Origin of the sequence: Allolucifera butyrica, assembly GCF_900476375.1 — a bacterium.
Taxonomy (GTDB): domain Bacteria; phylum Bacillota; class Negativicutes; order Sporomusales; family UPPP01; genus Lucifera; species Lucifera butyrica.
Window position 1 is genome coordinate 1 of the sequence record NZ_UPPP01000076.1, and the last position, 57,078, is coordinate 57,078.

The window sequence follows — 57,078 nt, forward strand, 5'->3', positions numbered from 1 at the left end:
GAACGTCGTGAGACAGTTCGGTCCCTATCCATCGCGGGCGTAAGAGACTTGAAGGGAACTGCTCCTAGTACGAGAGGACCGGAGTGGACGGACCAATGGTGTACCAGTTATCCCGCCAGGGGTACAGCTGGGTAGCTACGTCCGGAACGGATAAACGCTGAAAGCATCTAAGCGTGAAACCAGCCTTAAGATGAGGTCTCTCATAGTGTAGACTAGTAAGACCCCTTAGAGATGATAAGGTAGATAGGCCAGGTGTGGAAGTCCTGTAAGGGATGAAGCTGACTGGTACTAATCGGTCGAGGGCTTGACTTCATGATTTGCTTATCTTTCTTCTGGGTAGTTTTGAGGGAACAAATTCTCTCTTGTATATACGAAGACTGTTCAGAATGTCACAGCTGCTAGGCGGAGTGAGGACGTGACCGGAATCGTACTGGTAAGTACGTTGGAGGGAACGCCCGGAACGACAACAACGCAGATGGGGCGTTATCAACAGTCGGATATAAATCCGGTGGCGATCGCTGTGGGGATCCACCTGTTCCCATACCGAACACAGTAGTTAAGCCCACAAACGCCGAAAGTACTTGGCTGGAAACGGCCTGGAAGGATAGGAAGTTGCCGGTTTATTCCTCGATAGCTCAGTTGGTAGAGCAATCGGCTGTTAACCGATCGGTCGTAGGTTCGAGTCCTACTCGAGGAGCCATTTTTTATGCCAAGCGGTTTCGTTTGGCATTTTAATTCCTTTAAGGTTAGTTGGGGCGTAGCCAAGCCGGTAAGGCACGGGACTTTGACTCCCGCACGCGTTGGTTCGAGTCCAGCCGCCCCAGCCATTTGATCCACTAGCTCAGTCGGTAGAGCACCTGACTTTTAATCAGGGTGTCCCGCGTTCGAGTCGCGGGTGGATCACCAGACCGGGCGATTAGCTCAGCTGGGAGAGCGCCTGCCTTACAAGCAGGATGTCGGCAGTTCGATCCTGTCATCGCCCACCATTTTCTGTTTAAAGAATTACCGGAATAGTTAATTCGGCCCGGTGGTGTAGTGGTTAACATGCCGCCCTGTCACGGCGGAGATCGAGGGTTCAAGTCCCTTCCGGGTCGCCATTCAAATTGAAACCTACGACAGTCTATAAATGTTCAGATACATTATTAATTTGCCGCGGTAGCTCAGTCGGTAGAGCAGAGGACTGAAAATCCTCGTGTCGGCAGTTCGATTCTGCCCTGCGGCACCATAAAATATGGAGGGGTTCCCGAGTGGCTAAAGGGAGCAGACTGTAAATCTGCCGGCTTTCGCCTTCGCTGGTTCGAATCCAGCCCCCTCCACCAATTCCTTAATAAAACATCGCGGGGTGGAGCAGCTGGTAGCTCGTCGGGCTCATAACCCGAAGGTCACAGGTTCAAGTCCTGTCCCCGCAACCAAGCTTTTAATCTAAAATTGATATATATTTATGCGGTCGTGGCGGAACGGCAGACGCGCTAGCCTCAGGAGCTAGTGGGGGCAACCTCGTGGTGGTTCAAATCCACTCGACCGCACCAGTAATTTGAGACCTGTACAGATATTGTGCAGGTCTTTTTTGTTAGCCGGAAATCCTGATAATTCCACTTATAAATCGAAATGGAAGGTGCACAATAAGTTTACAAGTAAAGCGGTTGCAGTGGGCTGTTCATTACCATAAAAGGGTGGTCTGTTATGCAAGTTCATGTCGGTATACCCCAGGCAATGCTATATCATGAATTCGGCAGTCTATGGACTGCTTTTTTTAAGAATATGGGGTTGTCTGTTTCTGTTTCGGCAGAGACTAACAAGCAGATACTGGACCGGGGGACTTTATTGGCCATTGATGAATCGTGTCTGCCGTTGAAGGTTTATCTTGGTCATGTAGATTTCCTGCTTTCGCGCTGTAGTCATATTTTTGTACCCCGTATTGCCCAATACCATCAAAATTATTATTTTTGTGCCAAATTTGCCGGTTTGCCTGATATCGTCAGAAACACCTTTCACTTACCGGCGGAGCAGGTGATTTCCCCTAATATTGAAAATAAGTCGGCTTTTAGTCAACTGCAGGCTGTTCATACTACGTGCCGGGCCCTTGGGTTACCGCTTGCCCGTGGCTGTTTGGCTTACCGGCGGGCGCTCAAGTCATGGCGAGCCGATGCCCGTGAGGATAACCCGTCTTTGAACCGCCAGATCGCGGTGATCGGGCATAGCTATTTATTAAAGGATGCTTTTTTGAGTGGTGACATACTGAAGATGTTAGCCTCACGCGGCATTGACGTCGTAACGCCGGAACAAGTGCCGGACCGGGTATTATATAGGGAAGCAAAAGTATTCGAACCGGAAATTTACTGGCAGCTATCGTCCAAACTTGCCGGAGCGGCGCAGTTTTTTTGCCGCCAGACCAATATTGTAGGGGTTGTTGTCGTATCAAGCTTTGCCTGTGGACCGGATTCTCTTGTTAACGAATATTTAGAACATCATGTATTTAAGAAGAGCAACAAACCGTATATGATTGTTACGATCGATGAACATACCGGACAGGCCGGTCTCATTACCCGGATGGAGGCTTTTTTAGATTTGTTGGAATGGGGGGCGCCAGCTTGAAAATAAGTTACCCACATATGGGATATTTAACAATTCCAATTTTAAATATGCTGCAGAGTTTAAATATCGAAGTGGTTGAAGCGCCGCCAATTTCTAAGAAAACGATTGAGTTGGGGTCTCTTTATTCACCGGAGGGTGTGTGTCTGCCTTATAAAGTTACCATGGGGAATTTTTTGGAAAGCATTGACCAAGGGGCGGATACGTTAGTTACTATTTGTGGTGCGGGCAAATGCCGCATGGGGTTTTATAATACGGTTCAAAAAATCAGTTTGGCAACGAAGAAACAATTACAATTTTATACGCTGAATACAAACCATCTTTTTGGGTCTTTGTACCGCTTTTTATCTACGACGGCCAATCATGCCGGCTGTTTTGCGGTAATCAAAAATATCGCTGTTGCGGTACAGATACTAAAAGCGCTGGACACGATTAACGAGGCCAAAAGCTATTATGGCGCGCGGGCCGGCGATCCGGAGCAAGTAATCAATTTGTGCGAAAGCAGTTCCCGGCTGTTTGCCGGCTGCCGAAGTTTTGGCGAAATAAAACGGATTCGCGACACGGTCATTGACTTAATTAAAACGGTTAGCCAGCCGGCGACAGTTCAGCCCGCCAAGGTTGCTCTTCTCGGTGAATTTTATGTCTTAATGGAGCCCTATGTGAATCATAGGATTGAAAATATGCTGATTAAACAAGGGATTGAGGTCAAAAAATTTGTCTATACCGGTGAATGGACCTATTCCAAGACACTGCTGGAAACGTTGGGATTATATAAGGAAGAAAGGGATTCTTGCCGACAGGCGCGGCCCTATCTGAATTACCATGTTGGCGGCGACGGTTTAAAATCGGTGGGCAGCGCATTACGCTGCGCCCGTGAAGGGTATGACGGGATTATTCATATTTATCCCTTTAGTTGCATGCCCGAGGTTGTCGCTCAATATGCCCTGAAAAATATTGCCGGCGACTACAATTTGCCTTTACTATCGCTAAGTATTGATGAACATGCCAGTGACGTCGGTCTTGTCACGCGGGTAGAAGCATTTGTCGATTGTATTCAACGTAAAAGAGACTTGCATTAGGAACAAGGCATCTGTCCAAAGGACAGATGCCTTGTTCCTAATGATGGTGGTTACTCCATTTGCCGCAGCGGTCACCCCAGCGGGCCGCTACCTCATTGTTTAACTGAATTTCAATGACTTCGCATAAATTGGCGCAGCCAGTACATTCAAAACTACGCGGTATATAACTGTAATGGATTAGGTCAAAACCGCGGAAGGCAGTCGACGGTTTTCCCCTGACCTGTTCCTGCGCCAGCAGGGCGGCACCAATCGCTCCCATAACCGAATGATGGGGTGGAACGACGACGGGACAGCTCAAAGCCTCTTCAAAAGCCCGTTTCATCCCCAGATTGGCCGCGACTCCGCCCTGAAAAAGGACCGGACCTTTTATGTCCTTGCCTTTACCGACGTTGTTCAAATAATTACGCACCAAGGCCTGGCAAAGGCCATGAATTATGTCGGCAATCTGGTGTCCGGTCTGCTGTTTATGAATCATATCCGATTCAGCGAACACAGCGCAACGGCCGGCAACCCGCACGGGGGTGGTGGACTGTAAGGCATGACCGCCAAATTCCTCAATGGGTATGCTAAGACGCGACGCCTGCTGATCCAGAAAAGATCCTGTACCGGCGGCGCATACCGTATTCATGGCAAAATCGGTAACCACCCTGTTGCGGATAATGATGATTTTGGAATCCTGTCCCCCAATTTCAATGATTGTTTGCACATCCGGGACGATGTGCATAGCGGCGACGGCATGGGCGGTAATTTCATTTTTAACGGAATCGGCGCCCACGACAACGGCGGCTAAATGACGGCCGCTGCCGGTTGTTCCGACGCCGCGAACATTCAGATCAGGGTTGCGCTCCTTAATTTGTTTAAGGCCGTTTTGCACGGTGTTAATCGGCCGGCCTTGGGTTCGTATGTATAATGTGTCAATTACTTCGCTTTGATTATTTAAGACGGCCACATTGGTACTTACTGAACCAACATCAATGCCCAGGAATGCTTCCATGAAAAAATCCTCCTCTTTGAATTGCAGTAAACTTTATTATCATGTCCTTTCGGGCCAAAAAGATGCAGCTTCTTTTCTTCCCTCCGCGCCCTGAGCCCTGCCAAGTCCGGGTTGACAGTAAGTGGATATCCGTGTTACTATATCTTTCAATTTAGATTTACTTGCTTACTATTATTGGGGGGAAAGATCTTGCAATCCATAGCGGCAGTGGAACCGGAGGTACTGTCAAGAATTGAACAGGCGGCAAATCAGATTTCTTACGGAACCATTACGGTTATTGTTCAGGATTCCCGGGTTATTCAAGTGGAATTCAATGAAAAAATAAGGGTCGCCGATATAAAAAAAATAAAAAAATTAACCGGGCAGCAGCGCGGAATACGGGAAAAGGCCATGGAACTGGTGCAGGATTTGCAGTATGGCCAGATTGTTATTATTATTCAGGAATACAGAATTGTACGCGTTGAACGGACCGAAAAGTTTAAAATTGGTGACCTGGAAGGGCTTTACGGTGATGGCATATGATTGGTTATTATTGACACCCCCTTCTGATTATGATATGATTACATCTAACAAATTAATATTGAACTCTTATCCAGAGTGGTCGAGGGACTGGCCCGATGACGCCCGGCAACCGGCAGCAATGCAGTGGTGCTAATTCCAGCAGGATTTATTCCTGGGAGATGAGAGGACGGGTATAGTATTTTAGCCCCCTCTCTTTGAGAGGGGGTTTTGTTATTCAATATAGGCAATTTTTTGCGCTCTGAGCCGGGAAACTTTTTTGGGAGGTGTGGTACATATTGAATGGTAAAGAAAACAGTGCGGGACCGGTTATTACTTTTTTTCCGGGTTTCAAGTGGCGGCCCGCGTTAAAAATAATGCAAGTGGCGTCTCCTGACGAGCCGTTGCATCTTGTGTCCGGGGATACCCTTACGGAAGCCATGGTCGCCTACGAAACCTATGGGCGGCTTGCCGCCGACTGCAGCAATGTTATCGTAGTTGAGCACGCACTTACGGGCGACAGTCATCCGGCCTCGCATCAGGACAACGGCGAACCGGGCTGGTGGGAGCCGCTTCTGGGCCCGGGACGTCTTTTGGATACGAACCGGTATTTTATTGTGTGCGCCAACGTGCTTGGCGGCTGTCAGGGTTCTACCGGTCCTGCTTCCCTTAATCCGGCTACCGGCAAAGCTTACGGGATGACGTTTCCCCAAGTGACAATCCGGGATATGGTTGCAGTGCAGAAGCGTCTCTTGACGAAGCTGGGCATTTCACATGTGATGATGATTGCCGGTGGTTCCATGGGCGGTATGCAGGCCTTACAGTGGGGCGTTGATGATCCTGATTTTATGGATAGCATTGTGGCTATTGCGGCACCGGGCTATTCGTCTGCGCAGTCAATTGCCTATAATAAAGCCGGGCGGGAAGCCATTATGCTTGACCCGGAATGGCGGGAGGGAAACTATTACGGTTCCCATGGACCGGCAAAGGGACTGACCATAGCCCGGACTATAGGCATGGTCACGTACCAAAGCGAGGTTTCCATGGATCACAAATTTGGGCGGCGTACGCGTGACGGCTATTTTGAAATAGAAAATTACTTGAATCATCAAGGCGAAAGTTTAGCAAAACGGTTTGACGCCAATACATATCTGTACTTGTTGAAAGCACTCGATTTATATGATTTGGCGGCGGGATACCCGTCTTATGAAGAGGCGCTGCGACGGATTAAGGCAAACGTACTGGTTGTTGGTATTCGTTCCGATATCCTGTATCCCGCCTATCAGCAGCAGGAATTGGTGGCCGCGCTTACCTACGCGGGGGTCAGGGCCCGGTATGCGGAAATAGATACGCCCAATGGCCATGATGGTTTTTTGCTTGATTTTCATTTGTTGCGGCCCATTTTGCTGGAATTCATGGAAAAACTATGGTTGAAAAAGAAGGAATATTGGCCGTTATTCCGGCCTACTCAATTAGCGTATGCCGGCGCGCGACTCGTTAGCCAAAAAAGCCGGGAAGCAATAAAATACAGCCGGAGCGGTTGATTACTTTTCAAAATAAAAGGAGGATTATGATTATGTCATTACCGGAAAATTTACGTTTTGATTCTTTAGCTGTTCATGGCGGTCAGGAAGCGGATCCTGTCACAGGGTCCAGGGCGGTGCCCATCTATCAGACTACATCCTATGTTTTTCGCGACAGTGAGCATGCAGCGAACCTATTCGGCTTGAAAGAGCCGGGGAATATTTATACCCGGATTATGAATCCGACAACGGATGTACTGGAAAAACGTATCGCCGCTCTTGAGGGAGGTGTAGCCGCTTTGGCGTTTGCCTCCGGGCATGCTGCCATTAGCGCCGCCATTTGGAATATTGCTGCCGCCGGCGACGAAATTGTCAGTTCATCCACATTGTATGGCGGAACTTATAATATGTTTGCCTATACCCTGCCACGGATGGGAATCAGCGTAAAATTTGTTGATCCCGGCGACCCCGAGAATTTCCGCCGGGCTATCACCGCCAAAACGAAAGCCATTTATGCCGAGACGATCGGCAATCCTCAAATTAATGTTCTGGACATTGAAAGAGTGGCCGCCATTGCGCACGAAAATGGGATCCCGCTGATTGTAGACAGCACGTTTGCCACACCGTATCTTTGCCGCCCCATTGATTTCGGCGCCGATATTGTGGTGCATTCGGCAACGAAGTTTATTGGCGGCCATGGAACATCCATGGGCGGATTAGTAGTTGACGGCGGCAAATTTAACTGGAACAGCGGCAAGTTTCCCTCATTAAGCGAACCGGATCCCAGTTATCACGGTTTGCGTTATGCGCAAGACCTTGGCCCTTTAGCCTATATTATTCGTTTGCGTATTCAAGTCCTGCGGGATTTGGGCGCTACCTTAAGCCCGTTTAATGCTTTTCTCTTTCTGCAGGGCCTGGAGACTTTGCATTTGCGGATGAAACGGCACAGTGAGAATGCGTTGACCGTAGCCAGGTATCTGGCGGGACACGAGCGGGTGTCTTGGGTAAGCTATCCCGGAATAGCCGGCCATCCCGGCCAGACTTTGGCGGCAAAATATCTGCCCAAAGGAGCGGGTGCTATTCTCACCTTTGGCATTAAAGGAGGGTTGGAAGCAGGTAAGAAATTTATCAATTCCTTGCAGCTCTTTTCCCTGCTGGCCAATGTGGGCGATGCGAAATCATTAGTGATTCACCCGGCCAGCACTACCCATTCTCAGCTTACACCGGAACAAAGGAACAGTGCCGGTGCGCCGGACGATATGATTCGTCTGTCCCTGGGACTGGAAGACGCCCAGGACTTGATTGACGATCTTGAGCAGGCATTGCAGGCTACGAAGTAAGGTAGCGGGGGGCCGTCCCGTAAAGCAAACGGGATTCGGGTCGTCTTGCGCGAGGGTCATAGCCGATAACGGCATGACCCTTGTGTTTTTCATTGATTTTTTCGCGCGTGTCATTTATAATAATATATACTCCCCCCGGACGGGTGGGGTTTAAATAAAGGAGGTTGCAATCTATGGCTACGTACGCACCGCAGGGCGTATGTTCAAAAGAAATACGGTTTGAAGTGAATGACGGCAAAGTAAAGAACGTTAAATTTATTGGAGGCTGTCCGGGTAATTTGGCTGCCATTGCCACCTTAATTGAAGGCATGACCGTAGAAGAGGTTATAAAAAAATTAAAGGGCAACTTATGCCGTAATCAGACTTCTTGTGCCGACCAGTTGGCGATTGCACTGGAAAAATATCAAAATAACTGGAAATAGCCTAGCTTTTTCCCAATTACCAATTCCCAATTACCAATTACTGAAAAACCGCGCTAGCGGTTTTTCTTATTAATAACGGGCACAATAGGAGTATTATTTTATTAATATTCCTGAAACTGGTATAATGGAGGTAAAGAAATCTGCGGAGGGAATCAGTTTGGCTATTATACGTGGCGCAGAGCCTTTTATTTTACCGGGAGGCAGCCGTGGGGCATTATTAATTCACGGGTTTACCGGGGCGCCGTCTGAAATGCGCTTGCTGGGTGAATTTTTACATAATAAAGGGTTTACTGTCCTGGCGCCCCGCTTATGCGGGCATGGCACCAGTCCCGAGGAAATGGCCAGGACCCAATGGCCGCATTGGTATAGCGCTGTTGAAGACGGTTTTCATATTCTGACCGGCTTATGCAGTGAGATTGTGGTCGTCGGTCTTTCCATGGGCGGATTGTTGGGGCTGAAGCTGACTGCCGAATATCCGTCTATAACGAAAGTAGTTTCGCTGAGTACCCCCATTCGCATTGCGGATAAGCGACTGCCGCTTTTGCCCCTGTATCGCGTGTTTCGGGATTACGCGCCGAAAAAAAGGCGAAGATTAAAGGTTGACCCTTTTTATTCTGTTTGTTATGAGACAACGCCGCTGAAAAGTTTAAGCAGCCTGTTGGAGCTGATCCGGCATGTGGACAAACTATTGCCGTTGATTGACAGACCGGCGCTTATTATGCAGTCCCGGGTGGAGCATACGGTGCGGCCGGAAAGTGCCCAGCATATCTATCAGCGTCTTGGGAGCAAGGAGAAAAAACTGATTTGGCTGGAGAAATCCGGCCATATTGTCACGCTGGATGTGGAGAAAGAACAAGTATTTGAAACAATTGCCGAATTTTTGGGATAAGAGGAGGGATTACTATGAGTGAAGAGAGGAATGAATGGTGTTTTGCCTGTGGGCGGCATAATCCGATTGGGCTAAAATTGAATTTCCGGGAAATGGAAGACCGGTATGTGTCGACTTTTACGGCCGGACCGGAACATCAGGGATATGACGGGATTGTCCATGGCGGTATTGTCAGCACCCTGCTGGATGAAATTACGGCCCGCTATATTTATGCCAAGGGATACAATGCCGTAACGGCCCGTCTGGAAGTGCGTTTTCGTCAGCCAACGCCGGTTGGACAAGAATTAACGGTTGCCGGCCGGGTTGTGGGACAAAGGGGAAAATTGTATGAAATGCAAGCTGACATCCGCTTACCGGATGGAACCGTGACGGCGGAAGGAAAGGCTACCGTTATGATACTGGAGGATTGAGCAATGAATTTAAAGCAAAAAATCCTGGCATTTATGCGCGAAGAGGCATACAAGCCGCTTGCCTTTGAAGATCTGGCGGAGGAGATGCAGCTTGGCGTCAAAGAACTGAGCGCTTTGTGGCAGGCGTTGAAAGAATTGGAAGCCAATGCCGATGTGATTAAAACCCGGTTTGACAAATATGGCCTGCCGGAACGAATGAATCTGGTCGTAGGCCGCCTGGCCATTCATAACAAAGGATATGGCTTTGTCATCCCGGAGAATCCTTCTGAAGAAGGGGATGTATTCGTTGCAGCGGACGTTATGATGAACGCAATGAATAACGACCGGGTGGTTGCCCGGATTCACCGCCGTCAGCAGGGGGCGGGAAAACGGCGTGAGGGAGAAGTTATCCGCATTGTGGAAAGGGCCAACGCCCGCATTGTCGGTACGTTTGACCACGGACGCAATTTTGGTTTTGTCATTCCGGACGACAGCCGCATTGGACAGGATATTTTTATTCCCCGGGAAGAATTTTCCGGCGCCAAAAGTGGTTCCAAAGTAGTGGCCGAAATTACCAAGTGGCCGGAAAAGCGGAAAAGTGCGGAAGGGAAAATCGTGGAGATTCTTGGCATGCCGGGTGAGCCGGGAATCGAGATTTTATCAATTATCAAAAAACACAATTTACCGGTGGAGTTTCCGCCGGAAGTGGAGCAGGAAGCGGTCCGTATTCCCCAGAGCATTGAGCCGGAGGAAATAGCGGGACGACGGGATCTCCGCCAACTTTCTATTGTAACTGTTGATAGCGAAGACGCCAGAGATCTGGATGATGCCGTCCATGTGCAAAGGCTGAAAAACGGGCGCTACCTTCTCGGGGTTCATATTGCCGACGTCAGCTATTATGTGCGGGAAAATACTGCCCTGGACGAAGAGGCCCGCAGCCGGGGGACAAGCGTTTACCTTGTGGACCGGGTGCTGCCGATGCTGCCGCCGCGCCTGTCCAACGGGATTTGCAGTCTGAATGCGGGCGAGGATCGTTTGACAATTTCCGCTCATATGGAAATTGATCACCGGGGGCAAGTCCTTCGTTATGAAGTGTTTCCCAGTGTGATTCACGTTAGCAAACGGCTGTCCTATAACATCGTCCGGCGGATTTTAGCTGAGCATGACGAAAATCTCCGGGCCGAATATCAGGAACTGGTGGGTTCACTGGAGGATATGGAGCGGTTGTGCCATATCCTGCGCAGCCGCCGGATGCGGCGGGGTGCCATTGACTTTGAATTTCCCGAGGTAAAGGTCAAACTGGATGAGCAGGGGCATCCGCTGGAAATTGTAAAACGGGTGCGCAGCATTGCGGAGTCCATTATTGAAGAATTTATGCTGGTGGCCAATGAAACGGTGGCCGAACATATGTATAACCGGGGAATGCCGTTCGTTTTCCGGGTCCATGAAGAACCGGAACCGGAGAAGATGGTAAAATTGAACAACTTGCTGCATAATTTCGGCCAGCATCTGGCCGCTATGGACGAAGTGCAGCCAATGGCCCTGCAAAAAGTTCTTAACCGGATTGCGGGCAGGCCGGAAGAACGCATTATCAGCACAGTTATGCTGCGTTCCTTAAAGCAAGCCCGTTATGAAGCGGAGAATCTGGGGCATTTCGGATTGGCAGCCACTTACTATACTCATTTCACTTCCCCTATCCGGCGTTATCCCGATTTAATCGTACACCGCCTGATTCGTGAATCCTTCACCGAAGGGGACGTTTCCGCCAAACGGCGCCAGCGGCTGGCCGCCTTGCTGCCGGAGATCGCGCTGCACTCCTCCCAGCGGGAACGGGCGGCGGCAGAAGCCGAACGGGAAACGGTAGATTTTAAGAAAGCCGAATATATGGGCCGGTTTATTGGGGACGAATTTGAGGGGATTATTAGCGGTGTGACGGCCTTCGGCTTTTTTGTTGAATTGGATAATGGCGTAGAAGGACTGGTGCATGTTTCCGCCTTGGATGATGATTATTATCAATATGTGGAGGAACAATACGCCCTGATTGGGGAGCGGACCCGAAAAGTGTTTCGCCTGGGTGAGGCAGTTAAGGTAATCTTGACGAAGGTCAATTTAGAGGAACGCAATATTGACTTTACCCTCCCTGAGGGATTCAGACCAGCCAGTACCAGTGTTAAAAAAACAAAACCGGCTGTGATGAAGGAGACCGCCAAAGCCGGCAAACGCAAGCCAACAGAGGCAAGACGCAAACGGGGCAGCAAAACCAAACCGGTAAAAACCCGCAATAAATAAACTATGCTACACCGGCGTTAGCCGGTGTGTTTTTTTGTTTCTCGTCCAAAATGATTTTCAGATGGTTTCTCCGCGCTCTGAGCCCTGCGCCAAGAGCCGAAAGACCGCGTCAGCGGTTTTTATTAATTGACAATTGCCTTATTATCTCCTATAATGAGCACAAACAAGCAAAAATGCGAGCAGATTATGGAGGAAATTCGGTGTTTGCAGAAGAAAGAAAAAACCAAATTCAACAGATGGTAAAGTCCGGTACACCTGTAAAAGTAAATGAACTAAGTTTGCTTTTTCAAGTCTCCGAGTCAACCATCCGCCGGGATCTGCAGGAACTGGAAGATACGGGGCTGCTGCAAAGAACACACGGCGGCGCAATTTCGCTCAAACCCTCTTTTGAACTCAGTTTTCAGGAAAAGGAAGTGCGCCAACTGGAAGAGAAGCGAAAGATCGCTCAGGCTGCCGCCCGGTTGGTGGAAGAGGGAGAAAGCATTTTACTTGACGCCGGTACAACGACGCTTGAGATTGCCCGCCTGCTGCAAGGCAAGGATATTACTGTCGCCACCAACAGTATGGATGTGGCGCAAATTTTTTTGGATGATAACCGGGTGGAGGTATTATTACTGGGCGGGACATGGCGCAAAACAACCCGGTCGTTAGTAGGCTATGTAACCAATGAAACACTGCAAAGAGTCCATTTTCATAAAGTTTTTTTGGCGGCTAACGCCGTGGACTTGTCTTTCGGGGTTACAACTCCCAATTTAAATGAGGCGGAAACCAAACGCCATATGATTAAGGCAGCCGACCAGGTAATCCTGGTCGTTGATCATACCAAGTTCGGGCAGAAGGATTTATCCCGGATTTGCCGTCTGGATGAAGTGGACCTTATATTGACGGATGATGGTCTGGATGAAAACCGGTTTCGCCAATGGAGCAACCAGGTTAAAATAATGGTTGCTAAATAATTTAAGGTTTGATAATTGAAAAAAGAAGGAGGGGTTATTTTTTTAACCTCTCCTTCTGTCTCTTAACGTCTGATTATAACAAGGCGCTCCTTGTCAGCGGTCTTTCAGTTTTGTAATAATCGCTTCTGTCATAGCGGTTGTTGTCGCATTGCCGCCCAGGTCGGGAGTAAGAGCCGTTTTTTCCGTCAATACGGCGGTGACCGCATTCCGGATCGTCTGAGCGGTGGCCATTTCGCCGATATATTCCAGCAGCATCAGCGCCGATAGAAGCATAGCCACTGGATTGGCCATATTTTTGCCGGCAATATCCGGGGCGGTTCCATGGACGGCTTCAAAAATGGCGCAGTCAGTGCCGATATTGGCGCCGGGAACGACACCCAGACCGCCGACGAGGCCGGCGCACAAATCGGAGATAATGTCGCCATATAAATTGGGAGCCAGCAAAATATCAAATTGTTCGGGCCGCTGGACCAGCTGCATGCATAAATTGTCCACGATCACTTCGTTATAAGCGACGGCGGGATACTGGGCGGCCACTTCCCTGGCACATTGCAGAAATAAACCATCCGAAAGTTTCATAATATTGGCTTTATGAACGGCGGTTACTTTCTTATGGCCATGCTTCTGCGCGTATTGAAAGGCGGCCGCCGCAATACGGAGCGATGCCTCCCGAGTAATCAGCTTGATCGATTCGGCGGCGTATTTGCCTGCTTTATGTTCAATACCGGCATAGAGATCTTCCGTATTCTCCCGGAAAATAACCAGATCAACATTGGTAAACCGGCCGGCCAGTCCGGGCAGGTTTTGTACGGGACGCAAATTACAGTATAAATCAAAGGTTTGGCGCAGCGTCACATTGATACTGCGGTAGCCCTCGCCAATTTGCGTAGTTAACGGGCCTTTGAGAGCTAATTTGTTTGTTTTGATGCTGGCCAGAGTTTCTTCCGGCAAGGGAGTTCCTGTTGCCGCCAGTCCCGCCTGTCCGGCCAGGCAAACCTCCCATTCTATAGGAGCACCGGCGGCAGTTAAGATTTCCCGGACTGACTGGCTGATCTCCGGACCGATGCCATCGCCGGGGATTAACGTTACTTTAGTGGGCATACCCATACGATTCCTCCTCTAATGCATAACATTTGTATTTTGACTTTCATTATATAAAAACAAAAGTTCCTGGTCAAACAGAGACCGCTTCAACTCCACGGACAGTGTCCGGACCCGGGCAAGCAGACGGGATGCGGCCGCTTCCTCCAAATGGATGTTTAGTGCGGAAAACTTATTGATGAGCGCTGCCGTGCCGGAATGTTTGCCGATAATGATCTGTCTTTCCAGACCGACTTCCCCGGGAGGGAAGGTTTCATACGTTAAGGGGTTTTTTAGCGCTCCGTCGGCATGAATGCCTGATTCATGAGCGAACATATTGCTGCCGACGATGCTTTTCCAGGCGGGAACAGCTCCCCGGCCGGAAGCATGGGATACATATTCGCAGATTGCCTTTAGCCTGGTTGTATCATAACTTATGGACCGTCCGTGGACATGTTTTAAGGCCATAATCAACTCTTCCAGTGCCGCATTGCCGGCCCGCTCCCCCAAGCCGTTTACCGTACCGCTTACATAGGTAGCGCCGGCTGTAAGCCCGGCCAGGGCATTAGCGGTCGCCATGCCGAAATCATTATGGGTATGCATTTCGATGTCCAGATTAACAGCCTGTACGAGGCGGCGGATCCGCTCAAAAATAACGAGAGGATCCAGGGTACCTACCGTATCGCAGTAGCGAAGCCGGTCGGCGCCGGCCGCCTTGGCTGTTTTGGCATACTCAATTAGAAAGGATTCATCACTGCGGGAGGCGTCTTCCGCTCCTACCGAAACATAAAGGCCCTGTAATTTGGCAAATTCAACGGCCTTTACCATTTTTTCCAAAACCCGTTCCCGCGTAGATTGCAGCTTGTACTGAATGTGAATGTCGGAAGTGGGGAGGGAAATAGCCACCGCGTCGACACCGCAATCCAGTGATGCCTGCAAGTCACTGATTGCAGCCCGGTTCCAGGCCATGATACTTGCTTTTAGGCCGAGTTTTACAATGGCTTTTACGGCTTTCCTCTCATCACCGCCCATGACCGGAATGCCGGCTTCAATCTGATCTACTCCGATCTCATCCAGCAATGTAGCTATGTATATTTTTTCGTGATTGGCAAAGACAACCCCTGCCGTTTGCTCACCATCACGCAGCGTTGTGTCAACGATAAATATGCTTTTTTTTGCCATTTCCATCCCTCCTCTCACAGCTCTGTAAATAGATTGATTTGCCCGAAAAAGGCAAAAAGACGCCAATTCATGAAATTGACGTCTTTGTCAGTCCAGCAAGAACTCTTTATTGTGCATAATAATACGCAAGAATCCGGAAAATGTCAATAGAAGAATAAAAAGAAAAAGGCCACGGGACGGCCAAGGCGCATCAATTGACGGTACCGGGAAATTAGTATAAGATTAAGGATATATAGATAGGTGAGGTTGGACAGGATGGCGCAAAAAGAAGGAATTAAAACCGTAGCTGAAAACCGTAAAGCTCGGCATGATTACCATATTCATGAGACCTATGAAGCAGGAATCGTGCTTACGGGAACGGAAGTAAAATCCCTGCGGGCGGGAAAAGCCAACTTGAAGGACAGTTACGCCCGCATTGACAATGCGGAGTTAATGCTGCACAACATGCACATTAGTCCTTATGAGCAGGGAAACCGGTTTAATCACGAACCGCTGCGGACGCGGAAATTGCTGATGCACCGGTTGGAAATCAATAAACTGATCGGCAAAACCAAGGAAAAAGGATTTACCCTGGTACCGCTGAAACTCTATTTTACCCGGGGAAAAGCCAAGGTGGAACTGGGACTGGCTACGGGCAAGAAAAACTATGACAAGCGGCAGGATCTTGCCGAGAAAGATGCCAAGCGGGAGATGGACCGGGCTTTCCGGGACCGGCAGAAAGAATAGAAGATTTGGGCTGTTACTAACATTGGGCAAATGGACGGCCCGGAGTTAAGTTGCGTAACGGATTGAAAACAAGGCAATGGAGCTGAATTCCATGGCCTTGTTTATTTTTGGCAGTAACAAAAAGTATAAGTTTTAAGGACTATTAGGATTCTCTGATCCTCAAACATCGGATAAAGAAAAATGCCGGCATTATCTGCGAGATAAGCCGGTTCGGGAGTTATTGGCCCATAACTGCAGCAGCAGTATGCTAACCAGGATCAGGAGACCGCCTCCCGCCTGGGCCGGAGTAATGGAGTCTCCCAAAAGAACAACGGATAAAATAACCGTAATGACCGGTTCGAGCGTACTGATGATGGAGGCATTGGTGGCACCAATCCGGCTTACACCGGCGAAGAAAAACAAAACGCCAATGAGAGTGGCAAAAATAGCAGTGCCCAAAATAGAAAGCCAGCCTAGGGGCGAGAGTACTAAGGTCAGACTATTTGTTGACAGGCCGGCTGTCCAGAAAACCAAGGCTGCGGAAAGACACACGTAAGTTGTGACAACCATAGAATTTACATCTTTTAATAGGCGGTTACTGATCACAATATAGACTGAATAAATGACGGCAGCTCCCAGGCTTAAAGCAACGCCAATTCCATTAATACCGGCGACGGATACACCGAGGACCAGAAATAAGCCGCAAAAACAACCGGTTAGGGAAAGACCTTTTTGCCAACTGCAGGTTTCGTCGCCGACCGCGAAAGATAATAAAGTAACAAGGGCAGGATAGGTATACAGAAGCAGAGCTGTAAGTGAGGCCGGCAGATATTGCAGTGCGGCGCCGAACAGGACCGACATGGAACCGTAGCCAAGAGCCCCCATTAAAAAGAGGGAAAGGGCCATTGGGCGGGTTACCTGCAGGGAAATACCCCGTAATTTCAAGACGCCGTACAGAAAAATACCGGCCAGAAGAAACCGGAAACTCAGGATAGTAATCAGATTGGCGCCGGCTTCATAGGCAAATTTAATAAAAATAGCCAGCGTAGCAAAGCCCGCCGCTGAAGCTGCGGCCAGCAGGGACCCGGCGTGTTGTTGTTTCAAAGCGGACAACCCCTCCCATAGTATAGCGCAAGCAAATAAATATGATATTTATTATAAGATAAATATAAGGGAAAATATAGTACCCGCATTTCGCACCCTGAACTAAAGTAGGATAATAGAAAAAAACGTGGGAATTACGCTGCAACCATAAAATACAAGGGGCGGGCAGGTTGGCAAAGTAAGTATTTTGTGATACAATATTTTGAGGGTTAATATATCCTAATTTAAATTTACGGGGGCGTACTGGTTTCGACAGGGGTAGTTGTGGCATGGGTAGCGAGCCGGGGTTCCATCAGCCCGTCAATACGGTGGAAAACAAGTAAACGCAAACGAAGATTACGCTTTAGCAGCTTAGCTAACGTCCTGCCTGCGCATTCCTGCGGCCTAGGATAGGGCGTCACTTAGCAGGATACCTGAGACCTTATTCTCGGCGGGCCGACTGGGAAACTTTATCGAGATAGCAAATGAGCAGCCTGTCTGTGGGCGGCGAGTGAGCGAAATTTAAAACGCAGAATGCGCTCGGAGAAGCCTGTGTAATGATACCTTTGGACAGGAGTTCGATTCTCCTCGCCTCCACCACAACTTGAATGTCGCCTCCACCCGATGTTATGACTTTAAGCATAAGTTTGCCGAAACGGCAAGCTTATGCTTAATTTTTTGTGCGGCAAACTTATGCTTAAAATTTATCGTGAATAAAAAATAATTTAACTGTTTTTGGATATTTTATTCAGGATTTGTGAATATTGCGCGAGATTTGCTGGATGAGCTTGCTATCTCCCGGTACATAATTCCCATACGATCTTCATAGACGGAAAAATCTCCATGCGTGAACGGATCGCCCAGGAACGGCATAACAATCTTTAAAATGCGGGATATGTGGGGGATTAACTCCCCCTGCATATTCCCATAGGGTGGCTCAGTTTGTCCCACGCGAGTGGCTCACTTACCGCCGCACGATTAGCTTACTCGGAGCGAAATATGCAGGATTTGTGACTTTAAGCATAAGTTCTCCAGGTTGGCAGGCAAGTTTATGCTTATAAAATGACGTGGCGAATTTATGCTTAATAGATTTTGCTAGAAATTGTTAAATTTTTGGTTGAAGTGGTAGCATCCGTGTAATGTACTGAAAAGTAAATGGTATTTGCTGGATGACATCGATGGGAATTTTGACTAGCCCATACGTGCCAACTATTGGAGGAAAGTCGCTTGACAATATATAACAAGTGTAATAATATATAACTTGTATATTATTACACTTGTTATATATGGAGGGAGCTTTGTTATGTCATTGCCGTTTGCAGTACTAGGGATTCTTACTTACTCTCCGATGACTGGGTACAATCTTGGGAAGATCTTTAATAAGTCAGTAAACTATTCATGGACGGCCAGCTTGAGCCAAATTTATCGCGAGTTGAGCACTCTTGAAAAAAAAGGTTATGTATCATCAAATATTCAACAACAGGACGACAGACCGGATAAAAAAATTTACTGTATAACTGAAGATGGGAAAAGGGCGTTTGATGCTTGGTTAACAAACTTCCCGGAAATTTTTTTGTCACCCAAAAGAGATGAATTTGCGTTGAGATTGTTTTTTGGGTCTAAGATAGGCGAAGCTGAACTGATAAAACAATTTAAACGGTTTATTGAAGAAAGAGAAAAATTTCAACATACGATGCAAGAAGGAAAAAAAGCCCTAACTGAAATGCTCGAAACAGTCAAAATAAATGAAACTGGATTATCAATAAAAAAAGATGAGCTCTTTTGGCACTTTATTGCCAAAAGAGCTATAATGACAAACCAGATATTTATACAGTGGGCGGAAGAGTGCATTAAGGAGTTGGAGGAATTAATGCTGCAAAGAAGGGAAAGCCGTGAATAGAAGCATTAAAATCGTCGGGGTTATTAGTAGCTCACATCATAATGGCAATAGTGCGACCCTTGCCAGAGAAGCACTAAAAGGTGCGGCGGAAGAAGGTGCACAGGTAACGGAAATTTATCTTCCCAAGCAAAGAGTCGAATTTTGCACAGGATGTTTAAAATGCCTTGAAGGAAAATGCCCTTTTTCTGATGACTTTGAAACACTTAGAAAACTAGTTTATGAAGCAGATGGAATAATTTTTAGTTCGCCTACTTTTGCCACGGCACCGAATGCAATTATGAAGAATTTTATTGATCGACTGGGAATGTATGAACGATTCACATCCTCGCTAGGAGGCAAATACATAGTCGGAATAGCTACCGCCGGACATACGGGGGCCAAAAAAGTAGCCATGGGGCTTACTTGTCTTGCAAGGGACGGCATATTCAAGAGGGGCTACGTTTCGGGTATTCTAGGAATCAATATCGGCAGCGACAGAGTTGTGAATGATGCCGGTAAGTTGATGTTGGCCCGCAATTTAGGAAAAAAAATTACGAGAGACATTAAAACCTATAATAAATATCCTTTTCAGAATTTAATTGGGAGATGGATTAACTGCTTATTTGTTAGACCCCACTTCTATAAAGTGATTCTGAAAAACAAAGACGGGAGTATGAAGGCTGTATATAACAATCTTAGTCAAAGAGGGTTGATACAACTGGATGTTTTATGGAGGTCATAATACATGAGAGTAGCTGATAACGTTTTCGCTTTAGATGCGTCAAAAGGAAGCTATGTATACGTTATAACAGGAAAAGAAGTTGTTTTAATCGATACAGGCCTTCCGCATCGACGTCAAGGAATTCTAAAAGAATTGCAATCCATGAATATTAGAATGGAAGACATCAAGCATATATTATTAACTCACCATGATATTGACCATGTTGGTAATGCCGGTTTTTTGCAAAAGAAAACCGGCTGTAATGTATGGGCGTCAAAGCAGGACTTGCCATATATTTGTGGTGAAAGGACACGATATGGGGTTAAGAGAGTCATAGAGTTTCTTGTGAGAATTGCCAGGCCAATAAATATTGATGTTTATATGGAAAATGCTACAGTAGGGGATGTGAGGGTTATACCAACACCCGGTCATACGCCCGGTCACGTATGTTTACTCTACAAAGATATTCTTTTTGCCGGGGACCTTGTTCACCTTAAGAAAGGACGGCTAGAACCCTATCCCTCCTTTTGGAATTGGGATACATCCGCACTAATGGACTCTATTAGCAAAATAGCACCTCTTTCTTTTAAATGGATTTGCCCGGCCCATGGCACTCCATTGGAGAAGAAAGCTTTTTTAAAATTATTAGTATAAAGGCGTGGAAAGAATGAGTAGCAATAAGAGTGTTATGATCACCGGGGCTTCTACAGGTATTGGTTATGAATTAGCCAAATTATTTGCCCAGGATAAATATAACCTTGTTATCGTTGGACGTAACAAGCAGAGATTAACTGAGGTAGCAGAAGAATTTACTGTTAAGTATAGTTGTTCAGTAACAGTAATACAAAAGGATTTATCAAATCAAAATGCAGCTATAGACCTTTTTCATGAAGTATCGGCGTCGGGTTTTGAATTCGATATACTAGTGAATAATGCAGGCATCGGCAGCTGTGGTCAATTTCACGAAACTGATTTATGCAAAAATATTGAGATGATTGAATTAAACATAACATCTTTAACGATTTTGACCAAACTAGTATCAGCGAAAATGGTTACGAAGGGCGGCGGGAAGATACTAAATGTGGCATCCACCGGCGCGTATATGCCCGGCCCTTATTTTGCCGTATACTATGCGAGCAAAGCCTATGTATTATCATTTTCTGAGGCTATAGCCAATGAATTGAGGGACTTTGGTGTTGTTATTTCTGTCTTATGCCCAGGCGCTACAATATCAGAATTTGCAAATAGAGCCGGCAAAACTGAAGTAAAGAATGCTATGAGCGCAAAGACTGTGGCTAATGTTGCCTATAAAGGACTGATGAATAACGAGAGAATTATTATACCGGGATTGGCGAATAAATGTGGGGTACTCTTAGCAAAGCTTATGCCCAGACAAGTTACTGCTAATATAATAGGAAAAGTGCAAAAGAAACTTTTTGAGGACTTTAGAAAAGATATAAAGAATAACAGGAATATGAGTTGAGGGACGGTTCTCTGACTCATTTGAATTGTATGAATTTGGTAGGAGTTTTATTTTTTATGGGAAATAAAAATTTGTTGTAGGCGTTTTGAAATGAACGGGAATGGTCATAGTTCTTTAGGAAATAGGAAGTACGATTAATAGGGACGGGAAATGTGCTCTTTAACGCAGGGGAAATGTCGAGAACTCCGTTTTCTTGATAAATCAGTGGGATAATCCTGTCCCTATGTCCCTGAAGGACAAACTGAGTCGAGGAACCGTCCCTTGACTCACTTGACTCAGTTGACTCATGAAATGCGCTGGGACAGAGCCAGTCAACTTTAGATATAGGATTCTGGGAAATTGGTGTAGTTCACTTGATCAAAACGTAAGTAATGTTATAAATACAGTCGAAAACAAATTAGGAATTGGTCAATAGACTGTATTTCCAAAATTGAACGGATATGTAAATATGCAAAAGCCGTCTGCCTTTGGGTGATTAAATTCACCTTTGGGCGGACGGCTTTTTTAATTATCAAATTTGATTTCACCATGTTTCTTTTCGTAATTTGATACAAAGATTTTTAGTAATCGTTCAATTTCTTTATTTGCTGAGCGACCATTTCCAGCCGCAATATATCGAACTTTTTGAATTAATTTAGGGTCAGTGCGAATTGTAAAACGTGGCTGTTCTGATGGCATGTTAATGACTCCTTGCTATAGAATTTACAAATACTATTTTTATTATTGTAGTATAAAATATTTCACGATATCGACTATTGTCGTCAAAGTGACGACATGGTATGATGAATATTATCATCAAGGTGACGACATAGTATGCAAGCAAAGGGGAGATTAATCATGTATGACAGGGAAAACGAAGATACTATGATTGATGCACAATCATTTCTTGCGTGGCTACAGTCTAGGCTGGATGGTCTAGGACGGTACAATACTGGTAACTATAACATGTACTTGGCTGGAGCGGCGAAATCATATGAGGTAATGATAAAACTTGTACAGTCTGGTGCTATCACGAAAAAGGGGACTTGTCCGTAATTGGATAAGTCCCTAGATAATTAAGAGAAGCCGTCTACCTTTAGGTGATTAAAATACCTTTGGGTGGGAGGTTTTTGCAATTTGTCCGAGTCGAATTTAGATCATGGTTTATAAGATTAAGCGAAACAACAAAAATTGGGGTATAATATAACTGAGAAAGGTTTGGGAGGTGCAATTAATGACTTTAGCTGAAAAACTATTGCAAGATTTTCAGGAACTGCCGGAAGAAAAAAAACAGCAGGTCGTTGATTTTGTTGAGTTCCTTAAGAGTAAGCAGCAAAAAGAATTGGAAGCCATGATGGATGATATAATAGATACCAATAAAGACGCTTTATTGGAATTGGCTAAGTAATGCGCGGATTGTCAGTTGAGGATATTATTTGTTGCATAAAAAAATTATTGACAAGACTGGTGGAAGTCATGGTATACGAGATATTGGTTTGGTTGAGAGTGCTGTTAGTCGGGCATATGCTACTTTTGGCGGCAATGACTTGTATGGAACGGTTGAAGCTAAGATTGCGGCTACTACCTATAGTCTTGTAAGTAATCATGGCTTTATTGACGGTAACAAGAGAATTGGTATTGCCGCTATGTTATTGTTGCTGCGATTGAACGGATACGAATTACGATATAGCCAGCAAGAACTGATTGATTTAGGACTCGGATTAGCTGCTGGAAATCTTGGCGAAAATGATATACAGCAATGGATTAAAGTGCACCAGTAATTATAATAAGTTAACGAAATGAATGTAAAAAATGTTTGCTTTTTATTGTAACTAGCGGACATTTCTACAGCCGCTTCTAGTAAAGGCGTGGCAACGAACTTGGTAACAAAAATCTTCTAAACTCCTTGTAAGACTCCAGAATCAGGAGTCTGTTTTTTTGTACAGTTTTAGCTTGACTGATATTTCTGAGTAAAATTGATAGTCATTATTCGTTACTGGTTTTTTATTTTATGTTTCTATATGGTCTGAAGAATGTTCGAATGTTGCCGGCTAGAAATTCGGGTTCTCCCATGGCAGTAAAATGTCCACCGCGAGGCATTGAAGTCCAGTGAGTGAGATGCAAATTGTGTACAGCCCATTTTTGGGTGGTAATAATATATCAGCGGAAAAGTGCAATACCTGTCAGCAATTCTATAGCTCCATTGATGGTAATGAATGCATATTCTCGTAATACATACTTGTTGATGACCTTCTCTTACGTAGGCATCGGATATGCTGTAGTTACAATTGCTGTAACTTGAAGCATAAAACTAAACATGATATAATTAAAAAGTAAAATGAGAAAGCGGTGATGAATTGGATAAAATTTCGTTAGATAAAGAGACAATCCTCAATGCAACAGAAGAAGTTATTCGCCGCTTCGGACCGGACAAAGCGAATATCACTGACGTGGCAAAATCCTTAAAAGTAAGCCACGCTGCCATTTATCGATATTATAATGGAAAAACTGCCCTATGGAATGCTGTTACCGAACGCTGGCTTACCCATTTACATGCTCCATCAAATGACATTCTAAAAGAGGATAGTCCTGCGGATATTAAACTTTGTAACTTACTTAAAAATTTTGCGGAAGCTAAACGTCTCAGCGCCATTAATGATCCGGAAATGTTTGCAAATTACATAAAACTAGCCTGTAACTCAATGGAAGTAATAGAAAAGGTCAAAAAAGATGGAATGAATCGAATTGAGAAGATTATAGTACAAGGAATTACCGAAGGTATATTTTTTGCAGAATCGTCTCATCAAGCGGCAAAGTCCGTATATCTTGCAACCAGTGTTTTTATCCACCCAAACTCGTTCGAAGATCCCGACAGAAAACAAAACATAGAATCCGTTGTAAATCTTTTGCTAAGAGGGCTTAAAAATCCCAACAAATGAATCCTGCATGCAAGAAAGGGCTGCCTTATTGGCGGCCCTATTAACTGGTTAAGTTTCCCGCAATCATTATTGCCAAGTGACTTGTAATGGATTTCTGTCCACCAAACGTCGATAGGTATACTTCGGATAACCAACCATCAGCCCACCTGTAACATGCATATTTTCCGGCAGGTTCAACATGTCAAGCAGTGGCTGATAGCCGGAAGCGGCGCAAGCGTTAAAGAATCCTGTAATACAGGTTCCGAGACCGATGGTAGGGGCGAAAAGTTCCGCATAAGCCAGCGAAAAGAGAGTATTGTCCCGACCAGTGGGCAAGGAATTTTTATCAGCTATGGGTATCACTAGACAAGGAGCATCACGCAATACAATATCCTGACCATTCTGGCGGTAATTGGCCACGTGCGCGGCAAAAGGCGCCGCATATCGTGAGCCGGCGTAAGGCGGAGATTGCAATGCCTTTTCCAGCCAGTCAATGGTAACGGCGGTAATTCTACGCAGAGTGTCCCGGTCATCAATGACATAATAGGAAACTCCTTGCGAATTGCCACTTGTCGGCGCAAATTTGGCAATGTCTAGAAGTTGCCTAATTTTTTCCCTAGGAACGGGCGTCGTTTGGAATTCCCTAACGGAACGTCTGCTACGGAGAAATAGAGTCGCAGTATCTTCGTCCAGAACGGGTGCCTTTTTCAGTGGTATTTGATTAGCTAAAGGGGTTTTCACATTGTCGAGTGCATCCGAGGGACAAATAGCCACGCAGTGACCGCAGGTAATACAAAATTGTCCTAGGGCCTTCGGCCCATGTTCATCCATACCTATAGAACCTATCGGGCAGACTTTGGCGCAAATGCCGCACCGAGTGCATTTTGTCCGGTCAACCTGTATCAAATCCATATTATATTTCCTCCTTTTACGTTAAGTATATAAAGCACATTATAAGTTACATATTTTTAAATATGTAACTTATGACATTGATTTTATCACAATGTATTACAAATTACAAGTAATTAAATATGTTACTTGTATAAATAAGAGAGCCTTCGGCTTTAGCCTTGGCTAAAACTGAGGCTTGATCAACAGCCTGAGGACCGGCCTGCTTTAGGCCGGTCCTTATTTGTTTTAAAGCGTATTTACGTCAATTTCGTATTCTATCTCATTTGCTACCTCTTGGGAGATATTTGGACTAAGAACTTCTTTTAATAAATAAAAACCTAACTCAAGTCCTGAACTTACTCCGCCGGAAGTAATGATTTTACCGTCTCGAACCACTTTGGATTTGATAACTTGAACGGAATAAGAATCTAGCTCTTGGAATGCAGTATGATAAGTAGTCGCTTTCTTCCCGGTAAGAAGCCCCGCCTCCGCCAGTAAGAAAGCTCCTGTACAGACTGACGCAATAAAATGAGCGGTTCTTGCTTGACGTAAAATGAATTCTTTTATGGCAAGGTTTTTCATGGCGGATAATCGGCCTTTGCCACCCGGGATTATTAAGATATCTAGCGGCGGGCAATCTTGGAGAGTCACATCAGGGATTATTTTCATCCCATTAAAAGCGCATACCGGAGCAAGCGTTTCCGCTACAAGTTGTACCTTGGTGCTTTCGGGCTGTATTTTATTCACGTAACTTAATACTTCGAACGGTCCGACAAAATCGAGTTCTTCGACTTGAGAAAATATGAGTATGCCTATACTTATCAAGTTTCCCACTCCTTTGGTTTAAATATTTGCTGTATAATCTAATTAAACACGATAATGTTATATTCCAGTAGAGCCAGTCTGCATATAAATTTTAGGTCCAGATAGGGAGTTGCAAAATGTTGCTAATTAATACAAAAAACAAACAGCCGATATATGAACAATTGTATATGCAGATTCGGGATAAGATTATGACCGGGGAGTGGGAATTCAGCATGAGGCTCCCGTCAAGCCGCCAACTGGCGAAAGATCTTCTGATTAGTCGGAATACTGTAGAATTAGCTTACCAACAATTGCTTGCCGAGGGCTATCTATTTACTAAACCTCGCAGTGGCATTTACGTGCAGAAACTAGACACTTCGTTTTTCAATAGATGTTTCCCAATTCCGAAGGAAAGCCCCATCACAAGGGCTGCTCCTGAAAATGCATACAAGTATAATTTTCGTTATGGCAAACTTGATTATCGCTATATCCCATTTAAGACATGGAAGAAAATATTGATGCAGTGCTATGAAGAAGAAATGGACGGCATTGTTTCGTATGGTACTCATCAGGGAGAAATAGGCTTACGCGAACAAATAGCTAAGTATGTTACAGAACATCGGGGTGTAAAATGTAATCCGGAACAAATTGTTGTTGGGGCTGGAACTTTATATTGCGTAAGCTTGCTGTGTAATTTGCTCACTCGTTCGGCTAAAACCATCGGGTTTGAAGATCCGGGATATGGAAAGGTACGAACTGTATTTAAAAATTCCGGGTTAGAAGTTTGTCCTATCAGCGTCGAAAAAGACGGGATTAATGTCCGGGAACTTAATGATAGTGGTGCTAGGGCAGTCTATGTTACACCTTCTCACCAGTTTCCCACTGGTGCCATCATGTCAATTTCTAAGCGGTTACAATTATTGGACTGGGCAATCCAAAAGCAGGCACTAATTATCGAGGATGACTATTCTTGCCATTTTAGGTACAATGTCAGGCCGATTCCATCCCTTCAGGGAATTAGCCCGGAGGCTAACGTAGTATATTTGGGGAGTTTCTCAAAATGTTTAATGCCTTCTCTTAGAATGGCCTTCATGGTCTTACCACCAGCGATATTGGATGAGTATAGAACTATATATTATAATTACAATACTTCCGTTCCATATGTATTCCAAAAAACTTTGGAGCGGTTTATGCGCGAAGGATATTTTGACCGGCACTTACGAACGGTCTTGCAAGTAAGTAAGAAAAGACATGATTGTTTACTTCAAGCTCTAAATGATGAATTGGGAGAATGGATAGAGATAACCGGAAAAGACGCCGGATTATTTGTCGCGGTACAGGTTAATAATGAGCTTTCGGAAGAGCAGTTAATTCAGCGAGCCGCCGAAGTTGGAGTGTTGGTTTATCCTATGTTCGATCATTGGGATAGGACGAATCATTATGATGGGAAGACCGTGCTGTTGGGCTATAGTAGCCTGGATTTAAACGAGATTAAGGATGCAGTGCAGTTGCTTCGTAAAGCTTGGTTAGAAAACTAAGCAAAAATGATTAAGAGTAATGCCATGCTGCAAGATAGACAGCATGGCATTTTCAACGGTTTATCTGAGCAGAAAAAGCACCGAATCAAGCGAAATTTGAATTTAGATTGACATGCCGCCCGAGACCTCGATACGCTGAGCATTGACCCAACGGTTATCTTCGGAAAGCAGAGAAGCAATCATCGGACCGATGTCATCGGGAAGGCCGGCACGGCCAAGAGCCGTCATATCAGCGACTCGCTTATTTAGGTCAGGATTGTCGCGAACCATACCACCGCTGAAATCAGTCGCGATAGCCCCGGGAGCAACAACGTTAACCGCAATCTTGCGAGGACCTAGTTCCAGAGCCAGGTAGCGGGTCATAACTTCAATAGCGCCCTTCATAGACGCGTAGGCGCCGCTTCCCGGCATTATGATGCGGGTGAGGCCCGACGAAATATTTACGATTCGGCCGCCATCATTCATGAGCGGAAGGAGCTTTTGCGTCAGAAAAAACACGCCCTTGAAATGGACGTTATAGAGACTGTCCAACTCTTGTTCGGTCGTCTGGGTAAATGCATTGTGGTGCGAGATGCCGGCGTTATTGACTAGGTAATCGAAGCGTTCGGCTCCCATTTCTGTGAGCGCTTTGCTCACGCTCTGTACAAACGGATCAAATGAGCTGACTTTGCCTGTGTCAAGTTGCAGGGTGACGGCCTTGCGCCCCATCTCCTGCACAAGTTTGGCGACCTTCTCGGCTTCCGCCTGATTGGAATTATAGGTAAAGATTGAGTCGACGCCCCGTTTCGCGAGGTTTAGCACGATGTTACGGCCTAGGCCGCGACTGCCGCCTGTTACAATAGCAATCTTTGTGATTGGTTGTGTCATCATGAGTCCCTTCTTTCAATAGAATTACCAGTAAAACTAACTAACTGGTTAGTAATAATGTATAATAAACTAACTGGTTTGTCAACTGACGAACCATGTGATATATTTTTGATAAATAGTTCATGTATACGGAGGAACATCTTTTGGGAAACGCAGAAGAAACAAGAGAACGAATATTAGAGGCAGCTATGGAAGAATTCTCGTCCTACGGCATTGCGGGGGCACGGGTGGACCGTATTGCCAAGAATGCCGGATGCAACAAAAATATGATTTATATTTACTTTGAGAATAAAGAGGCACTCTTTGCAACTGTCCTTCGGAATAACCTGACGCGGGTCTATGAGGAAATCACCTTTACACCGGATGATCTTCCGGGCTATGCGGCAAAGGTATTTGATTTTGCTATGACCCATCCCGATTTATATCGATTAATGGCATGGTACGGGTTGGAACAGAAGGCCATTAATTTAACCGAACGCACCGCTGTCCAACAAAAGAAAATAAAAGAAGTTATGGATGCGCAAAGTGCCGGGCTAGTGGGAACGACATTCACTCCAGGGTTTCTTTTGACTGCTATCATGGCCTTAGCTACCGCATGGACAGCTATAAATCCTTTTGGTCCGTCGTATGAGCCTAATGCCTTGAAACTGCCTAATGAAACAAGGAATGCAATTGCCAAGGCCGTTAGCTTAATTATTAAAGAATGAAACAGGTGTTTCATTGAGACAGCGGATTGAAACCACAGAACAGATGCGCTTATAGCTTTGTGCTATGGATTCTGGGATATTATTCGATGTGTTTACACCCGCGATAAGCAGACGGGAGTTTTTTTCGTTTCTTATAATTTATTCATACTATCTTCACAATTTATTGATAGAATATTCCTGAAAGTTAGTAAACAAGCCCTCTTAAGGCTTCATCATTATAGAAGCCTTTATTTATAATTGCCCTCATTTCGGTGAGGGTTTTTGTTTTTGTAATGTAAATTGGACATGGTATTTTGCCCAATTCTTCCAATAGTAACGACCTACTGTCAAAAAGGCAGTAGGTCGTTTTTGGCATAGGTCATAAATTTAGTTATTCGCATTGGACAACAAAAAATTTAGGATCCTTCCCCGTGGCGCTGGCCAGTGTGATTTTGATTTTTTACTTTCTTAGAGCCTGAAAGCGGTTCAGGTATATCGTCATTATCCTTTGTATGCCTAGGTGGATTTGGCGGGTCTACAGGGTATGCTTCGGGCTTAGTCATATTCTCTCCTCCAATTTATAGTTTTGCTATGAATTTTTTGGAGCTTGCTTGCGTCGATTGTTTTGGATTGTTCATGCTGTCACTTTATTACATAGCGTACGGCGCCTTGACTGGTTTTATCCATGGGAAATCGAGGCTAATTGTGACTTTATCCATCTTATCTGCGTATCATATCCGTGGTAATTTCACTCAGGCTGAAAGCACCGCACATAGCCATCGTATCCTTCAATTCTTCCGCCAATTTTTCAATATAAATCTTAATTCCTTCTTTTTCACCGCCATAAACGGCTGTCACAAAGGGACGACAGATTAGAACCCCGTCGGCACCGAGTGCGAGAGCCTTGAAAATATCGGTACCGGAACGGATACCGCCATCAACCAGAATTTTTATTTCACTGCCGACAGCCTCGGCAATTTCCGGAAGCACTTCCGCGGTTGACGGACACTGATCCAGCACTCTGCCGCCATGATTGGAAACAACAATTGCTTTTGCCCCAGCTTCTTTTGCCTTCAATGCGGCCTTTCTGCTCATAATTCCTTTTACAATGAATGGTATACCGGCAATTTCAGCTATGCGGCGAAGCTCATCGACTGATTTTCCACCGGCCGGAGGGGTCATGTTTTTTAAGAAAGGCAATCCGGCTGCATCGATATCCATGGCAACAGCAAAAGCGCCCGCCTTATGCACCAGATCCATTTTTACCTTGATTGTGTCAATATTCCAGGGTTTAATAGTAGGAATACCACGGCCATTCACCTTAGCAACTGCCGCTGTGGCACCCTCCATAACTTGGGGATTTGTACCGTCGCCGGTAAACGCAGCGATGCCATTTTCCTTGCAGGCAGAAACAAGAATATCATTATAAGCCATATCGTTGAATTTATCACTGTAGTGCATATTTACCGCGCCAACAGGCCCGGCGAAGAACGGATATTTAAATGTTTGGCCAAATAATTCTAAGGTGGTATCTACTGGTTTATTCTCACAAATTGTATCCATATTGACACGAATTTCCTGCCATTTCTGATAGTTGCGGATGGCTGTGTCGCCAATGCCCTTTGCCCCCGGTCCGGGAATGCTGTTTTTACAGGCAAGGCCATTACAGATATTGCATGCTTTGCAGTAACTACCGATACAGGTGCGTGCATTTTCCAATAATTCCTTGTAATTCATAATATCATCCCTTTTATTTTATATTTTTAACAATCTTCAATGGTGCTGCACGAAATCCTTCTTTCGATTTTATTGCTTTTATTTCCATTGGGAGTTGGCTGTTTTTTTGCAACGCCGATTAAATATACAAAATAATCCATACCTCGGTATTTTACTTGCATGCTATATCGTTGAAACTTTAAATATTGTCCGGCTTTCGCTGAAGAAATGCAAGGAGGGATCAATGGTATGAAGGCATTGCGAAAAAACAGTGTGAATGCGAGAGATACGGAATTGGTGGAAATTCCTCGTCCCAATCCCGGATACGGCGAAGTTCTGGTAAAGGTTATGGTAGCCGGCCTGTGCGGTACAGACCTAAGATATTACAATACGGACGAGGGAAGAACCAAATTACGGGCACCGCTTATTATTGGACATGAAGGAAGCGGTATTGTTGTTGAACGCGGGGAGGGAGTCACTGATATTAATGTTGGTGACAGAGTAGTTTGCCAGACTACTTTTGACGATTGCAAACGTTGCGAATATTGTCTTTCCGGCGCTCATCACATGTGTATGAACCGTACCAGTCTAGGATCCAAGGTGGATGGCTTTTTCGCCCAATATGTGGTTTGCAAGGCTGAACGGATTCATAAGCTGCCGGACAGCGTCAGTTTTGAAGAGGGTGCAATGGTGGAACCGTTAAGCTGCTGTGTACATGCCGTGTTAGAACGCTCCTCCTTAAAGCCGATGGATACCTGTATAATATTCGGGCCGGGACAGACCGGCCTGATGTGTGCTCAACTGGCGCGGATGGCAGGGGCTCGCGTTATTCTGATCGGTACCGGGAACAGCCGGAAAAGGTTGGAAGTAGCCGCTCAGTTAGGATTTAAAGAAAGATTAATTTTTGATGCTGACGATATCGGCCAATACGTAATGAATATAACGGACGCTGTCGGTGCCGACGTAATCATCGAGTGTTCCGGTTCTTCCCAGGCTCTGGCAATGAGTTTTCAACTGGTAAAAAAACAGGGAGAAATCCTGCTTGTTTCCGCATCCACGGAAAGTAGGGTGAATTTATGGGATCACGTAGTTTTACGCGAAGTTACCATTGTTGGCACCCTTTCGGCGCAACCGATTACCTGGAAGACTTCCATTGAAATTCTGCAGCAAAAAAGAATCAATGTACTGAGCCTGGTAAGTGCCCGATTCGAGCTTGAGGATTGGGAAGAGGCGTTTCGAATCGGCAGTACCCGGGAAGTACAAAAAGTACTTTTGTATCCCAACGGCATGGTGTAAGCATTCTTGGCAGCACAGCCGGAATGATTTGTATGGAAATTGGCTTTTTTTGACCGGCAAAAGACTGATTCGGAATGCTTTGACAGAATATTTGGATTAATTTGTATTTATTGTTTAAGCATTTTGATAAGATTAGGATGGAATAGTAAGAAAATTTTAAAAAGGGAGGATTGGTTTCTGAGGGAGTTTCAGTAACAAATGGAGGTGACTGAAAAAAATAATATAAAATAAACCAATTTTGGCATTTTATTTGCGTCTTATTAAGGCAGGTAGATGAAAATGGAAAAACTTTTAAAACTGATTAGTGAAGAAAACAAAAAAGATCCTTTTACGGATGATGAACTGGCCCGAAAAATCGGCATTGCCCGTGGCGAGATTATCCGGTTAAGGCGTGACCTGAAAATCGGTAATTCCCGTGAGCGAATGCGGCCGGGACTTATTAGCCGGATCAAAGAGATTTTGGAAGATTGCCCGAATATTTCGGAACGCTCCTTAACGCAAAGACTTATTGACTGTGGTTTCAATATTTCCCGCAATCTCGTCGTGGCTGCCTTAAAGGAAATGCCGGAACTTCGCGGCAAGATGGCGAAATCCCCGGCAGCAAAGCCGGCGGGAACACCGAATGGAGCCTTTGATGCATTAATCGGCGCTACGGGCAGTTTACGGACCCAGATTGAACTGGCTAAGGCGGCGGTGTTGTACCCGCTAAATGGCCTGCACACGCTCATTTGTGGACCGACCGGCGCCGGCAAGAGTGAATTGGCCGAGTGTATGTATAAGTTCGCGGTGGAAGCCGGCGTAAAAGACAAAACCTCTCAGTTTGTTGTATTTAACTGCGCCGACTATGCCGAAAACCCTCAACTGTTGATGTCTCAATTATTTGGCTATGTCAAAGGCGCTTTTACCGGGGCGGATACCAGTAAAGACGGTTTAGTAGACAAAGCGGATAACGGAATTTTGTTTTTGGATGAAATCCACCGTTTGCCTCCCGAAGGCCAGGAGATTCTGTACTATCTGATTGATAAAAGCCGGTTCCGGCGTTTGGGAGAAAGCAGCGCGATGCATGAAGCAAAAATTATGATTATTGCGGCTACAACCGCAGACATTGATTCAACCTTGCTGCTGCCGTTCCGCCGGCGAATTCCGATGGTAATCGAACTGCCGCCGATAGTAAAGAGGCCATTAGCGGAAAGATATGAAATCATCATCAACTTTTTCCGTCAGGAAGCAACGCGGACCAGCCGGTCCATCAAAGTATCTCAGAATGCGGTAACTGCGCTTCTGCTTTATGATGTCAGCGGTAATGTCGGCCAACTGCGTTCCGATATCCAGGTAGCCTGTGCCAGGGCATTTTTTAGCCATATGGTTCACAAACAGGAATTTTTACAGGTCGATGTCTCCGACCTGCCTAACCATGTGGTGAAAGGCATACTCCATATTAATCAACAGCGAAACGCCGTAGAAAAGTTAATAAAAGACGACATAATGATTTTCCCGGCTAAAGAAAGACGGGATAACAGCGTACAAACGACCTACAACATGTCTAAGGAAGTCTATGAACAAATAGAAGCAAAGTACAAAAAAATGGAACAGCAGGGTATTGATATCGCAGTGATCAACAAGATTGTCGGCGATGAACTGGAGGTGAAAATTCAGCAGTTAATCAAACAGGCCCAACATGACCGAAACAGCGTGGCTAGACAAGACCTGGGCAAGATTGTAGGTGATAACATTGTTGCTGCCGTTAACAGCATGATGAAGATTGCCAGTGATAAGTTCGGCAACATTGACGAAACTCTTTGTTATTGTTTGGCAACTCATTTGGCAGCGGCGTATGAGAGAATCAAATTGCCTTTTAAACCGATCATCAATCCGCAAAAGGACAAAATTAAGGCAGAATATCCGCTGGAATACGAAACGGCGGCGGAAATGGTCCGGATCGCGTCCTGTCAATTAAATGCGGCTTTCCCGGAAGACGAAATTGGCTTTGTGGCGATGTATCTGAAATCTTACCGGGATAAAGACGACGTAAATGAACCCTTCGTGGGTGTGGCTGTGCTCAGTCACGGTCATGTCGCCGAAGGGATGGTCCAGGTAGCCAACAGGCTTTTAGGTGTGGAACATGCTAAATCGATGGAGATGTCATTGGAAGAATCAACCGATTCTGCTTTGGACAGGGCCATTCGGATTGTGAAAAACGCGGACATGGGCAAAGGCGTTTTGCTGCTGGTTGATATGGGTTCCCTTGTTGGCTTTGGCAAGCTAATTACTGAAACGACCGGCATTATGACACGAACCGTAACCCGGGTTAATACTCCGATGGTAATGGAAGCAGTTCGCAAAGCCGTGCTGCCGGGCGCTGATATTAACGAAATTGCCAATTCCATCGAGATGGCTCATTTTTCAGAGACGATGGACGTCAATACTTGTCAGCCATCCACCGATTTGCCGAAGGCCATCCTTTGCATCTGTCTCACCGGCAGCGGTACGGCCGATGTAGTTGGCAGGCAAATCCGTCTGGCTCTGGCAGAGGAAGACGACCGGATTGAAATTCTGACGTTAGGTGCCCTGACCGAAGCCAACTTTGCCAAGAAACTTTCTGGTCTGACAAAAAACAAAAAAGTGATTACCATTGTGGGAACTATTGATCTGCAAGTCCCCGGCGTGCCGTTTATACAGGCTCAGGATATTCTGCAGGGAGATGGCATCGGGAAGATAAGAAAAATACTCCGCTTGCACGATAGTTCCCGCAACCGGTGCGATGACAGCCGTGTTAAGAGCCAGCAGTCTCTGGCCAAGCTGTTCAGGCCTGAACTTGTTCAGATTCATGCCGGTTACCGTTCCAAAAATGAAACCGTATCTGCTTTGATCAAGATGCTGATAAGCGAAGGATATGTGCAGGAAAGATTCATGTCTTCCGTATACGAAAGGGAAGAGTTGGCTCCGACCGTGTTTGAAAATCAGGTAGCCCTTCCTCATGGTAATCCAGAGGATGTGATCCGCCCGGCAATTGCCGTTGCGACATTAGCTTCCCCAGTTGTCTGGACTGACGGTCAGTTGGTGGATTGTGTGTTTATGCTGGCCCTTACTTCTTATAATAAGACTGAATTTACCAAATTTTACGCGCTTATCAACAATGAGCGAGTATTAAAGAAAATAAAACAGGCTTCTAATACTGATAAATTATTGCAGGTGATAATGAGTGACAACAAAATTTTCGCTTGATGAAAAACTGGTATGGATTGGATTGGAGGCCAATGACAGTCTTCAATTGCTGCAGACAATGGCTGACAAGCTGCATGAAGCCGGTTATGTAGCAGATTCTTACGGTACGTCCATAATTGCGCGGGAACGGATCTTCCCAACCGGACTGCCGACAGGAGAAATAGGGGTGGCTATTCCCCATACCGATATTTGCCATGTCATAAAACCGGCTATTGCTGTTGGCGTATTGAAGAAACCGGTTATCTTCCGGAATATGGGCTGTCCGGAAAGTACGGTGGACGCGCAAGTTGTCCTGATGCTGGCGATGAAAGATTCCGACAGCCAGATACGAATTTTGTCCCAACTGGCTACCATTCTTCAGGATGAAGGCTTGCTGAAACTAATTTCCGGCGCAAAGCATCCGGCGGATGTTTTGCGTTTGCTGGATGAAAAATTTGATCATTAGTTTTGGTGTACTCTGATATAACCGGAAAGGAGGTGCGTGAACATGAGAATCTATCGGATTTTAACTGTATGTGGCACAGGAATTGCCACATCGACGGTGGCCGCTGAAAAATGCAAGGAAATGTTGGGAAAACGCGGCCTAAAAGTGGAAGTCGTCGAATGCAAGGCCCTGGAAGTGCCTTCAAAAATTCCGGTATTCATGCCGGATGTGGTAGTGGCAACGACTCCAGTAGGTGAAGCTGCATTGCAGGGAAAGAAAAAATTCAGCGGTCTGCCCTTTTTAACCGGGGTGGGAACGGAAAAAATCGCCGATGACATTGCCGCGTATTTGAAAAGTCTGGGAGATTAATTGGAAAAGGGGGGGAGATTCATGGGTATTATCAAGTTTATCCTCGATTTAGGGCCAACGGTTATGATGCCCGTCATTATTACCGTGTTAGGGTTGATCTTCCGGCAAACCTTTGCTAAAGCGTTCCGCGCCGGTATTACCATTGGTATTGGTTTTGCCGGTATCTCCCTGGTTATCGGCCTGCTGGTAAGCAACCTGTCGCCCGCTACTCAGGCTATGGTTAAAAACTGGGGGCTGCATTTAGATGTAATGGACGTTGGCTGGCCGATCTCCGCCGCGATTAGCTTTGGTACTACAATCGTTCCGGCGGTATTCCTGGTAGGCTTTGCCATCAATATTATCATGCTGGCCCTAAACTGGACTAAAACCATGGACGTTGACCTTTGGAACTATTGGCACTTTATCTTTACCGGCGCTTTGGTCATGTATCTTACCAACAGCACCATATTGGGTATCATTGCTGCCGGTATCACCATCATTATTATCTTTAAACTGGCAGACTGGACTTCACCTTACGTTTCGGAATTTTTTGAAATTCCCGGCGTATCGCTGCCGCACACGGAAACCGTATCCTGGGCACCTGTCGGGATTTTCTTAAACAAAATCATTGACAAAATTCCGGGAATCAACCGGATTGAATTGAATCCGGAAAAGATTCAGCAGCGATTTGGCTTAATCGGTGAACCCATGCTGATCGGCCTGGTAATGGGCGCTTTTATGGGTTTATTGGCCAAATATGATTTGAAAGGAATTCTGCAATTGGCAGTAAACCTGGCGGCGGTATTGTTCCTGATGCCGAGAATGGTCCGCATTTTGATGGAAGGACTCCTGCCTTTGTCCGAAAGCGCGAGGGAATTCATCAACAAACGATTCCCCGGCAAAGAGGTGCTGATTGGCCTTGACGCGGCCATTGTTATCGGCCATCCATCAGTTATTTCCACAGCCCTTCTCTTAATTCCCATTACCCTGTTTTTGGCGACCGTTCTGCCCTATAACCGGATTTTGCCTTTCGCTGATTTAGCAGTGCTGCCTTTTCTGATGATTTGGGCGGTGGCTCCATCCAGAGGAAACGTGTTTCGCGGTGTTATCATCGGGACCGTATTTATGATGGCTATTCTATTTATCGGTACGGATATTGCCAACGTATCCACCCTTATGGCTAAAGGCGTAAACTTCCCCTTCCCGGAAGGAACCTCCTCGATTTCCTCTCTTGACGGCGGCGCTCACCTGGTCCCTTATATTCTGTTTAAACTGGTTCAGTTGTTCTACTAACACTTCTTTTGCCGGTTAAGCCCGGAGGCGTTAGGCACAAACTTAATGTCTCCGGTTACCCCGATAATTTATTTTTTAAGAGGTGATTTACATGTTATTGGATGAACAGCGCCGCAAAGTGATTGAAATTGCGCTTACGGCTCAACGGGAAAAGCTGATTGCCTTAACCTTTGGAAACTTTAGCAGCAGAGACAAAGAAACGGGTTATATCTGTATAACTCCCAGCGGTATGGATTATAAAACGCTTGTACCCGAAGACATTGTCGTTGTTGATGTTAACTGCAATGTCATAGACGGCAAGCGCAAACCGTCCATTGAAACCCCGCTGCATTGCGCTACCTACCGGAAAAGAAGTGATGTATCCGGAGTCGCTCACACTCATTCCGTATTTGCCACTGCCTGGGCTTCCTGCGGCTGCTCCATACCGGTGGTAGTTGCCGAACTGGCGGCTTTGATTGGCGGTCCGGTGGAATGCGCTCCTTACGCCCCAATGGGAACAGTTGAGCTGGCGGAAGTTGTCACCGATCATCTGAAAGACCGGCATGCGGTATTAATGGCCAATCATGGTGCCCTGGCAGTGGGACCGGATATTGACACCGCCTATTGTAATGCGGTTGTCGTGGAAGAAGGCGCTAAAATCGCTTTTTATAGTAAAATGATCGGCAATGCCCAGGTAATTCCCGGTGACGAATGCGTTTGTCTTCGCCGTGCCGTTCTGGAAAAGTATGGTCAGAAACCGTGCGGCTGCTAGAAGTTGTTGCGATAGATTCAGGCTAAGGCAGTTTGTGAAGGAGAGGTTATGATGAAAGGTAAAATGAAGGCGCAAATGTTTTATGCTCCAGGGGACGTAAGATTTGAAGAGATTGATATACCACAGCCCAACAAAAACGAAATATTAGTAAAAATAAAAGCGGCGTTAACCTGCGGTACCGACCTTAAAACTTACCGGCGCGGACATCCATCCATCATCAAATCCGTACCCTCTACTTTCGGTCACGAGTTTTCCGGCGAAGTAGTAGAGGTAGGGGCCAAGGTAGATCATTTCCAGGTAGGCGACCGGGTTGTGGGAGCTAATTCCGCGCCTTGTTTTCATTGTTATTTTTGTAAGCAGAAAATGTACAGTCTGTGCGAGAATCTGGAATTTCTTAATGGCGCTTATTCGGAATATGTAGTTGTACCGCAGCAGATTGTTAAATACAACTATTATAAAATTCCGGATTCGTTAAGTTATCAGGAAGCAGCTCTGGTGGAACCTTTGGCTTGTGCGCTGCATGGCATAGACCGCACGCCAATCAAGGTCGGTGAAACGGTAGTCGTTGCCGGAGCCGGGCCAATTGGGCTGATGTTTGTGAAACTGGCGACCTTAAAAGGCGCCAGAGTAATTAGTGTAGACCTTTCCGCTTATCGCCTGGAACAAGCTAAACGATTTGGGGCGTTGCTGACGGTGAATGCGGGCAAGGCCGACCTGGTCAAAGACGTTAGGGAACGGACGGAACTAGGCAAAGGTGCTGACGTGGTGATTGAAGCAACCGGTTTTCCGGAGGTATGGGAACAGGCAGTCAAAATGGCGCGTCCGGGTGGACTGGTAAATCTTTTTGGCGGTACAAAAGCCGGTACTACGTTCAATATCGACTGTCAAAAGTTTCATTATACCGAACTTACCGTCAAAGCAGTTTTCCACCACACTCCCTATCATGTGAAAAAAGCGCTTGAACTCCTGGCTACCGGACAGGTAGACGGCAAGATGTTTATTTCCGGCAGTTATCCTTTGGAGAAGACCATTGACGCTCTGGAAAGCATTAGCAGGCAAGAAGGCATCAAATATGCAATTCTGCCGTAATACCATCTAGATGTAAAGAATGAAAAGAGGGGGCTTGACTTTGTGATTTATGAAATATTGCGTGCTGCAGCCGGTCCCTATCTCAGAAGTGCCATTGATTTTTATATTGCCAATCAGAATATCCTGAATCCGGTTGTCGTCATAACGGGGTTTCTATGGATCGTATTTTCCCGTAAAAGCCTTATGAACCGGTCTGGAGAAAAAACAAACTGGTTAGGTGTTCCCAACAAACGATAATTCCGGATAAAAATGTCTTCCTGGATGAGGAGTGGTTTTATGGCGAAGGTAACAATTATTGGTGCGGGTGCCATGGGCAGTGCGCTGACGGTTCCATTGATTGACAATGGGCATCAGGTCCGGCTCTGGGGAACGGAACTGGACACGGAAATTATTGAGGCCGTGCGCAAGGGACAGCCTCATCCGAAACATAAGCACTGTATCCCGTCTCAGGTTTTGACCTATACGGTTAGTGAATTAGAACAGGCCGCCACGGAGGCAGACCTGATCATTATGGCGATAACATCCGAGGCTTTAGGCAAAATTTTTAAAAGGGTACTACCTTATATTAAACCCGGCATGATTGTTGGTACTGTCTCCAAAGGCTTTGAATATGGCGTCGACGGCGATATTATCATTCTGCCTGACTTACTGGAAAGTCTGCTGCCGCTGAATTTACGGCCGGAGGTAAGATTCGTGGCGGTAGGCGGTCCGTGCAAGGCGACGGAACTATTGTGGCGGACGCCAACCGGCGTAACCTACGCCAGCAAAGATATTCAAGCCGCTCAATATATGCGGAAGCTTTTGCTCACCAATGAATACAGGATTGAAGTAACTACCGATGTAATCGGCACAGAGGCATGTGCTGCTTTAAAAAATGCTTATGCAGTAGGATTGGGTATGGCCGAGGGCTTCCGGCAAAAACAGGGTTTGCCTTTCAATAATACCAAGTCGGCTCTGTTTACCTACGCGATCAGAGAGATGAAATCACTTTCCCTGGCTTTGGGGGGAACCATTCATCCCGTTTATGGTTTCCCGGGTATCGGTGATTTGGAAGTAACAGGGGAAGCGGGAAGAAACAGAATGCTGGGCGAAGTGATCGGTGGCGGCTTAACGGCCAGTCAGGCCATCGCCAAAATGCAGGCTGAGCAGATTACCGTGGAAGGCTATCCGGCTATCCGGTTTGGATATAATTTAGCGAAACAACTGGCACGTGACGGAAAGCTTGCCCTGAAGGAAATTCCGCTGCTGGAAGGATTGTACAACGTTTTGTATCAGGATGCCGAGGCTTTTACAACGATGGGCAGCGTGATAAGGAAGTATACGTCCTAACCCGGACTTTGGAAGGACTGATGGGGATGAGGATTGCTATAGGCTGCGACAATGCAGCATTCGAGCTAAAACAAGTTTTGGTAAAATACTTGCATGAGCAAGGCCATGAATGCCTGGATGTGGGCATCATTTCGACCGAGGAAGAAACGTATTATCCCATAATTGCGGAACGGGTCGCAACTCAGGTTGCAAGTCAACAAGCGGAACGGGGCGTATTGCTGTGCGGCACCGGAATTGGAATGTGCATTGCGGCCAACAAAGTTCCTGGAGTGTATGCCGCTTTGTGTCATGATGTTTATTCCGCCGAACGGGCCAGAAAAAGCAATCATGCGCAGATTATTACCATGGGTGCCCGGGTGATAGGGCCGGAACTGGCTAAGGTCATCCTGCGGGCGTGGCTGGAATCCGAATTTACCCCCGGTTCGTCATCACCCAAGGTTGATTTAGTTACAGAAATGGACAGCAAATACCGGGTCAATAACTCTCAGGGCAGCCGGTAGTTACTGAAACAGTGATAACACCCGACCTGCGCATCCCTTATCCCCAGGAAAAGCAGGCAGCCATGTTAAAACAAGTGGAGAAACTCAGTGAGCGTTATGACGTACAAAAGATTGACGGCTCCGTGTGGAATCTTATATTCCGCGTAAAGTGCTCTTTTGTCGGCGGTCTGAAACTGGCATTTCGCCAGTTTTTTTATAGGATCTGTTCTGACTCGGCAACTATGGTCTGCCGATTTCGATTGTAATAATCGTTACATTGTGTTATTATTCTAATGTAACGGTTGTTACTAATATTTATACGGAAAATAAAACAGATTATATAGGACGGGCAAAGGAGGAACAACATGATTTGGTCTGCTATTTTATCATCTTTTCTTGCTTCGTTAGTTGAATTTGTCGAGGCGCTAACAATTGTATTGGCCGTGGGCGTTACGGTCAACTGGAGAAGTAGTTTGTTCGGGGCTGGTATGGCGATGGTAACATTGGCGGCATTGGTTGCCATATTTGGTTCAACTCTGATTATCTTTATTCCGATTGGGATTCTGAGGCTTGTTATTGGAATCATACTTGTACTCTTTGGTATGCAGTGGTTAAAAAAGGCTTTGCTCCGTTACAGCGGTCTTAAGGCTATTCACGACGAAGCGGCGATTTATGAAGAGGAGATGCGGCAACTTAAAGCCATGGGAGAGGTGAACGACCGTAAGTTTAATGCTTTTGGTTTTGCCACTTCCTTTAAAAGTGTTTTGCTGGAGGGGCTGGAGGTTGCTTTTATTGTCATTACTTTTGGTGCTACGTCTGCAATCGATAAAATGCAAGGAATATGGAATGCGACAATTGGAGCTTTCCTGGCGTTTCTTGTTGTTGTCGTATTTGGCCTTATCGCGCGGGGACCACTCACCAAAATTCCGGAAAATACTTTGAAGTTTATAGTTGGAATCATGCTTGTCACTTTTGGAACCTTCTGGTCCGGGGAAGGGATGGGAATCGAATGGCCGTTTGCTGATTTGTTTTTGTTCGTATTGGCTGCCTTCTTTATTTTGCTAAGCGCTGCCATTGTGCGGTGGCTAAAATCACATGCAATAACCCAAAAGAAGTTCAACACGAATGCGGGAGGAATCGGAGCATGACTAGCATCATTCATATTTTTAAAGCTGTCTTTGATTTTTTTTGTGGTGACTGGCGAATATTCTGGGGTATAACCTTAACCCTTGTTTTTGTTGAGTTGATTGAGCAGCTTACGGTGATTACCGTTGCGGTCCCGCTTGCGGGTATTATTTATATAATCGGAATTTCTTTGAGTCTGATTGTTGCACTTAAACGGGAAATTGCTAAATAGGATTAGCAGTACTTCGCTTTGCGGGGTACTGTTTTTATAATGGCCTTGTGAGCATCGGAAACTGTACCTTGGTGATTTACAGAAATGATGATAAAATTAAAGGCATATAAAGCGGGTGCCGGAATAGAACCGGTGTTTTAACAAGGAGCAGATTTTAATGAGAAAATGGCTTGTAATGAGCTACAATTTACCAACAGAGCCGTCAAGAATAAGAGTTGCAGCGTGGAGAAGTTTGAAAAAGCAGGGTGCTGTCAATATACAGAAGTCTATGTGGGTTTTGCCGTATAGTAAGGAGAATTCTACCGCCCTATCGCTACTATCTCAAGAGCTGGAGAAGAATAATGGTGAAACGATTATAATGGAATCTATTTTTTTGGCGGAAAGATATGAGCAGAAGATAACTTCAATTTATAATAAGGCTAGAAGTCTGGAGTATGAAGAAATCATTGATAAGTGCAATGATTTCTTTGCCGAAATCGAAAATGAGACAAGCACGGAAAATCTAACTTTTGCCGAAGCAGAAGAGAATGAAGAAGAGTTAAATAAACTATTATCCTGGTTTAACAAAATAAACGTCAGAGATATTTTCGGTGCCCCACTTAGAGCGGAAACGGAAGAGGCACTGGAAAAATGTAAGAAAATCTTTGAGGAGTTCAGCGATAAAGTGTTTGATAAAGAAACATAATATACTTTCCAACCATGAGAAAGACCGCCGGAGCGGTCTTTCGGCTTATAGTGCAGGGTCGAGGCGTGGTTATAGACATTGCTAGCTTCGTAGCGGCCAGTCCGGTAACATATATGTTTATTTTTATTATAGCAGGAAAAAAAAGAGAGTTGACGAAATTATTTATTATGTAAAATAAAAAACAACCTATGGGAGGACCAATGCCTGAAGTACTTATTGAAATAGCAAACAAAATCATAAACGGCGGCTTCAAAATACATTTAGTGGTTTACATCACTAGTTTAGCGTTAGGTATTATCGTAATCCAACTGGTATTTTACAAACTGCTTAAAATATTTGCAAGAAAAACCAGCGTTTCTTATTCCCTATTGCAAGAAACATTTAGAGGAATACCCACATTGCTGGGCATTCTCATCGGCCTCTTCACTTCGATGGAAATCCTGGCGATTCCACCGCGGCCGCTGCTATTTTTGCAAAGGGTGTTCCACTCCCTGGTTATTCTGTCCCTGACCCTATTGGTCGCGCGTCTGGCTTCCGGCTATCTTAAGCAAAAGTTCGGAAAGACATCCGGAGCCTTTGCTTCCACTTCGATCTTAGTTACAACCATTGATCTAGCCGTTTATGCCATTGGCATATTGTTTTTGCTTGAATCGTTCGGAGTTGCTATTTCCCCATTGCTCACCGCTATGGGTGTTGGCGGCTTGGCTGCCGCTTTGGCCCTGCAGGATACTCTGGCAAATTTATTTTCCGGCATTAATATTTTAGTTGCCAGACAAATCAAGATTGGTGACTTTGTTAAACTATCGAGCGGCGAAGAGGGCCATGTAGTGGATATGAACTGGCGCAATACCACAATGAAAACTACAACTGAAAACATGGTAGTCGTCCCGAATCAAAAAATTGCTTCTTCTACAATTACCAATTATGCTCAGCCATTTGCTGAATGTTCTATCACCATTCCTTTAGGAGTCAGTTATGAAAGTGATTTGAATCATGTGGAAGCGGTTACTGTCGCGGTTGCAAAAGAAATTCTCCGGGAAACGGAGGGTGGCGTCAACAATTTTGAGCCGGTCGTCAGGTACGTCAGTTTCGCTGAGTCCAGCATTAACTTCAATGTGATTCTACGGGTAAAGAGCGTAACAGACCAGCATCTTATCCGCCACGAATTTATTAAGAGACTTCATAGCCGTTATCAACAGGAGAAAATCATAATTCCGTTTCCGACCAGAACGGTCAATTTGGAGCGGGTAAATACGAATTTTATTTAGTTTAAGAGCTACTCAGTTATCTTTATCATGGGATCAGAAAGAAAGAAAAATTCCCCTAGGTAGAAATTGACAAGATATTTTTGGTATGATAAACTCAATTAAAACAATCGTTTGTTTTAATTGGTGAATAGGTAGGGATTATCTTCAAAAAGAAGAGGTTGTTATTATGGAACACGATACCCGGTCAAAGCTGATTGAAATCGCAACCCAATTGTTTGCAACGAAAGGATTTGCTGCCGTGTCGGTTCGGGAGCTGACCGTGACGGCCCAGATCAATGTGGCGGCGATTTCCTATTATTTTAATGGCAAGGAGGGGCTTTACCAGGCCGTATTGACGGAACAGTTTGCGCCGATTTTGCAGGCATTGCGGTCAGCGCAATTGAATGATTCACTGTCGCCTGTCGAACGGTTGACACTCTATGCCGACCAGATTGCCCACATTCACGCCCAGCGCCCTTTTCTAGCTCGTTTCATGAACAATGAGGTAAATAATCCAACCGGTTATGGCGGTCCAATTATCGAAAAGCATTTTTCACAAGTGTATCAGTTTATGCATACAGCCTTGCGGGAAGGGATTGCCAGAGGGGATTTCCGGGAAGACCTGAATGTTACTTACGCTACGATTTCTTTAGTCGGAATTCTAAACTTTTATTTCATGGCCAGACCGCTTATTCAAAAGTTTACTTTATTTACAGAACAGACCCATACCGAATCCGAATACACGGCGCAGGCTTTTCGCATTTATTTACATGGCATTACGCAACAACCGCAGACCGGGCAAGAAAGTTAAAATGTTTCACACCGCTGGATAAGCGCCAAGAAAACAAGTGTTGTCTGATTTACTATTTAGGAAAGGTGATCTTATGAAATTATCTGCAAAATTCATGAAAATTATCCTTGTACTGCTGATCATCGCCGTCGGAGTTGGCGGTTATTATTATTTTCACCGTGCCGATGTATCGACCGACGATGCCGCCATTGACGGCCGTATCGTTGTGATAAGTCCCAAGGTGCAGGGGTATGTAAAGAAATTGAATGTTCAAGATAACCAGATCGTTAAGGCTGGTGATGTAATACTGGAAATTGATCCCACCGATTATATCAATAAGCTTAACCAGGCCAAAGCGTCGTTGGCGGCTGCCAAGGCGGCAGCCTCTGCTTCGCAAAACAACCTGAAAACAACCGCCGTTTCTGCGCCGTCCAATCTTGATTCGGCTAAGGCTCAGGTAGCTTCGGCTCAGGCAACCTGGGAAAAAGCATTTGCCGACCGGCAGCGCATGGAGAGCTTGTTTCAGGCCGGTGCTTGTTCCCGGCAAGACCTGGATCAGGCAGTTGCAACCGAAAAGTCGGACCGGTCTGCGCTGGATAAGCTGCGGGCCGATCTTCGTTCGGCCAACACGGCGCCGGATGTAATTGCCGCCGCCAAAGACACAAGCGAGCAATTACAAGCTCAGGTCAAGCAGGCGGAAGCCAATTTGGCCCAGGCAGAAGCGGACCTGGCCAATACCAAAGTGATCGCTCCGATGGATGGCCGTATTACCAAACGCAGCGTGGAAGTGGGCGACTACGTCCAGGCAGGCCAGCAACTGGCCTCACTGGTAGGAACGGATTTATGGATTGTTGCCAATTTTAAAGAAACCGAGTTGGAAAATATGCGTCCGGGTCAGCCCGTCGATATCCGTATCGACGCCTTTCCTAACGTGAAATTACACGGCAAGGTGGATAGTCTGCAAGCAGGAACCGGCTCTTATTTCTCGCTGTTTCCGGCCGAAAATGCTACCGGCAATTATGTTAAAACCGTACAGCGCATCCCCGTAAAAATTGTATTTGACAGTCCACTGCCCGCCGGTCTGCCTTTAGGACCCGGTATGTCGGTGATACCGACTGTACACACTGAAGGCGTGAGCGTAAAAATATGAAGGATACGGCTGCCAATTCAATCAATGCTAGCCCTCTTTTGGTGTCAACCGCTGTCAGTTTAGCTGCTTTTATGGAAGTGCTCGATACCACCATTGCCAATGTAGCCCTTTCGCATATTGCCGGGTCGCTTGGGGCGGGCTCCGATGAAAGTACCTGGGTTTTAACCTCTTATCTTGTATCCAACGGGATTGTTTTGCCGCTGTCCGGCTGGCTATCCGCCCTCATGGGACGTAAAAATTTTTTTATTGCCTGTATTCTGGGTTTTACGTTTACGTCGTTTATGTGTGGTATTTCCACATCCTTGCCAATGCTGATTGTATTTCGATTGTTACAGGGGCTGGCAGGCGGCGGCCTGCAGCCAAGCCAGCAGGCCATCATCAAAGATAGTTTTCCTCCGGAGAAACTGGGAATGGCATTTGCAATTACCGGGATAACAACCGTATTGGCGCCCATACTGGGACCGACTCTGGGCGGCTATATCACCGATAATTTTAGCTGGCGCTGGATTTTCTTTATGAACGTGCCGGTTGGCCTGTTGGCGGCGTTTCTGGTCGAGGTTTTGGTTCAGGATCCGCCCAGTGCGCGAAAACAAAATGTCGGTTCTATTGATTATATCGGTCTTAGTCTGATTGCTCTCGGTCTGGGAGCACTGCAAATTGTTTTGGATAAAGGGCAGCAGGAAGACTGGTTTAGCAGCTCCTTTATCATAACGTTTAGCTGTGTTTCCTTCGTAGCGTTGCTTTTTGCGGTCTTTTGGCTGTTAGAGCAAAAGAACCCGGTAGTTGACCTGAGGCTCTTTAAGATTCCCAGTTTTGGTATGCCGTGCGTTATGATTTTCTTTGTCGGTTTTGCCCTTTATGCGAGCGCTACCCTATTGCCCATGCTGGTCCAGTCGGATTTTGGCTATGATGCGACCCTGTCCGGATTAGTGCTTTCACCGGGCGGGATTGTGACTCTACTGATGATGCCTATCGCCGGCCGGCTCGTTAATACCATTCAGGCAAAGTATCTAATTTCTTTTGGTATGTTGATGACTGCCTTGGGCTTGTGGGCAACCGGGCTTGTGACACCGCAGACAGATTACAGCACCTTTGTTCTCGTCCGGTGCTTGCAGGTAATTGGTCTTCCTTTTCTGTTTGTTCCGGCCAGTACACTGGCTTTTTCCAAAATTTCCGCCCAAGACAGCAGCAATGCCTCGGCGGTTATTTCCCTTATGCGGAATCTGGGGGGAAGCATTGGCATCTCCCTTGTGACTAACCGGCTCGTGCACAGCCAGCAAATTGAGCAGGTTTATCTGGTCCAGCATTTGACCGCGGCGGATGCCGGCTATCGCAGCGCTCTGGCAAGTCTTACCCAGGCCATTACCAATATGGGGGTGCCGTCATCCCTGGCATCAACAAAAGCTATGGGACAGATTTATCAGGGACTGGTCCAGCAGGCCAGTATTCTTGCTTACCGGGATGCTTTCAATTTTATCGCTGCCATGTTACTTGTTTTAGGTGTGGTAGCCTTGTTTATGCCCAACAATGAACTGCATAAAAAAGGGGTAACGGTTGCCTCGCATTAGTAGCGGACGGGTGGAATTATTCGGAGTTAAAAAAACGCAGCAACGGTTTTTTTTGCGCAGTAACCGATTGAATTCCTCTTTCATAGGATGTATAGAGTATTTATGAAGGAGGAATTCGCATGGGCTTTGGTGGTCGCGGTTTTGGCGGCGGCATTGGGATTATTATTATTATAATCATTTTGCTGCTGTTCTTCTGTTGCTTTGACAATAACGACTTTTCCTCAAGCAGCTCTTCAATTTGTTAGCCTAAATAATAAACCTACCGCATCTTGAACATATTTTTATAGCCCTCACTATGGTGAGGGTTTATTTTTTGTATGTTATATTACATAGTATGGTGGCATCAGGAATCAGTGAATGGATAAGGGACGGCATTTACAAATCGGACATTGAGATGTAAGATAATTACAGTAAAATATTTCCATGGAAAAGGCGGTTATTCGCATGAACGTAAGGATGGCTATTTGTCTTATTTGCGGGGAAAATAAGCCGTGTATTATAAATATGGAGGAAGAAGCCACTTACGAGATTGCAATATGTCCGGAGTGCCTTGGAATCGAGCTGGAAGAATAGATGGTTTTCTAATACTCCTGTCTAATTCTGTATGAATTGGGCAGGAGTTTTTCTGTTTGCGGGGAAAGGCCGGAAGATGGATATTGGTAACAATTTCCTAAAGGCAAAGTGAATAATATGTCGTATTATCTTAACATACGCATTTGTGTGTTTATGTTTATGTAGCGGCAACGGAAACCATTCATGCGGCTATCGCTGCTAACATAGTATGAAAGATAAGACCCTTGGGGTCTTTCTTGTTCCTTTGAGCCGGTTTGCATAAATATAATAGAGTTAGGAAGAAGGTTGGCGCTATGGGCAAGGATTCCAATCCAAGACTAAGTGTCTTGTTTTACACAGTTTTATTAATATTTGTCCTGCTCATGAGCCGGTTAGGTTTTTTGCAGATAATTCATGGGGCGGATTACAGGCTTAGAGCTGATAATAACTGTATCCGATTACTGCCCCTTACAGCTCCCCGGGGATTTTTTTATGACCGTAACATGGTGCCGCTGGTTACCAACCAGCCGGGATTTACCGTGTCCTTGATGCCTATATCCGGCCCAATACCGGACGGCGTTATTAATCGTCTGGCCGGTTATCTGGAGATGAAACCGGATGTGATACGGAAGAAAATTAAACAAGCCAATCCGCTTGAACCGATTCGAATAAAAAGTAATGTCGATGTGAAGATTGTCTCGAAAATTGAAGAACATCGCAGTGAATTACCCGGCGTTATACTGGAAGTTCAGGCGGTGCGGAACTATACTTATCACGACTTGGCAGCCCACCTTTTCGGGTATGTTGGCGAGATCAGTGAAAGTGAACTCAAAAAAATGAAGCCGGAAGGCTATAAGGAGAATGACATCGTCGGCAAGTTTGGTCTCGAACGGGTATGGGACAAGGAACTCCGCGGTATCGACGGCGGCACGGAGGAAGAAGTCGACGCCGACGGCCGGCCGGTAAAAATGTTAGCCACCAAGACGCCGACATTAGGCAATAGCCTGGTGCTGACTATTGATTCCAAAATCCAGAAGGTTGCTGAAAAAGCGATGGATGAACAATTGGTTTATTTGCAGAAACAGCTGGGAAATACCGATGCCAAAGCCGGCGCCGTCGTAGCAATGAACCCGCAAACAGGCGAGATATTGGCGATGACGAGCCGTCCGACCTTTGACCCCAATTTGTTTAATGGCGGTATTTCAGAAAAAAACTGGAAAAAGATCAATGATAATCCTCATGATCCCATGGAAGACCGGGTTATAGCGGGAGAATACCCGCCCGGCTCCACTTTTAAGATTGTTACCAGCACGGCGGCCTTGGAACTGGGAAAAATAACCCCGGAGGAAAAGATTTTTGACAGCGGTCATTACATGGGAAAACAAAATGCCCTGGGGGAATCCTTAGGCTGGCTTGACTTTGTAACAGCCTTGGCCAAATCGGATGACGTGTATTTTTATAAAGTCGGCGAGCGCGTAGGTATCGACAATTTAGCGAAATATGCCCGGTTGTTCGGACTGGGATCTCATACCGGCATAAATCTCGGGGGAGAGGCATCCGGATTGGTTGCCAGCCGGGAATATAAGGAGAAAGTCTATCACGAACCCTGGTATTTGTCGGAAACCTTAGACGCCGCCATTGGTCAGGGATTTAACCTGATAACGCCGCTGCAGGAAGCGATGATTTATAGCGAAATAGCCAATGGCGGTATTCGCTATCGTCCTTATGTGGTAAGCAAAATACTTTCGCCGGAGGGTAAGGTCGTCAAATCGTTCGGGCCGGAAGAAATGGGCCGGGTGCAAATTTCTCCACGCAATCTTGGCCTGATCCGCAAGGGTTTGCATGACGTTGCGTTGCCGGGAGGAACCGCCGGCTATGTTTTTCAGGGCTTTCCCATTCCCATCGCCGGCAAGACCGGAACGGCGCAAAATCCGCAAGGCGACGACACCGGCTTGTTTGTTTGTTATGCCCCGTACGACCATCCGACAATCGTAGTGGCCGTCATCATAGAGCATGGCGGATTTGGCAGCGACTCGGCAGCGCCGATTGCCAGAAGGATACTGGAAGCATACTTCAACATTCCGCATCAAAAAGATGCTGCGGATTATTTCGCAGAATCGGAGGCAGCGAAAAACGGTACGAAACAGGACCAGAAGAGTACCGGCAATTAAGTTTCAATAAAGTTTAAACTAAAAAAACTGATGCTTAACAACCGGCATCAGTTTTTTTGTATTTTTAGAGATAGAAACAGGTTGCAGCTTGTTCATACTAAATATCATTTGATATCCTTTTATTCTTTGAATTGAGCGGAATTTTGGCAACGATTGATTAGCAACATTGGTAACCTGTGGTATAATTGGTTTAACTATTGAGCAACAACGGAATTTATTCTTAAAAAGAATGAGGAGAAGAACAATGAAATCGATTAACTACCGGGAAATAGCAACCGAGAAAATCGATTTAATAAAGCCCCTCTGGGAACAGTTGAATTGTCATCACGCGAAACTTTCAGCTGATTTTAGCGGCGCATTTCAGGCAGGAACGTTTAAATTTTGATGCGAGCCTGATTGCCTTCCTGAGTTTTTGTGAATGGGGGGAGCAAATGACTAGGCAGTATAAGCTGCGAAATAGTAAAACCTTAATTGTACGGCAAGGTCGTCCGGCTGACGCAGAAGGCTTTATCGACTATGCTAACCAGGTTGCCGGAGAGAGTGACTTTCTCACGTTTAACGCGGGAGAATTTGACGAAAGTGTGGAATTTCAGCGTATGATCATCGAAGAGCTGAATGATAAAACATATGGATTATTTCTAATTGCTGAAATGGATGGGGAAGTTGCCGGGAACCTGACGTTTAGACTTGGCATGAGAACCAAGGTATCTCACGCCGGAGAGTTTGGCCTTACGGTTAAAAAACAGTACTGGAACCTGGGAATCGGGCGAATTCTTATTCAGACCCTGATTGACTGGGCCCATGATTCCGGCAATGTCCGGAAAATCAATCTTAAAGTTCGCGAAGATAATTGGCGGGGAATTGCATTATATAAGAAATTGGGCTTTTCCCAGGAAGGAATATTAAAGAGGGAATTTTATAGCAAGGGAGTATTTTTTGATGCATTGGCCATGGGCCTGTGTATCGACCTGGAAAAGAATGATTAAGAATTGGATTCCAATTTTGGAAATCGAAGGGGAGAGAGTATGAAAACCATTGGTTTGATCGGAGGATTGAGCTGGGAGTCGTCGGCTGTCTATTATCGCCTAATCAATGAGCTGGTTAGAGATAAATTGGGTGGTGCCCATTCAGCGAAAAGCATTATGGTTTCTGTTGATTTCGCGGAGTTTGAGCAACTGCAGCATCGAGGGGACTGGGACAAACTGACTCAATTAATGATTACTGCCGGGATGAGGCTAAAAAACGGCGGGGCGGATTTTATAGTCATCTGTACAAATACGATGCACAAAATGGCCGATGCGGTGGAGCGACAAACAGGGCTTCCTTTATTGCATATTGCGGATGCCGCTGCGGAGGAAGTGAAGAAAAAAGGGCTGCGTAAAGTGGCCTTGCTGGGAACCCAATTTACCATGGAACAAGAGTTTTATAAAGGCCGGCTAGCCGAAAAACACGGCATTGAAGTTATTATACCGGAACAATCTGAGCGTGAATTGGTTCATGCTGTTATTTATCACGAATTAGTATTGGGTAAAATAGTAGAATCATCCCGGAAAGAGTTCGTGAAAATCATTGAACATCTTGAGACTCGCGGCGCAGAAGGGATTATACTGGGGTGTACGGAAATTCCGCTGCTCGTTAGCCAAAAAGACAGTCCTATACCGATTTTCGATACGACTCAAATCCATGCTGCCGCTGCTGTTGAATTTTCATTACGATAACCGAAAGTCCTAACCAAATAGGCGGTAATTCCCAATAAAGAATAAAGGGGTTGTTGGCCGGTAAAAGGCACCTTACGCGAAGGGTAAGGTGCCTTTTTTCGGGAATGCCGGGATGGCTGCTACCATGGATATTTACCCTTACAGCTGTAAGGTAAGAATTTCCCGTTAAAGGTAATAACAACACGATCCCCCTTTGGGTCCTCAACCTTCTCTACATCAACAGAGAAATCAATAGCACTCATTATCCCATTGCCATCGCCGAATTTTTCATGTATTATAGCTTTAATTGCGGGTCCGTATGTATCAAAGACTTCATGCAGACGATAGAGAATAGGATCTACATTTCCCTTATAAGGGTGTTCCTGCAGCACTCTTACGTCAGCTATAGATAATCCCAGTATCGTGGCAAGTTTTTCGGTATAATCGGCGGGTACAAATTGTTGTCCTTTAAAAGTACTGGCGAGCCATACCTTGCTTACTTCCAGTTTTTTGGCTATTTCTTCATAACTAAGCCCCTTTTCTAATCGTGCCTTTTCTAATACCGCAAGAGCTTTTTCCCGATAATCCCATAGATAGTCCCGATTGTTTACCGGTGTTGCCGACATAGTAAAAGCCTCCTTACGATTGTTCCTTTTGATTGATCCTGGTTTTATAAAAAGAGTATCACACATATTGGATTATAAGTAAATTATTTGTAAATATATTGCGTGAAAAATATTGTGGAATGTTGATATAATAATTTTTGGAGGTGGTTACCATTAAGTTTATTCTTTTCTATATCCTTTTCAGGCTATTCTTCGCCAATCCACTCGCTGCGATTGTCTTTATATTCATTGCTTATGCCGTTATCGACCGGTGGTATATTGGGGCTTTGCCGGATTTCATCAGACCGCTAAGCCTTTGGCGAAAAAAAATAAAACTAAAAAGGGAACTTGAGTTTAGCCCTTCTCCAGGCCAAACTCTATATGAACTAGGCGCTCTGCAAGTGGAAAGCGGCAGTATGGAAGCAGGCCGGCGAAACTTGGAAAAAGCGCACGACTTAATACCCGGGCATCCTGACATCGAATATTATTTGGGCGTAGCCCGTATCAAAACGGGGGCATTAGAACTTGGAAAAGAAGCGCTGGAAAATGCCCTGGAATTAAATCCGAAGGTCAAATACGGATTTCCTTACGTCTATTTAATTGAATATGGCGTGAAAAGAAAAGAAGCCAGGGAGCAAATTGACACCTATATGGAAAAAATATTTGAATACGGCAATCCTAGAATGTACTATGAAGTGGGTGTCATTTTTCAGCAGGCGGGCTATAAGAAAGAAGCCGGAGAAATGTTCCGGCAAGTGCAGGTGAGTTTTAGAAGCAGTCCGTCATTTTTAAGAAAACAGCAGCGTTATTATGCCATCATGGCAAAGATCAGGGCGATCTGGCAGGGATGATGCATAAAGGGTAGTCTATGGTCAATGTATTTTAAATGAAGATTATCCATATGAAATATGGATAATCGGAGTGATCTAAGAATTGTGGGGGGAAAAGGTTGGAATTGATTTGGTGTGACAAGATTAGATTAACCAAGAATGGGCAGGATCTTTTGCAGCATGTTTCGTTCACTGTTGAACAGGGTGAATTTGTCGGCATTGCCGGACCCTCCGGTTCCGGCAAAACTTCTCTCCTCCGGATTATGAACCTTTTGCATAGTCCCACGGAGGGAATCGTTATGTACAAAGGCAAGAACATTACGAGCTACGACCCCGTACAACTGCGCCGTGAAGTCGGCTATGTGCTGCAGAAACCGTATTTGTTCGAAGGCACGGTACGGGACAATCTTGAATATCCCTATCTGATCTGGAAGCAAAAACCCGATGAGGAAGAAATTACTGCCTATCTGGAAAGGGTTAACCTGACGGCCGGCATTCTGAAAAAACGTGGCAGTGAACTATCGGGCGGCGAACAGCAGCGGGTCGCGTTTGTCAGGTCTTTGCTGGCAAAACCGGAAGTATTGTTACTGGATGAGATCTCGGCGGCGCTGGACGAAGAAAACACGTTGGTTTTGGAACAGCTTATCCGGACGGAACACGAGGACAGGAATACCACGGTACTCTTTGTTTCTCATAATACCGGTCAGCTTCGTCGTTTAGCCCGGAAGATAATCTATATTGAAAAAGGACAGGTAATTTTTAGTGGCCCAGCCGAAGAGTTTTTCCAAATCCGGGGAGGATTGAAAAATGAATAGTATAAGTTTGGTGTTAACGTTCAGTCTCGTAGCCGTGGCCTTGGTAATCTCTTATAAGGAAAGGATCGGCCTGGAAAAGGATATTATTGTAGGCAGTATCCGGGCCGTAATTCAACTTACGGTTATCGGGCTAGTCCTTAAGTTTGTGTTTCATTTGAATAGTACACTGTTAACCAGCATGATCTTACTTGTTATGGTCTATAATGCCGCAGCGGTAGCGGCGAAAAGAGGGGCAGGCATCGGCCACGTAAGGGTTATTTCGTTCGCCTCGATTCTGGTTGGTCTGACAATCACACTAGGAGGACTCATCTCGTTTCAGGCCATATCTTACCGGCCCAGTGAAGTTATACCGGTCAGCGGTATGGTAGTTGGTAACTCGATGGTGGCATTAGGACTGCTGTATAGGAATCTTTTAGCCAGTTTTTCCGATCGCCGGGAAGAAGTGGAGGTAAAATTGTGTTTAGGAGCAACGCCGCGTGAAGCTGCCAGGAATCTGATCCGTAATAGCATTAAGACGGCGATGGTACCCACAATTGATTCTATGAAAACCCTTGGAATTGTGCAGCTTCCCGGTATGATGACCGGTTTGATTCTGGCAGGTACAGCCCCGGAGGTGGCCATTAAGTATCAGATTATGGTCGCATTTATGCTCACGGGAGCCGTGACCATTGCAGCATTTGTTGCCAGCTATTGGGCCTACCGGAGTTTCTTTAACAGCAGGGCGCAACTCGTTAATGAACAATGACATTGACCCGATTCATATATTCTGTTTACCTACAATTTACATTTCTATAACATACTATCCAATGTATTATTGTATAATTAAGACAAACCTGATTAATCTCCTTCGGTGTAACCCAAATAACATCCTCTTTGAGACTCCCCGGTGGACAGGGGGTCTTCTTTTTTGCTGTATTTAGAAAAATACTTGCTAGTTGAGCAGGCACAAAAATACTGGTATTTAATATACTTATAAGTAGAAAATTAGTACAAAGGAGTGTTCCATATATGGGAAAACAATTCAACCGTCTGAAGCAAAAAGCAGTAGTTTGTGACGGAAAAGACGGGGACTATTTATGAAACTTATTGATGTTTTCGAGAGTGATTATGGTCAAATAATTATTTTGCCGATGGATGCAACTCTAAGGGTATTCCTGGAAGAAAAACCATCAACGGGATATCGTTGGCAAGTGGAAGGCCGGAGTAACTGCCTTAAAATGGTTTCCCATGAATTTCTGGCGAAAAGTGACCCTGCGATTGGGGCGGGAGGAACCGCTGTTTTTTACTTCAAACCGGTCAAACCCGGGTATTGCTCGCTTTCTCTAAAGCTCTGGCGCTCGTGGGAAGGAGATAAATCGATTATAAAACAGTTTCAAATCGCGGTATCTGTGATAAGCGGGTGAAGTATGAACAGGAAAAGGGCCTGTTTGACGATACGTTGGTTGGAATTCTGCCCATTTTTTTTGCTCTATAATTTAAATTTGCTAACCGCTTCCTGCAAGTTTTGGGAGAGCTTGGCAAGGGATTCGCTCGAGGAAGCGACCTCTTCGATTGAGGCTGTTTGCTCTTCGCTAGCCGCTGAAACCGACTGAGTCTGACCGGCGATTTCTTTGCTAACCTGATCAATGTCCTGGATAGAGGAGACGATCTGCTGGCTACCATTGGCCATTTGACCAATGGCTGTTGAGATTTCTCCCACCTTGCCGACTACTTCTTCGATAGCAGTAATAATTTCGTTAAAGGATTGGCCAGCGGCATTGAACACTTCTGTTCCCACCGCAACTTCCCGGGTTCCCTGCTGCATAGAGGCAACCGCCAGATTGGTTTCGCGCTGAATTTCGCTGACCAGGGCAGTAATTTTTCCGGCAGCCTCCTGAGATTGCTCGGCCAATTTGCGGACTTCTTCGGCGACTACAGCGAAGCCACGGCCCTGTTCACCAGCCCGGGCTGCCTCGATCGCAGCGTTGAGGGCCAATAGATTGGTCTGTCCGGCAATGCCGGCGATCGTATCGATAATTTGACCAATTTCCTGCGAACTTTCGCCGAGCCTGGCGATAACGGCCGCCGAACTGGTTACGGTGCGCTCAATGTTGGCCATTTGAGCTACCGCGGTTTCAATGGAATGTCCGCCACTTTTAGCGATATCGCTAGTCCGTCCGGTTGCTTCGCTGACCGTACGGGCATTGAACGCAATTTGCCGGACACCGGCCGACATTTCTTCGACAACGGCCGTAGCCGAGTCAACAGTGCTTACCTGCTTTTCGGCTCCGTCGGCTACTTCACTGACCGAAGCGGTTACCTGACTGATGACTTGAGCCGATTGCTCGGCGGTAGCAGTCAGTTCTTCGGCTGAGGCGGCTAATTGGTCAGATATGTCTACAACCTGACGGATGAGGCTGCGTAAGTTTTCGCCGGCTACAGCAAGGCTGCCGAGGAGGATGCTCATTTCATCCTTGCCAGTGACTTGCAGGTGTTGGGTAAAGTCCCCTTTGGCCATTCTGGCGGCAAAGTCCGTGCCCTTACGGAGAGCGGCAGTAATGCCACGTACGGTATAGAAACTAACAGCGAGGGCGAGGCAGAGGCCGACGAGCAGGGCAATGGCTATTACCGTTTTGAGAAAGCCGGTCATGTATCCAAGACGGGAGTTAACATCCCGGACTTCCAGATTTTTTTCATCTACATACCGCCCGATGGCAGCAATCAAAATGGCATTGTCCGCCGCGATTTTCCTGTTAAGGTACTTTTTGGCGGCATCCCGTTGGTTGTTTTGTACTAACTTAATAAAATTGGGAAGGTGCTCGCGGAGAATGGATGCGGCATCATTCACTTCTTGCAAACGCTGAGGGGTTTTCTCGTTATCGTTGAGATATTTGA

General features: G+C 45.8%; 58 protein-coding genes, 9 tRNA genes, 2 rRNA genes, 1 other RNA gene and 1 riboswitch (1 of these 71 only partly in view). Of the genes, 58 read left to right on the forward strand and 12 right to left on the reverse strand.

Annotated features, from left to right (window positions below):
- From LUCIF_RS13745 to LUCIF_RS13805, 13 genes are all read left to right on the forward strand, one after another.
- Window positions 1-312: ribosomal RNA gene (locus LUCIF_RS13745) — 23S ribosomal RNA — on the forward strand; the annotation flags it as partial.
- Between the two features lie 192 nt (window positions 313-504).
- Window positions 505-621: ribosomal RNA gene (rrf, locus tag LUCIF_RS13750) — 5S ribosomal RNA — on the forward strand.
- Between the two features lie 3 nt (window positions 622-624).
- Window positions 625-700, forward strand: a tRNA-Asn gene (locus tag LUCIF_RS13755).
- A 51-nt stretch (window positions 701-751) separates the two neighbouring features.
- Window positions 752-827, forward strand: a tRNA-Gln gene (locus LUCIF_RS13760).
- Window positions 828-830: 3 nt separating this feature from the next.
- A tRNA-Lys gene (locus LUCIF_RS13765) sits at window positions 831-906 on the forward strand.
- A gap of 4 nt (window positions 907-910) precedes the next feature.
- Window positions 911-986, forward strand: a tRNA-Val gene (locus tag LUCIF_RS13770).
- Between the two features lie 35 nt (window positions 987-1,021).
- A tRNA-Asp gene (locus LUCIF_RS13775) sits at window positions 1,022-1,097 on the forward strand.
- Window positions 1,098-1,149: 52 nt separating this feature from the next.
- Window positions 1,150-1,225, forward strand: a tRNA-Phe gene (locus tag LUCIF_RS13780).
- Between the two features lie 8 nt (window positions 1,226-1,233).
- Window positions 1,234-1,319: transfer RNA gene (locus LUCIF_RS13785), tRNA-Tyr, on the forward strand.
- A 17-nt stretch (window positions 1,320-1,336) separates the two neighbouring features.
- A tRNA-Met gene (locus LUCIF_RS13790) sits at window positions 1,337-1,412 on the forward strand.
- A gap of 31 nt (window positions 1,413-1,443) precedes the next feature.
- Window positions 1,444-1,529 (forward strand) — tRNA-Leu (locus tag LUCIF_RS13795).
- A gap of 154 nt (window positions 1,530-1,683) precedes the next feature.
- Window positions 1,684-2,595 (forward strand): acyl-CoA dehydratase activase-related protein, encoded by a 912-nt coding sequence (locus LUCIF_RS13800; protein WP_122628468.1) that lies wholly within the window; start codon window positions 1,684-1,686, stop codon window positions 2,593-2,595.
- Complete coding sequence (locus LUCIF_RS13805) at window positions 2,592-3,671, forward strand: hypothetical protein (RefSeq protein ID WP_122628469.1); 1,080 nt, start codon at window positions 2,592-2,594, stop codon at window positions 3,669-3,671. The genes LUCIF_RS13800 and LUCIF_RS13805 overlap by 4 nt, the downstream gene beginning before the upstream one ends.
- 37 nt (window positions 3,672-3,708) lie before the next feature.
- Here the strand turns inward: LUCIF_RS13805 and LUCIF_RS13810 are convergent, their stop codons facing one another.
- Window positions 3,709-4,665: an acyl-CoA dehydratase activase gene (locus tag LUCIF_RS13810; protein WP_122628470.1), complete on the reverse strand. Its 957-nt coding sequence runs from the start codon at window positions 4,663-4,665 to the stop codon at window positions 3,709-3,711.
- Between the two features lie 189 nt (window positions 4,666-4,854).
- On the opposite strand from LUCIF_RS13810, the gene LUCIF_RS13815 reads away from it, so the two are divergent.
- The 8 genes from LUCIF_RS13815 (at window position 4,855) to LUCIF_RS13850 (ending at window position 12,971) form a co-directional block, all read left to right on the forward strand.
- Window positions 4,855-5,187, forward strand: a complete 333-nt coding sequence (locus tag LUCIF_RS13815) for a YezD family protein (protein WP_207857677.1) — start codon at window positions 4,855-4,857, stop codon at window positions 5,185-5,187.
- Between the two features lie 63 nt (window positions 5,188-5,250).
- Window positions 5,251-5,352, forward strand: a riboswitch (SAM riboswitch).
- Window positions 5,353-5,462: 110 nt separating this feature from the next.
- A complete protein-coding gene (metX, locus tag LUCIF_RS13820) occupies window positions 5,463-6,707 on the forward strand; it encodes a homoserine O-acetyltransferase MetX (RefSeq protein ID WP_207857679.1) in 1,245 nt (414 codons plus the stop codon).
- A gap of 32 nt (window positions 6,708-6,739) precedes the next feature.
- Window positions 6,740-8,026 (forward strand): homocysteine synthase, encoded by a 1,287-nt coding sequence (locus LUCIF_RS13825; protein WP_122628472.1) that lies wholly within the window; start codon window positions 6,740-6,742, stop codon window positions 8,024-8,026.
- A 173-nt stretch (window positions 8,027-8,199) separates the two neighbouring features.
- Window positions 8,200-8,448, forward strand: a complete 249-nt coding sequence (locus tag LUCIF_RS13830) for a TIGR03905 family TSCPD domain-containing protein (RefSeq protein ID WP_122628473.1) — start codon at window positions 8,200-8,202, stop codon at window positions 8,446-8,448.
- Between the two features lie 157 nt (window positions 8,449-8,605).
- Window positions 8,606-9,337, forward strand: a complete 732-nt coding sequence (locus LUCIF_RS13835; protein ID WP_122628524.1) for an alpha/beta hydrolase — start codon at window positions 8,606-8,608, stop codon at window positions 9,335-9,337.
- Between the two features lie 14 nt (window positions 9,338-9,351).
- Entirely contained in the window at window positions 9,352-9,747 is a 396-nt protein-coding gene (locus LUCIF_RS13840; protein WP_122628474.1) for a PaaI family thioesterase, read from the forward strand.
- A gap of 3 nt (window positions 9,748-9,750) precedes the next feature.
- Entirely contained in the window at window positions 9,751-12,015 is a 2,265-nt protein-coding gene (rnr, locus tag LUCIF_RS13845) for a ribonuclease R (protein WP_122628475.1), read from the forward strand.
- Between the two features lie 200 nt (window positions 12,016-12,215).
- On the forward strand, window positions 12,216-12,971 hold the full coding sequence (locus LUCIF_RS13850; protein WP_122628476.1) for a DeoR/GlpR family DNA-binding transcription regulator: 756 nt from the start codon (window positions 12,216-12,218) through the stop codon (window positions 12,969-12,971).
- 93 nt (window positions 12,972-13,064) lie between these two features.
- Here the strand turns inward: LUCIF_RS13850 and LUCIF_RS13855 are convergent, their stop codons facing one another.
- Together LUCIF_RS13855 and nifV are read right to left on the reverse strand one after the other, a co-directional pair.
- Window positions 13,065-14,072, reverse strand: coding sequence for an isocitrate/isopropylmalate dehydrogenase family protein (locus LUCIF_RS13855; protein ID WP_122628525.1), 1,008 nt, complete (start codon window positions 14,070-14,072; stop codon window positions 13,065-13,067).
- An 18-nt stretch (window positions 14,073-14,090) separates the two neighbouring features.
- On the reverse strand, window positions 14,091-15,233 hold the full coding sequence (gene nifV, locus LUCIF_RS13860; RefSeq protein ID WP_207857681.1) for a homocitrate synthase: 1,143 nt from the start codon (window positions 15,231-15,233) through the stop codon (window positions 14,091-14,093).
- A gap of 255 nt (window positions 15,234-15,488) precedes the next feature.
- Between nifV and smpB the strand changes: the two genes are divergently transcribed.
- Window positions 15,489-15,959, forward strand: coding sequence for an SsrA-binding protein SmpB (gene smpB, locus LUCIF_RS13865; protein ID WP_122628478.1), 471 nt, complete (start codon window positions 15,489-15,491; stop codon window positions 15,957-15,959).
- A gap of 189 nt (window positions 15,960-16,148) precedes the next feature.
- Here smpB and LUCIF_RS13870 read toward each other — a convergent pair whose 3' ends face one another.
- On the reverse strand, window positions 16,149-17,042 hold the full coding sequence (locus LUCIF_RS13870) for a DMT family transporter (protein ID WP_207857683.1): 894 nt from the start codon (window positions 17,040-17,042) through the stop codon (window positions 16,149-16,151).
- Between the two features lie 234 nt (window positions 17,043-17,276).
- On the opposite strand from LUCIF_RS13870, the gene ssrA reads away from it, so the two are divergent.
- The 5 genes from ssrA (at window position 17,277) to LUCIF_RS13895 (ending at window position 21,104) form a co-directional block, all read left to right on the forward strand.
- Window positions 17,277-17,621, forward strand: a transfer-messenger RNA (tmRNA) gene (gene ssrA, locus LUCIF_RS13875).
- Window positions 17,622-18,324: 703 nt separating this feature from the next.
- On the forward strand, window positions 18,325-18,921 hold the full coding sequence (locus LUCIF_RS13880) for a PadR family transcriptional regulator (protein WP_122628480.1): 597 nt from the start codon (window positions 18,325-18,327) through the stop codon (window positions 18,919-18,921).
- Window positions 18,914-19,642: a flavodoxin family protein gene (locus tag LUCIF_RS13885; protein ID WP_122628481.1), complete on the forward strand. Its 729-nt coding sequence runs from the start codon at window positions 18,914-18,916 to the stop codon at window positions 19,640-19,642. Before LUCIF_RS13880 ends, LUCIF_RS13885 begins: the two co-directional genes overlap by 8 nt.
- Window positions 19,643-19,645: 3 nt before the next feature.
- The gene (locus LUCIF_RS13890) at window positions 19,646-20,275 is read left to right on the forward strand and encodes an MBL fold metallo-hydrolase (RefSeq protein ID WP_122628482.1); all 630 of its coding nucleotides are present in this window, start codon (window positions 19,646-19,648) and stop codon (window positions 20,273-20,275) included.
- Between the two features lie 34 nt (window positions 20,276-20,309).
- Window positions 20,310-21,104 carry an SDR family NAD(P)-dependent oxidoreductase gene (locus tag LUCIF_RS13895; protein ID WP_207857685.1) on the forward strand — a complete coding sequence of 265 codons (795 nt, stop codon included), beginning with the start codon at window positions 20,310-20,312 and terminating at the stop codon, window positions 21,102-21,104.
- Window positions 21,105-21,608: 504 nt separating this feature from the next.
- Here the strand turns inward: LUCIF_RS13895 and LUCIF_RS13900 are convergent.
- A complete protein-coding gene (locus LUCIF_RS13900; protein ID WP_122628484.1) occupies window positions 21,609-21,782 on the reverse strand; it encodes an Arc family DNA-binding protein in 174 nt (57 codons plus the stop codon).
- Window positions 21,783-22,317: 535 nt separating this feature from the next.
- On the opposite strand from LUCIF_RS13900, the gene LUCIF_RS13910 reads away from it, so the two are divergent.
- The 3 genes from LUCIF_RS13910 (at window position 22,318) to LUCIF_RS13920 (ending at window position 24,022) form a co-directional block, all read left to right on the forward strand.
- Window positions 22,318-22,491 carry a DUF2281 domain-containing protein gene (locus LUCIF_RS13910; RefSeq protein WP_122628486.1) on the forward strand — a complete coding sequence of 58 codons (174 nt, stop codon included), beginning with the start codon at window positions 22,318-22,320 and terminating at the stop codon, window positions 22,489-22,491.
- Window positions 22,492-22,519: 28 nt separating this feature from the next.
- The gene (locus LUCIF_RS13915) at window positions 22,520-22,864 is read left to right on the forward strand and encodes a type II toxin-antitoxin system death-on-curing family toxin (RefSeq protein WP_122628487.1); all 345 of its coding nucleotides are present in this window, start codon (window positions 22,520-22,522) and stop codon (window positions 22,862-22,864) included.
- A 576-nt stretch (window positions 22,865-23,440) separates the two neighbouring features.
- Window positions 23,441-24,022, forward strand: a complete 582-nt coding sequence (locus LUCIF_RS13920; RefSeq protein ID WP_122628488.1) for a TetR/AcrR family transcriptional regulator — start codon at window positions 23,441-23,443, stop codon at window positions 24,020-24,022.
- Window positions 24,023-24,088: 66 nt separating this feature from the next.
- On the opposite strand, the gene LUCIF_RS13925 is transcribed toward LUCIF_RS13920, so the two are convergent.
- Both LUCIF_RS13925 and LUCIF_RS13930 read right to left on the reverse strand, forming a co-directional pair.
- Window positions 24,089-24,913 carry a nitroreductase family protein gene (locus LUCIF_RS13925; protein WP_122628489.1) on the reverse strand — a complete coding sequence of 275 codons (825 nt, stop codon included), beginning with the start codon at window positions 24,911-24,913 and terminating at the stop codon, window positions 24,089-24,091.
- 225 nt (window positions 24,914-25,138) lie between these two features.
- Window positions 25,139-25,717, reverse strand: a complete 579-nt coding sequence (locus LUCIF_RS13930) for a DJ-1/PfpI family protein (protein WP_122628490.1) — start codon at window positions 25,715-25,717, stop codon at window positions 25,139-25,141.
- Window positions 25,718-25,833: 116 nt separating this feature from the next.
- Between LUCIF_RS13930 and pdxR the strand changes: the two genes are divergently transcribed.
- Window positions 25,834-27,234 (forward strand): MocR-like pyridoxine biosynthesis transcription factor PdxR, encoded by a 1,401-nt coding sequence (gene pdxR / locus LUCIF_RS13935; protein ID WP_122628491.1) that lies wholly within the window; start codon window positions 25,834-25,836, stop codon window positions 27,232-27,234.
- A 102-nt stretch (window positions 27,235-27,336) separates the two neighbouring features.
- Here pdxR and LUCIF_RS13940 read toward each other — a convergent pair whose 3' ends face one another.
- The gene (locus LUCIF_RS13940) at window positions 27,337-28,104 is read right to left on the reverse strand and encodes an SDR family NAD(P)-dependent oxidoreductase (protein ID WP_207857687.1); all 768 of its coding nucleotides are present in this window, start codon (window positions 28,102-28,104) and stop codon (window positions 27,337-27,339) included.
- 140 nt (window positions 28,105-28,244) lie between these two features.
- Between LUCIF_RS13940 and LUCIF_RS13945 the strand changes: the two genes are divergently transcribed.
- On the forward strand, window positions 28,245-28,808 hold the full coding sequence (locus LUCIF_RS13945; RefSeq protein ID WP_122628493.1) for a TetR family transcriptional regulator: 564 nt from the start codon (window positions 28,245-28,247) through the stop codon (window positions 28,806-28,808).
- Between the two features lie 395 nt (window positions 28,809-29,203).
- Here LUCIF_RS13945 and LUCIF_RS27320 read toward each other — a convergent pair whose 3' ends face one another.
- A complete protein-coding gene (locus tag LUCIF_RS27320; RefSeq protein WP_122628494.1) occupies window positions 29,204-29,350 on the reverse strand; it encodes a small acid-soluble spore protein P in 147 nt (48 codons plus the stop codon).
- 157 nt (window positions 29,351-29,507) lie between these two features.
- On the reverse strand, window positions 29,508-30,524 hold the full coding sequence (locus tag LUCIF_RS13955; protein ID WP_122628495.1) for an alpha-hydroxy-acid oxidizing protein: 1,017 nt from the start codon (window positions 30,522-30,524) through the stop codon (window positions 29,508-29,510).
- A 228-nt stretch (window positions 30,525-30,752) separates the two neighbouring features.
- Here LUCIF_RS13955 and LUCIF_RS13960 point away from each other — a divergent pair, with 228 nt between their 5' ends.
- The 22 genes from LUCIF_RS13960 (at window position 30,753) to LUCIF_RS14055 (ending at window position 51,975) form a co-directional block, all read left to right on the forward strand.
- Window positions 30,753-31,799, forward strand: a complete 1,047-nt coding sequence (locus tag LUCIF_RS13960; protein WP_165866002.1) for a zinc-dependent alcohol dehydrogenase — start codon at window positions 30,753-30,755, stop codon at window positions 31,797-31,799.
- 279 nt (window positions 31,800-32,078) lie between these two features.
- Window positions 32,079-35,024 carry a sigma 54-interacting transcriptional regulator gene (locus LUCIF_RS13965; protein WP_122628497.1) on the forward strand — a complete coding sequence of 982 codons (2,946 nt, stop codon included), beginning with the start codon at window positions 32,079-32,081 and terminating at the stop codon, window positions 35,022-35,024.
- Window positions 35,002-35,469, forward strand: coding sequence for a PTS sugar transporter subunit IIA (locus LUCIF_RS13970; RefSeq protein ID WP_122628498.1), 468 nt, complete (start codon window positions 35,002-35,004; stop codon window positions 35,467-35,469). Before LUCIF_RS13965 ends, LUCIF_RS13970 begins: the two co-directional genes overlap by 23 nt.
- A gap of 42 nt (window positions 35,470-35,511) precedes the next feature.
- Window positions 35,512-35,817 carry a PTS sugar transporter subunit IIB gene (locus LUCIF_RS13975; protein ID WP_122628499.1) on the forward strand — a complete coding sequence of 102 codons (306 nt, stop codon included), beginning with the start codon at window positions 35,512-35,514 and terminating at the stop codon, window positions 35,815-35,817.
- Window positions 35,818-35,838: 21 nt separating this feature from the next.
- Complete coding sequence (locus tag LUCIF_RS13980) at window positions 35,839-37,089, forward strand: PTS galactitol transporter subunit IIC (RefSeq protein ID WP_122628500.1); 1,251 nt, start codon at window positions 35,839-35,841, stop codon at window positions 37,087-37,089.
- A gap of 91 nt (window positions 37,090-37,180) precedes the next feature.
- A complete protein-coding gene (locus LUCIF_RS13985) occupies window positions 37,181-37,840 on the forward strand; it encodes a class II aldolase/adducin family protein (RefSeq protein ID WP_122628501.1) in 660 nt (219 codons plus the stop codon).
- A 48-nt stretch (window positions 37,841-37,888) separates the two neighbouring features.
- Window positions 37,889-38,929 (forward strand): zinc-dependent alcohol dehydrogenase, encoded by a 1,041-nt coding sequence (locus LUCIF_RS13990; protein ID WP_207857696.1) that lies wholly within the window; start codon window positions 37,889-37,891, stop codon window positions 38,927-38,929.
- A gap of 42 nt (window positions 38,930-38,971) precedes the next feature.
- Entirely contained in the window at window positions 38,972-39,166 is a 195-nt protein-coding gene (locus tag LUCIF_RS13995; protein ID WP_122628503.1) for a hypothetical protein, read from the forward strand.
- Between the two features lie 39 nt (window positions 39,167-39,205).
- Entirely contained in the window at window positions 39,206-40,258 is a 1,053-nt protein-coding gene (locus LUCIF_RS14000) for an NAD(P)H-dependent glycerol-3-phosphate dehydrogenase (protein ID WP_122628504.1), read from the forward strand.
- Between the two features lie 26 nt (window positions 40,259-40,284).
- The gene (gene rpiB / locus LUCIF_RS14005) at window positions 40,285-40,758 is read left to right on the forward strand and encodes a ribose 5-phosphate isomerase B (RefSeq protein WP_122628526.1); all 474 of its coding nucleotides are present in this window, start codon (window positions 40,285-40,287) and stop codon (window positions 40,756-40,758) included.
- Window positions 40,759-41,102: 344 nt separating this feature from the next.
- On the forward strand, window positions 41,103-41,885 hold the full coding sequence (locus LUCIF_RS14010; RefSeq protein WP_122628505.1) for a COG4280 domain-containing protein: 783 nt from the start codon (window positions 41,103-41,105) through the stop codon (window positions 41,883-41,885).
- The gene (locus tag LUCIF_RS14015; protein ID WP_122628506.1) at window positions 41,882-42,094 is read left to right on the forward strand and encodes a hypothetical protein; all 213 of its coding nucleotides are present in this window, start codon (window positions 41,882-41,884) and stop codon (window positions 42,092-42,094) included. Before LUCIF_RS14010 ends, LUCIF_RS14015 begins: the two co-directional genes overlap by 4 nt.
- A 157-nt stretch (window positions 42,095-42,251) precedes the next feature.
- The gene (locus LUCIF_RS14020; RefSeq protein ID WP_207857698.1) at window positions 42,252-42,779 is read left to right on the forward strand and encodes a Chromate resistance protein ChrB; all 528 of its coding nucleotides are present in this window, start codon (window positions 42,252-42,254) and stop codon (window positions 42,777-42,779) included.
- Between the two features lie 200 nt (window positions 42,780-42,979).
- Complete coding sequence (locus LUCIF_RS14025; protein WP_122628508.1) at window positions 42,980-44,047, forward strand: mechanosensitive ion channel family protein; 1,068 nt, start codon at window positions 42,980-42,982, stop codon at window positions 44,045-44,047.
- A 166-nt stretch (window positions 44,048-44,213) separates the two neighbouring features.
- Window positions 44,214-44,837: a TetR/AcrR family transcriptional regulator gene (locus LUCIF_RS14030; protein ID WP_122628509.1), complete on the forward strand. Its 624-nt coding sequence runs from the start codon at window positions 44,214-44,216 to the stop codon at window positions 44,835-44,837.
- Between the two features lie 94 nt (window positions 44,838-44,931).
- The gene (locus tag LUCIF_RS14035; RefSeq protein WP_207857699.1) at window positions 44,932-45,966 is read left to right on the forward strand and encodes an HlyD family secretion protein; all 1,035 of its coding nucleotides are present in this window, start codon (window positions 44,932-44,934) and stop codon (window positions 45,964-45,966) included.
- Complete coding sequence (locus LUCIF_RS14040; protein WP_122628511.1) at window positions 45,963-47,534, forward strand: DHA2 family efflux MFS transporter permease subunit; 1,572 nt, start codon at window positions 45,963-45,965, stop codon at window positions 47,532-47,534. Before LUCIF_RS14035 ends, LUCIF_RS14040 begins: the two co-directional genes overlap by 4 nt.
- A gap of 444 nt (window positions 47,535-47,978) precedes the next feature.
- Window positions 47,979-48,107, forward strand: a complete 129-nt coding sequence (locus LUCIF_RS27015; protein ID WP_279386961.1) for a hypothetical protein — start codon at window positions 47,979-47,981, stop codon at window positions 48,105-48,107.
- Between the two features lie 293 nt (window positions 48,108-48,400).
- Window positions 48,401-50,257, forward strand: coding sequence for a penicillin-binding protein 2 (gene mrdA / locus LUCIF_RS14045; RefSeq protein ID WP_122628512.1), 1,857 nt, complete (start codon window positions 48,401-48,403; stop codon window positions 50,255-50,257).
- Window positions 50,258-50,501: 244 nt separating this feature from the next.
- A complete protein-coding gene (locus LUCIF_RS26105) occupies window positions 50,502-50,642 on the forward strand; it encodes a hypothetical protein (protein WP_165866003.1) in 141 nt (46 codons plus the stop codon).
- 46 nt (window positions 50,643-50,688) lie between these two features.
- Window positions 50,689-51,243, forward strand: a complete 555-nt coding sequence (locus LUCIF_RS14050; protein WP_122628513.1) for a GNAT family N-acetyltransferase — start codon at window positions 50,689-50,691, stop codon at window positions 51,241-51,243.
- Between the two features lie 39 nt (window positions 51,244-51,282).
- On the forward strand, window positions 51,283-51,975 hold the full coding sequence (locus LUCIF_RS14055) for an aspartate/glutamate racemase family protein (protein WP_122628514.1): 693 nt from the start codon (window positions 51,283-51,285) through the stop codon (window positions 51,973-51,975).
- A 119-nt stretch (window positions 51,976-52,094) separates the two neighbouring features.
- On the opposite strand, the gene cynS is transcribed toward LUCIF_RS14055, so the two are convergent.
- A complete protein-coding gene (gene cynS, locus LUCIF_RS14060; RefSeq protein ID WP_122628515.1) occupies window positions 52,095-52,580 on the reverse strand; it encodes a cyanase in 486 nt (161 codons plus the stop codon).
- A gap of 143 nt (window positions 52,581-52,723) precedes the next feature.
- On the opposite strand from cynS, the gene LUCIF_RS25830 reads away from it, so the two are divergent.
- The 4 genes from LUCIF_RS25830 to LUCIF_RS14080 all read left to right on the forward strand — a co-directional run bounded on the left by LUCIF_RS25830 (window position 52,724) and on the right by LUCIF_RS14080 (window position 55,607).
- Window positions 52,724-53,410: a tetratricopeptide repeat protein gene (locus tag LUCIF_RS25830; RefSeq protein ID WP_165866004.1), complete on the forward strand. Its 687-nt coding sequence runs from the start codon at window positions 52,724-52,726 to the stop codon at window positions 53,408-53,410.
- 98 nt (window positions 53,411-53,508) lie between these two features.
- Window positions 53,509-54,204 (forward strand): ABC transporter ATP-binding protein, encoded by a 696-nt coding sequence (locus LUCIF_RS14070; RefSeq protein WP_122628517.1) that lies wholly within the window; start codon window positions 53,509-53,511, stop codon window positions 54,202-54,204.
- Window positions 54,197-54,949 (forward strand): ABC transporter permease, encoded by a 753-nt coding sequence (locus LUCIF_RS14075; RefSeq protein WP_122628518.1) that lies wholly within the window; start codon window positions 54,197-54,199, stop codon window positions 54,947-54,949. The genes LUCIF_RS14070 and LUCIF_RS14075 overlap by 8 nt, the downstream gene beginning before the upstream one ends.
- Before the next feature lie 331 nt (window positions 54,950-55,280).
- Complete coding sequence (locus tag LUCIF_RS14080) at window positions 55,281-55,607, forward strand: protease inhibitor I42 family protein (protein ID WP_122628519.1); 327 nt, start codon at window positions 55,281-55,283, stop codon at window positions 55,605-55,607.
- A 65-nt stretch (window positions 55,608-55,672) separates the two neighbouring features.
- Here the strand turns inward: LUCIF_RS14080 and LUCIF_RS14085 are convergent, their stop codons facing one another.
- A protein-coding gene (locus LUCIF_RS14085; protein ID WP_122628520.1) for a methyl-accepting chemotaxis protein crosses the window boundary here: on the reverse strand, window positions 55,673-57,078 show its 3' portion. Its footprint extends 268 nt past the window's final position; only the last 1,406 of its 1,674 coding nucleotides appear in the window; the start codon falls outside the window, past its right edge — the gene reads right to left on this strand; it ends in the stop codon at window positions 55,673-55,675.

Coding starts and splice junctions, on each gene's coding strand:
- LUCIF_RS27320 (WP_122628494.1), bottom strand. CDS start 29,350: ATGACTAAGCCCGAAGCATACCCTGTAGACCCGCCAAATCCACCTAGG.
- LUCIF_RS13830 (WP_122628473.1), top strand. CDS start 8,200: ATGGCTACGTACGCACCGCAGGGCGTATGTTCAAAAGAAATACGGTTT.
- nifV (WP_207857681.1), bottom strand. CDS start 15,233: ATGGCAAAAAAAAGCATATTTATCGTTGACACAACGCTGCGTGATGGT.
- LUCIF_RS14040 (WP_122628511.1), top strand. CDS start 45,963: ATGAAGGATACGGCTGCCAATTCAATCAATGCTAGCCCTCTTTTGGTG.
- LUCIF_RS13880 (WP_122628480.1), top strand. CDS start 18,325: ATGTCATTGCCGTTTGCAGTACTAGGGATTCTTACTTACTCTCCGATG.
- LUCIF_RS14075 (WP_122628518.1), top strand. CDS start 54,197: ATGAATAGTATAAGTTTGGTGTTAACGTTCAGTCTCGTAGCCGTGGCC.
- LUCIF_RS14015 (WP_122628506.1), top strand. CDS start 41,882: ATGACTAGCATCATTCATATTTTTAAAGCTGTCTTTGATTTTTTTTGT.
- LUCIF_RS13890 (WP_122628482.1), top strand. CDS start 19,646: ATGAGAGTAGCTGATAACGTTTTCGCTTTAGATGCGTCAAAAGGAAGC.
- LUCIF_RS13975 (WP_122628499.1), top strand. CDS start 35,512: ATGAGAATCTATCGGATTTTAACTGTATGTGGCACAGGAATTGCCACA.
- LUCIF_RS14025 (WP_122628508.1), top strand. CDS start 42,980: ATGCCTGAAGTACTTATTGAAATAGCAAACAAAATCATAAACGGCGGC.
- LUCIF_RS13900 (WP_122628484.1), bottom strand. CDS start 21,782: ATGCCATCAGAACAGCCACGTTTTACAATTCGCACTGACCCTAAATTA.
- LUCIF_RS13985 (WP_122628501.1), top strand. CDS start 37,181: ATGTTATTGGATGAACAGCGCCGCAAAGTGATTGAAATTGCGCTTACG.
- rnr (WP_122628475.1), top strand. CDS start 9,751: ATGAATTTAAAGCAAAAAATCCTGGCATTTATGCGCGAAGAGGCATAC.
- LUCIF_RS13960 (WP_165866002.1), top strand. CDS start 30,753: ATGAAGGCATTGCGAAAAAACAGTGTGAATGCGAGAGATACGGAATTG.
- LUCIF_RS14030 (WP_122628509.1), top strand. CDS start 44,214: ATGGAACACGATACCCGGTCAAAGCTGATTGAAATCGCAACCCAATTG.
- LUCIF_RS13925 (WP_122628489.1), bottom strand. CDS start 24,913: ATGGATTTGATACAGGTTGACCGGACAAAATGCACTCGGTGCGGCATT.
- LUCIF_RS13910 (WP_122628486.1), top strand. CDS start 22,318: ATGACTTTAGCTGAAAAACTATTGCAAGATTTTCAGGAACTGCCGGAA.
- mrdA (WP_122628512.1), top strand. CDS start 48,401: ATGGGCAAGGATTCCAATCCAAGACTAAGTGTCTTGTTTTACACAGTT.
- LUCIF_RS26105 (WP_165866003.1), top strand. CDS start 50,502: ATGAAATCGATTAACTACCGGGAAATAGCAACCGAGAAAATCGATTTA.
- LUCIF_RS13810 (WP_122628470.1), bottom strand. CDS start 4,665: ATGGAAGCATTCCTGGGCATTGATGTTGGTTCAGTAAGTACCAATGTG.
- smpB (WP_122628478.1), top strand. CDS start 15,489: ATGGCGCAAAAAGAAGGAATTAAAACCGTAGCTGAAAACCGTAAAGCT.
- LUCIF_RS27015 (WP_279386961.1), top strand. CDS start 47,979: ATGAACGTAAGGATGGCTATTTGTCTTATTTGCGGGGAAAATAAGCCG.
- cynS (WP_122628515.1), bottom strand. CDS start 52,580: ATGTCGGCAACACCGGTAAACAATCGGGACTATCTATGGGATTATCGG.
- LUCIF_RS14055 (WP_122628514.1), top strand. CDS start 51,283: ATGAAAACCATTGGTTTGATCGGAGGATTGAGCTGGGAGTCGTCGGCT.
- LUCIF_RS13940 (WP_207857687.1), bottom strand. CDS start 28,104: ATGATGACACAACCAATCACAAAGATTGCTATTGTAACAGGCGGCAGT.
- LUCIF_RS14035 (WP_207857699.1), top strand. CDS start 44,932: ATGAAAATTATCCTTGTACTGCTGATCATCGCCGTCGGAGTTGGCGGT.
- LUCIF_RS13800 (WP_122628468.1), top strand. CDS start 1,684: ATGCAAGTTCATGTCGGTATACCCCAGGCAATGCTATATCATGAATTC.
- LUCIF_RS13980 (WP_122628500.1), top strand. CDS start 35,839: ATGGGTATTATCAAGTTTATCCTCGATTTAGGGCCAACGGTTATGATG.
- LUCIF_RS14050 (WP_122628513.1), top strand. CDS start 50,689: ATGACTAGGCAGTATAAGCTGCGAAATAGTAAAACCTTAATTGTACGG.
- LUCIF_RS13955 (WP_122628495.1), bottom strand. CDS start 30,524: ATGAATTACAAGGAATTATTGGAAAATGCACGCACCTGTATCGGTAGT.
- LUCIF_RS13825 (WP_122628472.1), top strand. CDS start 6,740: ATGTCATTACCGGAAAATTTACGTTTTGATTCTTTAGCTGTTCATGGC.
- pdxR (WP_122628491.1), top strand. CDS start 25,834: ATGTTGCTAATTAATACAAAAAACAAACAGCCGATATATGAACAATTG.
- LUCIF_RS14020 (WP_207857698.1), top strand. CDS start 42,252: ATGAGAAAATGGCTTGTAATGAGCTACAATTTACCAACAGAGCCGTCA.
- LUCIF_RS13895 (WP_207857685.1), top strand. CDS start 20,310: ATGATCACCGGGGCTTCTACAGGTATTGGTTATGAATTAGCCAAATTA.
- LUCIF_RS14000 (WP_122628504.1), top strand. CDS start 39,206: ATGGCGAAGGTAACAATTATTGGTGCGGGTGCCATGGGCAGTGCGCTG.
- LUCIF_RS13990 (WP_207857696.1), top strand. CDS start 37,889: ATGATGAAAGGTAAAATGAAGGCGCAAATGTTTTATGCTCCAGGGGAC.
- LUCIF_RS13855 (WP_122628525.1), bottom strand. CDS start 14,072: ATGCCCACTAAAGTAACGTTAATCCCCGGCGATGGCATCGGTCCGGAG.
- LUCIF_RS14010 (WP_122628505.1), top strand. CDS start 41,103: ATGATTTGGTCTGCTATTTTATCATCTTTTCTTGCTTCGTTAGTTGAA.
- LUCIF_RS13965 (WP_122628497.1), top strand. CDS start 32,079: ATGGAAAAACTTTTAAAACTGATTAGTGAAGAAAACAAAAAAGATCCT.
- rpiB (WP_122628526.1), top strand. CDS start 40,285: ATGAGGATTGCTATAGGCTGCGACAATGCAGCATTCGAGCTAAAACAA.
- LUCIF_RS13840 (WP_122628474.1), top strand. CDS start 9,352: ATGAGTGAAGAGAGGAATGAATGGTGTTTTGCCTGTGGGCGGCATAAT.
- LUCIF_RS14080 (WP_122628519.1), top strand. CDS start 55,281: ATGAAACTTATTGATGTTTTCGAGAGTGATTATGGTCAAATAATTATT.